The sequence below is a fragment of the Rhizobium sp. 05L419 genome, assembly GCF_056397845.1.
Genome location: NZ_JBFTOF010000007.1, coordinates 168,488 through 224,326 on the forward strand (window position 1 = coordinate 168,488; position 55,839 = coordinate 224,326).

General features: G+C 58.3%; 54 protein-coding genes and 6 pseudogenes (2 of these 60 only partly in view). 21 read left to right on the forward strand and 39 right to left on the reverse strand.

All coding sequences use genetic code 11. The features are described 5' to 3' along the window. Positions 1-584, forward strand: partial view of a TIM barrel protein gene (locus AC1DMK_RS11930; protein ID WP_477859183.1) — the 3' portion only. 199 nt of this gene lie to the left of the window's left edge; 584 of the gene's 783 nt are visible here — the last part of the coding sequence; its start codon lies off the left edge, out of view; its stop codon occupies positions 582-584. Between the two features lie 188 nt (positions 585-772). Continuing rightward, positions 773-2,113, forward strand: coding sequence for an LLM class flavin-dependent oxidoreductase (locus AC1DMK_RS11935; RefSeq protein WP_477859185.1), 1,341 nt, complete (start codon positions 773-775; stop codon positions 2,111-2,113). Between the two features lie 301 nt (positions 2,114-2,414). Here AC1DMK_RS11935 and AC1DMK_RS11940 read toward each other — a convergent pair whose 3' ends face one another. From AC1DMK_RS11940 to oiaX, 16 genes are all read right to left on the reverse strand, one after another. Next, the gene (locus AC1DMK_RS11940) at positions 2,415-3,485 is read right to left on the reverse strand and encodes an ABC transporter ATP-binding protein (RefSeq protein ID WP_477859187.1); all 1,071 of its coding nucleotides are present in this window, start codon (positions 3,483-3,485) and stop codon (positions 2,415-2,417) included. A gap of 15 nt (positions 3,486-3,500) precedes the next feature. After that, positions 3,501-5,021, reverse strand: coding sequence for a DUF5060 domain-containing protein (locus AC1DMK_RS11945; RefSeq protein WP_477859189.1), 1,521 nt, complete (start codon positions 5,019-5,021; stop codon positions 3,501-3,503). A 32-nt stretch (positions 5,022-5,053) separates the two neighbouring features. Further along, complete coding sequence (locus AC1DMK_RS11950; RefSeq protein WP_196246749.1) at positions 5,054-5,938, reverse strand: carbohydrate ABC transporter permease; 885 nt, start codon at positions 5,936-5,938, stop codon at positions 5,054-5,056. Further along, positions 5,935-6,834 carry a carbohydrate ABC transporter permease gene (locus AC1DMK_RS11955; RefSeq protein WP_477859192.1) on the reverse strand — a complete coding sequence of 300 codons (900 nt, stop codon included), beginning with the start codon at positions 6,832-6,834 and terminating at the stop codon, positions 5,935-5,937. The genes AC1DMK_RS11950 and AC1DMK_RS11955 overlap by 4 nt, the downstream gene beginning before the upstream one ends. A 95-nt stretch (positions 6,835-6,929) precedes the next feature. Continuing rightward, entirely contained in the window at positions 6,930-8,183 is a 1,254-nt protein-coding gene (locus AC1DMK_RS11960; RefSeq protein ID WP_037061828.1) for an extracellular solute-binding protein, read from the reverse strand. Between the two features lie 342 nt (positions 8,184-8,525). Beyond that, complete coding sequence (gene apnL, locus AC1DMK_RS11965; protein WP_477859194.1) at positions 8,526-10,382, reverse strand: D-apionate lactonase; 1,857 nt, start codon at positions 10,380-10,382, stop codon at positions 8,526-8,528. Then, positions 10,379-11,413, reverse strand: a complete 1,035-nt coding sequence (locus AC1DMK_RS11970) for a Gfo/Idh/MocA family protein (protein ID WP_477859196.1) — start codon at positions 11,411-11,413, stop codon at positions 10,379-10,381. The genes apnL and AC1DMK_RS11970 overlap by 4 nt, the downstream gene beginning before the upstream one ends. Position 11,414: 1 nt before the next feature. Continuing rightward, positions 11,415-12,479 (reverse strand): ABC transporter permease, encoded by a 1,065-nt coding sequence (locus tag AC1DMK_RS11975; protein ID WP_037061825.1) that lies wholly within the window; start codon positions 12,477-12,479, stop codon positions 11,415-11,417. After that, complete coding sequence (locus AC1DMK_RS11980; RefSeq protein WP_037061824.1) at positions 12,476-14,020, reverse strand: sugar ABC transporter ATP-binding protein; 1,545 nt, start codon at positions 14,018-14,020, stop codon at positions 12,476-12,478. Before AC1DMK_RS11980 ends, AC1DMK_RS11975 begins: the two co-directional genes overlap by 4 nt. After that, positions 14,017-14,661: a DUF2291 family protein gene (locus AC1DMK_RS11985; RefSeq protein WP_477859199.1), complete on the reverse strand. Its 645-nt coding sequence runs from the start codon at positions 14,659-14,661 to the stop codon at positions 14,017-14,019. Before AC1DMK_RS11985 ends, AC1DMK_RS11980 begins: the two co-directional genes overlap by 4 nt. Positions 14,662-14,737: 76 nt before the next feature. Beyond that, a complete protein-coding gene (locus tag AC1DMK_RS11990; RefSeq protein WP_037061822.1) occupies positions 14,738-15,679 on the reverse strand; it encodes a D-ribose ABC transporter substrate-binding protein in 942 nt (313 codons plus the stop codon). Positions 15,680-15,752: 73 nt separating this feature from the next. Further along, positions 15,753-16,580 carry a phosphogluconate dehydrogenase C-terminal domain-containing protein gene (locus tag AC1DMK_RS11995; RefSeq protein WP_477859201.1) on the reverse strand — a complete coding sequence of 276 codons (828 nt, stop codon included), beginning with the start codon at positions 16,578-16,580 and terminating at the stop codon, positions 15,753-15,755. A 78-nt stretch (positions 16,581-16,658) separates the two neighbouring features. After that, the gene (derI, locus tag AC1DMK_RS12000; RefSeq protein WP_477859203.1) at positions 16,659-17,105 is read right to left on the reverse strand and encodes a D-erythrulose-4-phosphate isomerase; all 447 of its coding nucleotides are present in this window, start codon (positions 17,103-17,105) and stop codon (positions 16,659-16,661) included. Positions 17,106-17,127: 22 nt separating this feature from the next. Beyond that, entirely contained in the window at positions 17,128-17,898 is a 771-nt protein-coding gene (locus AC1DMK_RS12005) for a triose-phosphate isomerase (protein WP_477859205.1), read from the reverse strand. Between the two features lies 1 nt (position 17,899). Then, positions 17,900-19,234, reverse strand: a complete 1,335-nt coding sequence (locus AC1DMK_RS12010; RefSeq protein ID WP_477859411.1) for a four-carbon acid sugar kinase family protein — start codon at positions 19,232-19,234, stop codon at positions 17,900-17,902. Between the two features lie 5 nt (positions 19,235-19,239). After that, positions 19,240-20,496, reverse strand: coding sequence for a 3-oxo-isoapionate-4-phosphate decarboxylase OiaX (gene oiaX / locus AC1DMK_RS12015; protein WP_477859207.1), 1,257 nt, complete (start codon positions 20,494-20,496; stop codon positions 19,240-19,242). A 174-nt stretch (positions 20,497-20,670) separates the two neighbouring features. On the opposite strand from oiaX, the gene AC1DMK_RS12020 reads away from it, so the two are divergent. After that, the gene (locus tag AC1DMK_RS12020) at positions 20,671-21,384 is read left to right on the forward strand and encodes a transcriptional regulator NanR (protein WP_037061816.1); all 714 of its coding nucleotides are present in this window, start codon (positions 20,671-20,673) and stop codon (positions 21,382-21,384) included. A 139-nt stretch (positions 21,385-21,523) separates the two neighbouring features. On the opposite strand, the pseudogene AC1DMK_RS12025 reads toward AC1DMK_RS12020, so the two are convergent. The 8 genes and pseudogenes from AC1DMK_RS12025 to AC1DMK_RS12060 form a co-directional block, all read right to left on the reverse strand. Next, positions 21,524-21,916 (reverse strand): annotated as a pseudogene (locus AC1DMK_RS12025) (IS110 family transposase); the annotation flags it as partial. Between the two features lie 746 nt (positions 21,917-22,662). Next, positions 22,663-23,577: a TIM barrel protein gene (locus AC1DMK_RS12030; protein WP_037061814.1), complete on the reverse strand. Its 915-nt coding sequence runs from the start codon at positions 23,575-23,577 to the stop codon at positions 22,663-22,665. 30 nt (positions 23,578-23,607) lie between these two features. Beyond that, positions 23,608-24,357, reverse strand: a complete 750-nt coding sequence (locus tag AC1DMK_RS12035; RefSeq protein ID WP_477859208.1) for a glycerophosphodiester phosphodiesterase family protein — start codon at positions 24,355-24,357, stop codon at positions 23,608-23,610. A gap of 30 nt (positions 24,358-24,387) precedes the next feature. Next, positions 24,388-25,269: an ABC transporter permease gene (locus AC1DMK_RS12040; RefSeq protein ID WP_477859210.1), complete on the reverse strand. Its 882-nt coding sequence runs from the start codon at positions 25,267-25,269 to the stop codon at positions 24,388-24,390. Between the two features lie 10 nt (positions 25,270-25,279). Then, entirely contained in the window at positions 25,280-26,206 is a 927-nt protein-coding gene (locus tag AC1DMK_RS12045; RefSeq protein ID WP_477859212.1) for an ABC transporter permease, read from the reverse strand. A 12-nt stretch (positions 26,207-26,218) separates the two neighbouring features. Continuing rightward, a complete protein-coding gene (locus tag AC1DMK_RS12050) occupies positions 26,219-27,202 on the reverse strand; it encodes an ABC transporter ATP-binding protein (protein WP_477859214.1) in 984 nt (327 codons plus the stop codon). Then, a complete protein-coding gene (locus AC1DMK_RS12055) occupies positions 27,199-28,212 on the reverse strand; it encodes an ABC transporter ATP-binding protein (protein WP_477859412.1) in 1,014 nt (337 codons plus the stop codon). The genes AC1DMK_RS12050 and AC1DMK_RS12055 overlap by 4 nt, the downstream gene beginning before the upstream one ends. Positions 28,213-28,317: 105 nt before the next feature. After that, entirely contained in the window at positions 28,318-29,946 is a 1,629-nt protein-coding gene (locus AC1DMK_RS12060; protein WP_477859216.1) for an ABC transporter substrate-binding protein, read from the reverse strand. 290 nt (positions 29,947-30,236) lie between these two features. Between AC1DMK_RS12060 and AC1DMK_RS12065 the strand changes: the two genes are divergently transcribed. From AC1DMK_RS12065 to AC1DMK_RS12080, 4 genes and pseudogenes are all read left to right on the forward strand, one after another. Then, positions 30,237-31,184, forward strand: coding sequence for a sugar-binding transcriptional regulator (locus AC1DMK_RS12065; protein WP_477859218.1), 948 nt, complete (start codon positions 30,237-30,239; stop codon positions 31,182-31,184). 285 nt (positions 31,185-31,469) lie between these two features. Next, positions 31,470-33,722, forward strand: a complete 2,253-nt coding sequence (locus AC1DMK_RS12070) for a methyl-accepting chemotaxis protein (protein WP_477859219.1) — start codon at positions 31,470-31,472, stop codon at positions 33,720-33,722. Positions 33,723-34,132: 410 nt separating this feature from the next. Beyond that, positions 34,133-34,429, forward strand: a pseudogene (locus tag AC1DMK_RS12075) (transposase); the annotation flags it as partial. Next, positions 34,422-34,538, forward strand: a pseudogene (locus tag AC1DMK_RS12080) (IS66 family transposase); the annotation flags it as partial. The pseudogenes AC1DMK_RS12075 and AC1DMK_RS12080, both read left to right, overlap by 8 nt. On the opposite strand, the gene AC1DMK_RS12085 reads toward AC1DMK_RS12080, so the two are convergent. Beyond that, positions 34,539-34,772, reverse strand: a complete 234-nt coding sequence (locus tag AC1DMK_RS12085) for a DUF6429 family protein (protein WP_037061798.1) — start codon at positions 34,770-34,772, stop codon at positions 34,539-34,541. A 287-nt stretch (positions 34,773-35,059) separates the two neighbouring features. Continuing rightward, positions 35,060-35,278, reverse strand: coding sequence for a hypothetical protein (locus AC1DMK_RS12090; protein WP_477859222.1), 219 nt, complete (start codon positions 35,276-35,278; stop codon positions 35,060-35,062). 115 nt (positions 35,279-35,393) lie between these two features. Between AC1DMK_RS12090 and AC1DMK_RS12095 the strand changes: the two are divergent. The 3 genes and pseudogenes from AC1DMK_RS12095 to AC1DMK_RS12105 form a co-directional block, all read left to right on the forward strand. Then, a pseudogene (locus AC1DMK_RS12095) lies at positions 35,394-35,615 on the forward strand (DnaB-like helicase N-terminal domain-containing protein); the annotation flags it as partial. A gap of 937 nt (positions 35,616-36,552) precedes the next feature. Continuing rightward, complete coding sequence (locus tag AC1DMK_RS12100; RefSeq protein ID WP_037068563.1) at positions 36,553-36,756, forward strand: DUF4287 domain-containing protein; 204 nt, start codon at positions 36,553-36,555, stop codon at positions 36,754-36,756. A 218-nt stretch (positions 36,757-36,974) separates the two neighbouring features. Then, positions 36,975-37,484, forward strand: a pseudogene (locus tag AC1DMK_RS12105) (tyrosine-type recombinase/integrase). A 132-nt stretch (positions 37,485-37,616) separates the two neighbouring features. On the opposite strand, the gene AC1DMK_RS12110 reads toward AC1DMK_RS12105, so the two are convergent. Next, complete coding sequence (locus AC1DMK_RS12110) at positions 37,617-38,201, reverse strand: glutathione binding-like protein (RefSeq protein WP_477859223.1); 585 nt, start codon at positions 38,199-38,201, stop codon at positions 37,617-37,619. A gap of 126 nt (positions 38,202-38,327) precedes the next feature. Between AC1DMK_RS12110 and AC1DMK_RS12115 the strand changes: the two genes are divergently transcribed. Both AC1DMK_RS12115 and AC1DMK_RS12120 read left to right on the forward strand, forming a co-directional pair. Continuing rightward, a complete protein-coding gene (locus AC1DMK_RS12115) occupies positions 38,328-38,699 on the forward strand; it encodes a winged helix-turn-helix transcriptional regulator (protein ID WP_477859225.1) in 372 nt (123 codons plus the stop codon). A 40-nt stretch (positions 38,700-38,739) separates the two neighbouring features. After that, positions 38,740-39,216, forward strand: a pseudogene (locus AC1DMK_RS12120) (IS66 family transposase); the annotation flags it as partial. A gap of 23 nt (positions 39,217-39,239) precedes the next feature. On the opposite strand, the gene AC1DMK_RS12125 reads toward AC1DMK_RS12120, so the two are convergent. The 4 genes from AC1DMK_RS12125 to AC1DMK_RS12140 form a co-directional block, all read right to left on the reverse strand. After that, complete coding sequence (locus AC1DMK_RS12125; protein ID WP_477859226.1) at positions 39,240-39,434, reverse strand: hypothetical protein; 195 nt, start codon at positions 39,432-39,434, stop codon at positions 39,240-39,242. Positions 39,435-39,468: 34 nt separating this feature from the next. Further along, positions 39,469-39,798, reverse strand: a complete 330-nt coding sequence (locus AC1DMK_RS12130; protein WP_477859228.1) for a sunset domain-containing protein — start codon at positions 39,796-39,798, stop codon at positions 39,469-39,471. 292 nt (positions 39,799-40,090) lie between these two features. Then, the gene (locus AC1DMK_RS12135; RefSeq protein WP_037068555.1) at positions 40,091-40,282 is read right to left on the reverse strand and encodes a hypothetical protein; all 192 of its coding nucleotides are present in this window, start codon (positions 40,280-40,282) and stop codon (positions 40,091-40,093) included. Continuing rightward, positions 40,282-40,449 carry a hypothetical protein gene (locus tag AC1DMK_RS12140; RefSeq protein ID WP_196246837.1) on the reverse strand — a complete coding sequence of 56 codons (168 nt, stop codon included), beginning with the start codon at positions 40,447-40,449 and terminating at the stop codon, positions 40,282-40,284. Before AC1DMK_RS12140 ends, AC1DMK_RS12135 begins: the two co-directional genes overlap by 1 nt. A gap of 133 nt (positions 40,450-40,582) precedes the next feature. On the opposite strand from AC1DMK_RS12140, the gene AC1DMK_RS12145 reads away from it, so the two are divergent. Beyond that, positions 40,583-40,867, forward strand: a complete 285-nt coding sequence (locus AC1DMK_RS12145) for a DUF982 domain-containing protein (RefSeq protein WP_037068553.1) — start codon at positions 40,583-40,585, stop codon at positions 40,865-40,867. Positions 40,868-41,469: 602 nt separating this feature from the next. Here AC1DMK_RS12145 and AC1DMK_RS12150 read toward each other — a convergent pair. After that, positions 41,470-43,098 (reverse strand): DUF1254 domain-containing protein, encoded by a 1,629-nt coding sequence (locus tag AC1DMK_RS12150; protein ID WP_477859231.1) that lies wholly within the window; start codon positions 43,096-43,098, stop codon positions 41,470-41,472. 549 nt (positions 43,099-43,647) lie between these two features. Between AC1DMK_RS12150 and AC1DMK_RS12155 the strand changes: the two genes are divergently transcribed. Next, a complete protein-coding gene (locus AC1DMK_RS12155) occupies positions 43,648-44,406 on the forward strand; it encodes an SDR family oxidoreductase (protein WP_477859233.1) in 759 nt (252 codons plus the stop codon). A 110-nt stretch (positions 44,407-44,516) separates the two neighbouring features. Here the strand turns inward: AC1DMK_RS12155 and AC1DMK_RS12160 are convergent, their stop codons facing one another. After that, the gene (locus tag AC1DMK_RS12160; RefSeq protein ID WP_037068547.1) at positions 44,517-45,671 is read right to left on the reverse strand and encodes a sulfite oxidase; all 1,155 of its coding nucleotides are present in this window, start codon (positions 45,669-45,671) and stop codon (positions 44,517-44,519) included. Between the two features lie 1,066 nt (positions 45,672-46,737). Here AC1DMK_RS12160 and AC1DMK_RS12165 point away from each other — a divergent pair. Continuing rightward, a complete protein-coding gene (locus AC1DMK_RS12165) occupies positions 46,738-47,544 on the forward strand; it encodes a transporter (RefSeq protein ID WP_477859236.1) in 807 nt (268 codons plus the stop codon). Positions 47,545-47,672: 128 nt separating this feature from the next. Here AC1DMK_RS12165 and AC1DMK_RS12170 read toward each other — a convergent pair whose 3' ends face one another. The 5 genes from AC1DMK_RS12170 to AC1DMK_RS12190 form a co-directional block, all read right to left on the reverse strand. Then, positions 47,673-47,951, reverse strand: a complete 279-nt coding sequence (locus AC1DMK_RS12170) for an aldo/keto reductase (RefSeq protein ID WP_080725683.1) — start codon at positions 47,949-47,951, stop codon at positions 47,673-47,675. An 81-nt stretch (positions 47,952-48,032) separates the two neighbouring features. Beyond that, on the reverse strand, positions 48,033-48,746 hold the full coding sequence (locus AC1DMK_RS12175; protein ID WP_051974279.1) for a DUF4405 domain-containing protein: 714 nt from the start codon (positions 48,744-48,746) through the stop codon (positions 48,033-48,035). Further along, entirely contained in the window at positions 48,743-49,216 is a 474-nt protein-coding gene (locus AC1DMK_RS12180; RefSeq protein ID WP_477859237.1) for a cytochrome P460 family protein, read from the reverse strand. The genes AC1DMK_RS12175 and AC1DMK_RS12180 overlap by 4 nt, the downstream gene beginning before the upstream one ends. Then, positions 49,213-49,389 carry a hypothetical protein gene (locus AC1DMK_RS12185; protein ID WP_158447684.1) on the reverse strand — a complete coding sequence of 59 codons (177 nt, stop codon included), beginning with the start codon at positions 49,387-49,389 and terminating at the stop codon, positions 49,213-49,215. Before AC1DMK_RS12185 ends, AC1DMK_RS12180 begins: the two co-directional genes overlap by 4 nt. Positions 49,390-49,550: 161 nt before the next feature. Then, a complete protein-coding gene (locus AC1DMK_RS12190; RefSeq protein ID WP_037068541.1) occupies positions 49,551-50,444 on the reverse strand; it encodes a LysR family transcriptional regulator in 894 nt (297 codons plus the stop codon). Between the two features lie 107 nt (positions 50,445-50,551). On the opposite strand from AC1DMK_RS12190, the gene AC1DMK_RS12195 reads away from it, so the two are divergent. The 6 genes from AC1DMK_RS12195 (at position 50,552) to AC1DMK_RS12220 (ending at position 54,908) form a co-directional block, all read left to right on the forward strand. After that, positions 50,552-51,691 carry an aldo/keto reductase gene (locus AC1DMK_RS12195; protein WP_477859240.1) on the forward strand — a complete coding sequence of 380 codons (1,140 nt, stop codon included), beginning with the start codon at positions 50,552-50,554 and terminating at the stop codon, positions 51,689-51,691. A 116-nt stretch (positions 51,692-51,807) separates the two neighbouring features. Next, positions 51,808-52,119, forward strand: coding sequence for an SDR family NAD(P)-dependent oxidoreductase (locus AC1DMK_RS12200; RefSeq protein ID WP_477859241.1), 312 nt, complete (start codon positions 51,808-51,810; stop codon positions 52,117-52,119). After that, the gene (locus tag AC1DMK_RS12205; RefSeq protein ID WP_477859243.1) at positions 52,120-52,362 is read left to right on the forward strand and encodes a hypothetical protein; all 243 of its coding nucleotides are present in this window, start codon (positions 52,120-52,122) and stop codon (positions 52,360-52,362) included. A 27-nt stretch (positions 52,363-52,389) separates the two neighbouring features. After that, positions 52,390-53,385 carry an aldo/keto reductase gene (locus tag AC1DMK_RS12210; RefSeq protein ID WP_477859244.1) on the forward strand — a complete coding sequence of 332 codons (996 nt, stop codon included), beginning with the start codon at positions 52,390-52,392 and terminating at the stop codon, positions 53,383-53,385. 60 nt (positions 53,386-53,445) lie between these two features. Further along, complete coding sequence (locus AC1DMK_RS12215; RefSeq protein ID WP_477859246.1) at positions 53,446-53,655, forward strand: hypothetical protein; 210 nt, start codon at positions 53,446-53,448, stop codon at positions 53,653-53,655. A gap of 56 nt (positions 53,656-53,711) precedes the next feature. Next, the gene (locus AC1DMK_RS12220; protein WP_477859248.1) at positions 53,712-54,908 is read left to right on the forward strand and encodes a (R)-mandelonitrile lyase; all 1,197 of its coding nucleotides are present in this window, start codon (positions 53,712-53,714) and stop codon (positions 54,906-54,908) included. Positions 54,909-55,178: 270 nt separating this feature from the next. On the opposite strand, the gene AC1DMK_RS12225 is transcribed toward AC1DMK_RS12220, so the two are convergent. Next, on the reverse strand, positions 55,179-55,839 hold the 3' portion of the coding sequence (locus AC1DMK_RS12225) for a LysR family transcriptional regulator (RefSeq protein ID WP_477859250.1). 245 nt of this gene lie beyond the right edge of the window; only the last 661 of its 906 coding nucleotides appear in the window; its start codon lies beyond the right edge, outside the window; the stop codon is at positions 55,179-55,181.

The following is a 55,839-nucleotide window of genomic DNA, read 5'->3' on the forward strand; positions in this document are numbered from 1 at the left end:
ACGATGAAGGCGCCGCCGAGCTCCTGAAGTCCGCACGCCAAACGGCGCAGGTTGGCAAACGCCTGAATGTGCGGCGTCTCAATCTTCACGGAACAGGTTTGGGCGAGGGCGGTTTGCCTGTCCAGCCGGTCGAGTTGATCACCGGGTCAATGTGGCTGAAAGCACGAGATACGCTTTGTCGTATCGTCGAATTGGCTGAAGAAGAAGATGTCACGTATACGCTTGAAAATCTGAACCTGTCAGTCGATCATCCGGGTGTGCCGTTTGGCCGCGCCGAAGACACGCTTGCTCTCGTTTCGAGCGTGAACCATCCCCGGTTGCGGCTTAATCTCGATCTCTATCATGCACAGATCGGCGAGGGTAATCTGATCGAGCTCTGCCGGAAATGCCTTCCATGGATAGGAGAGGTCCAGGTCGCCGACGTTCCCGGTCGAATGGAACCAGGCACCGGCGAAATCAACTGGAAAGGCGTTGCGCGCGCCTTGAAGACAATGGGCTATGCGGGGCCGGTCAGCATGGAGGCGTTTGCCTCCGGAGATCCCGAAGTAGCCCTGGCGTCCTTCCGCGAAGCGTTCACGGTTTGAAGGCACAAAGATCGGATCCGACCACGGCGGCCGGGAGGATTTCGGATCGAGGCTGATGGCGGTAGAGATCTTCACGATGTCTTCCGGTTTTTCATGGCGGGTCGGAAAATCTGCCTCGCCGCTCCCTAGATTGGAGAAAGGCCACGCGGCCGCGCGATTGCCAAAACAGATATTGAAAGCGAGATACGATGGGCAGCAGGGAGAAGTTACATCTGGGGGCATTCATACGGCCGGTCAGTTTGCATACGGGTGCATGGCGATATCCCGGATCCTATCCTGACGCCAACTTCAACTTCCAGCATCTCGTGTCCTTTGCTCAAAAGCTCGAGGCGGCGAAATTTGACGCCTTCTTCATGGCAGATCACCTGGCGGTTCTCAACATGCCGACAGAGGCGTTGAAACGAAGCCACACTGTGACGTCCTTCGAGCCTTTCACGCTCCTGTCGGCAATTGCTGCGGTGACCAGCCGGATCGGGCTAGTCGCTACCGCTTCCACGACATTCGACGAACCTTACCACGTGGCCCGGAGATTTTCATCGCTCGATCACATCAGTGGCGGCCGGGCGGGCTGGAACATTGTCACGACGTCCAATCCGGACGCGGCATTGAATTTCGGTCTCGATGAGCAAGTCGAGCACGGCGAACGATACCAACGCGCGCGGGAATTCTACGACGTCGTCACGGGTCTTTGGGACAGCTTCGCCGACGACGCCTTCATACGCGATGTCGAGTCCGGCCTGTTCTTTGATCCTGCAAGGATGCATATCCTCAATCACAAGAGTAACGAATTCAGCGTTCGTGGGCCGTTGAACATTGCACGAGCGCCGCAGGGCTGGCCGGTCATCGTACAGGCAGGACAGTCCGACCCCGGCCGACAACTGGCTGCGGAAACCGCCGAGGTGGTATTCTGCGCCCCGCGGGACTTGCTTGCTGGGCAGGCGCTCTATGCGGATATAAAGGGACGGATGCGGAACGTCGAGCGTGATCCAGATCATCTGAAAATTCTTCCTGCCGCCTTCGTCATCATCGCCGATACCGTCGATGAGGCGCGGGGCAAACGGGCCAAACTCGATAGCTTGGTATACTATGAGAGTGGCATCGCATCCTTGTCGATTGCCCTTGGCCACGACGCCTCAAAGTTTGATCTGGATGGGCAGTTGCCAAATATTCCCGAATCCAATGCAAGCAAAACCGGACAGGAGAACGTGCTGAAACTCGCCCGCGATGAAAAGCTGACGGTCAGGCAGCTTGCACAGCGATATGGCGGATACAACGGTCTTGCATTTGTCGGCACTCCACAGACGGTCGCGAACGAAATGGCTGAATGGTTGGCCACCAACGGCTCTGACGGGTTCAATATCGTGTTCCCCTATCTTCCCCAGGGTCTCGATGACGTCGTTGAACGCCTCGTTCCGGAGCTGCAGCGAAGAGGACTGTTCCGGGCCGACTATGAAGGGTCGACGCTGAGAGACCACCTTGGTCTGCCAAGGCCGGTGAACCGGTATTTCGACAATGCCCTCTCGCAATGATGCGAACGCCAGTCGGACGTGAACGTGACAATGGTGTTGTCTGGCATGTCCCGACGTTCAGACGATCATTGTGCCCTATTCGACTTGCACCATTGCATGCCCGGTTTGCTCCCGGGATGTCATGCCCCTTGCCAGTATGTATTTCAACATTGTGAGCTGTGTTCACTGCACACGATGGAGATGGTGAATGCAGGACTTTTTCCGGTTTCTTCCTGTGGCCAACGAAATGGCAGCCGAGCGCCCAGCAATTCCGTCGAGCTCAACGGTCCGATGCCACTGAATGTGGGGTGCGACGACGGAACTACGCCTCTACGCGCTGCTGAGTCTGTTGATCGAAGAAGTGAACCTTGGCTGTTTCGAACGAGAGCTTAAGACGCTGTTCAGGGACGAGCGCCACTCTCTCGCGCACCACCCAAGTGAGTTCCTTGCCTTCCACGTTGACGGCAACGTGGGTTTCCGAGCCAGTTGGTTCAATGACCTTCACGACCGCGTCGATACCGTCGTCGCCGCCGAGCGCGATGTCTTCCGGGCGGATCCCGAGCACCAAGGGCCTGTTTGCCGACGCGGTCGGGGCGCGTGACAGTTTTGCTCGGGAGCCACCTGCTAGCGTAAATGCAGGACCGCCGGAATCCTGTAAACTTCCCTCCAGGAAGTTCATCGCGGGCGAACCGAGGAACCCGGCGACGAACACGTTCCGCGGCCGATCGTACAGCTCCAAAGGGGTGCCTATCTGCTCGACGCGACCGCCCTGCAGAACAACGATCTTGTCGGCCATGGTCATGGCTTCGATCTGATCGTGAGTAACGTAGACGATCGTCGTCTTCAGGCGCTGATGAAGTGCCTTGATCTCCGCCCTCATCTTGACGCGCAACTTGGCGTCGAGGTTCGAGAGGGGTTCATCGAAGAGAAACACTTTTGGATCTCGAACAATGGCGCGCCCCATCGCAACGCGCTGTCGCTGGCCGCCGGACAACTGGGCGGGTTTGCGCTCAAGCAGAGGCTGCAGTCCAAGAATGGCCGCAGCCTCGCTGACTTTCTTGTCGATCTCCGGTCGCTTGACACCAGCGAGCTCGAGAGCGAACCCCATATTCTGGGCGACCGTCATCTGAGGGTAGAGCGCATAGTTCTGAAAGACCATCGCAATGTCGCGGTCTTTCGGCTGCAGATCGTTCACGACTCGACCGTCGATGCTGATCTGGCCGCCCGAAATTTCTTCCAGCCCGGCAATCATGCGCAGAAGCGTCGATTTCCCACAGCCCGAGGGGCCGACAAGAATGACGAACTCGCCATCGGCAATATCAACATCGACGCCGTGGATGATATCGACCGAGCCGAACGACTTCTTGACGTTCTTGATGTTCAATCCAGACATTTGGTACCCCTTCAACTAGCGCTTTGCGCGAACGCGCAGCGCCTGATGCGGCTTGCGCGGAATTACGACGCCAAAGGCCGCGTCCGGCTTTCCACCGCGCACGACTGCGCCATGGCGTACAGGATGTGTGATGGGGGCAGCTACCTTCTTGGCGGGCGTGACAGTCATTTCCCACGTGTCGATGAGGTCGACGTCGTAGTTGTCGCTATCCATGGGCAAACCAGATGACCAGATTACCGGCTGATGCTCGCCGAAATAGATCAGGCGGAAATCGCCGTCGCCATCACGTGCGCCAGAGACGCGTGACCAGGGCCATTGCGTCACTGGACCGAGCGGATCGAGACCGTTCTTGACATCCGCATCGAGGAGGTCGCGGAGGAAACCGATGCGCTTCCAGGCTTCTCCGTGGAGCTCGCCGCCCTTTGCCCACCATATTAGGTCTTCAGTATGGGAGTATGTCTCACCGTGGCCGGTGTAGCCACCACGCGTAGCTGTAATCCAGTAGCGGTGGACCAATTCCTGCGCAGTCAGGTTACCCCAGGACTCCAGAATGTCGCCTTCGTACTCCGGCTCGTCGTTCACTACGGGCTTGCCGTAGGTGTCGCGCCATTCCTGAGTACGTTTGACGTCGGGGTTCTGGATGCAGGTGTGCGTCACCCATGGTTTGCGGTGATCGTAGTTCGAGTTCACGTCGCCGTTGTGGATCGAACGGAGGTGCTGGTACGGGTCGTTTTCCTCCAGGATGTGGAAGTAGCGGTCCCACTGCGCCATCGGCTTGGTGTCGATCAGGAAGTCGTATTCGTTCGCCAGAGACCACCAAATGTTGCGATAGGCCGACAGGCGCGCTGCAAGGTAGGCGACATAGCGGTAGTCTTGCTGCGCGGACATGTCAGCATATCCCCACCGGTCATACGGGTGGAACATGATGATGTCGGCCTCGATCCCAAGTGCGCACAACGCAGCTACCTGCTTGTCAAAATGCTGGAAAAGTACTGGGTTCGGGCGATCAAAGTCTTCTTTTCCGTCAGCGCCCTTCTCGAAGCAGGCATAGAGCGGCTCATTCACGTTGTAGGGATAGTCCTTCGGGAAGACGCCCATGCGAATCTTGTTGAACTTCGTCTTTTTCAACGTCTCCAGCGTCTGCTGCTGCATCTCGAGCGGCTGATGCGTCCAGGCATAGCAAGTGGTCCCGAACGAGAAGAACGGTGTTCCGTCCGCATAGGCGAAATGGAACCTGTTGCGCACTCGCACTGGGCCGTGGTTGCCAGACGAGGGCATGGTGGCGACCAAGGACCCAGTCTTTCCGTCAAGCGTTGCGGTCTTGGAACTCGTCCGGAAAGACCATTCACCTTCGATGTCAGGCATGAAGCGCACGCGATAGGTGCCATCGCCGTCGTAAAATCCAGGCACCCGTACCTGGCGGCTCTTGTGCGCAAAGATGGCATCGAATGCCACATCGAGATAGGGGTTTCCGTCAGAGGGCCCTTTGAATGAAGCCTCGAACACTCCCCATCGTTCGACTGTTGCATTGGACATTGAATTCTCTCCTCGTAGAATATCTAGTTGTCTCAGCCCTTGACCGCACCGGACGTAAGACCGGACACGAAGTAGCGTTGGAACATGAGGTAGACGATCGTCGCTGGCAGAACCGTCATGACGATGGCCGCGTTGAGTTGTCCGTAGTTGCTGGAAAACTGTCCTTGGAACGACATCAGGCCGAGCGGCAGGGTCCACATGTGCTGATCCTGGAGCAGGACGAGTGCCATGGCGAATTCGTTCCAGGTGGAAACGAAGTCGAGAATGAGCAGTGCGGCGAGAACGGGCAGGCAGACGGGAAGGAATATCCGCCTGAAGATCGTGAAATGGGTCGCACCGTCAATGAGCGCCGCCTCCGACAGCTCCTTCGGAATCCCCTTGAAGAAACCGTGCAGGATGAAGACCTGATATGGAACACCGAAGGCGATGTAGGGAAGGATAACGCCCGGATAGGTGTCAATCAGCCCGAACGAATTTACCAGCGTGAATAGTGGCGCGAGCATCACCTGGAAGGGAATCATAGTGCCGAAGACGACAATCAGCAAAAGGAACTTGCTGAACTTGAGCTTGATCTTGGCCAGCGCGTAGGCCGCCATCGCCGAAAGCATCAGGCCGAGCGGCACCTTTATAACGGTAATGATGACGCTGTTGACGAACGAGTTCGCGAAGTTGCCCCGGCTCCAAGCGCCGCTGTAGTTGTCGAAGGCAAGCTCCGTCGGAGGCATGAACGCGCCGGTACTCGTCACCGCCGCAGGTGTCTTTAGCGAAGTGAAGACAATGAAGACGAACGGAGCGACCCATATCAGCGCGACGATCACGAGCGCGATCCAGAGACCGATCAGGATAGGATCCCGCCTCACGGAAGAGGGGGCGGCAGGAAGATGCATGCCGGTGGCTTGGGTCGGTACCGCTGTCACGATTCGGTCTCCTCGTGCTTCTGCGTCCATCTGAGGTAAGGGATGACAACCGCCATCGTGATCAGCAGCAGGACAACCGAGATGGCCGCGCCGCGACCAAAATCGAAGATCTGCATCGCCTGCGTGAACGCCCAAAGGGCAAGCATCTGCGTTGACTGGGCCGGGCCGCCACCGGTCAGGCCGTACACGATGTCAAACGCCTTGAGGGACGAGATGATGGAAAGCACCAGTACAATGGTGATGGTCGGACGCAAGGCCGGCACCGTCACGTGCTTGAACACAGCCCAGCGCCCGGCGCCATCGATGCGTGCGGCCTCGACGAGCGTCTGGGAAACGTTTTGCAGTCCAGCCAGGAACAGAACCATCGAAAATCCGACGGTTTGCCAGATGTAAGCGACGAAGACGGAATAGAGGGCGATGTCCCTGTTGCCCAGCCAGTCCTTGATCCAGGCCTGCATACCCCATGAGGTCAGTATCTGGCTGAAGAGGCCGAAAAATGGATMATACATCCATTTCCACATGGTCGCGACAGCTATGGGCGCGATGATAACCGGCAGGTAGAAGATGGCTCTAAGGCTGTTGCGTGCGAAGATCTTCTGATTGAGGCTGAGCGCCAACAACAGGCCGACCATCGGCGGAAAGACTACGCTCATCACAGTCCAGATGACCGTATTGCGGAAGGCCACCCAAAAGACGGGGTCTTTTGTAAAGATTGCCGTGTAGTTCGCTAGTCCGACGAATTGGCGGTTTGCATCCAATCCGTTCCATTTCTGGAAACTCAAAACCACGACGTTCAGCATCGGGTACAGGGCGAACACCGCGTAGATCGCCAGCGCTGGGACGAGCAGAATGAGCGCCTGTACGCGCGGATCATGTGTTGATTGACGAAGCGACATGGTCTCCTCCTGGCAGTGGAAAGACCCTGCCAGCTCATTAAATGGTACACCAGCCGACGGACGCTGAGATCGACCGGCTGGTGCTCTGGGAGGAATTAAGTCCGGCTTGCGATGAAGCTCTGGAGCTGCTTTGGCGCTTCCGCGGGCGCAACGTTGCCGGACGCGACTTCGTTGATGATGCGGAAGTATTCCGTGGTGACGTCAAGTGGGAAAGCCTGGTCGCCGTTCATGTACACCTTGCTGTACTTCTTGAAGATGTCGAGCCACTCGGCTTCAAGAGGCTTCTGGTTCGTGTACTGAACATTCTTGTTGACCGAGATCGAGCTGATCTGTCCGACCAGATCCTGCTGAACCTTGTCGGACAGGAAGTAGTCGAGGAATTTTGCTGCCAGGTCAGGATTCTTGCTCTTGGTGCTGACGTAGTTGTACTCGGCAAACCCATAGAGGCGATCGGTGTTCGTCGGGAAGGGGAAGATGCCGTAGTCGTCGAGATTTGCGCCGCTGCCGTCGAGCTGGCTGACCAGCCAGTCACCTTCCAACATCATTGCAGCGCGGCCTGCCGTGAACAGGCTATAGGATTGCTTGTTGTCGATGCCCATGAAAGGCTGCAACGTGTAGTCCTTCGTCCACTTCGCAAATTCCGCGAAAGCGTCGGTCGCGCACGGCTCCTTGGTCCAGTCGACCTTCATCGCCTTTAGCGCGTCATGCTTCTCAGCACCGCATTTCGTTTCGAGGATAACGTCCATCAAGCGCATGACGTGCCAGTTGACGGTCCCACCGAACGTGAAGGCAGGAATACCCGCAGCCTTCAGTTTTTCTGCAGTGGCCAGGAATTCTTCGTAGGTTTTCGGCTCTTCCTTGATGCCAGCCTGCTCGAAAAGCTTCTTGTTGTAGTAAACGGCTTCGCCTTTGAACGTGAAAGGCACACCGTGTTTGCCGCCCGGATAGAGGTCGGCGAATGCTGCAGCCGACGGCAGCAGCTCGTCGTTCCACTTGTATTCTGTGTAGTACTTGTCGAGAGGCAGCGACAGGCCCGCCTTAACGTACTCGCCGCCGAGGCCGAGGCCCGCCCAACTGAAATAGATGTCCGGGCCCTTGTCGGATCCCGCAGCGACGCGCAACGCGGTTTTATGCTCGTCCACGGCACGTTGGACAATTTCAACATGCGTGCCGGGGTTCGCGGCTTCGAAATCCGAGGCAATCTTCTTCAAAGCAACATTGGCAGCGTTGTTGTCGAAGTTGAGCGTCCACAGAGTGACATCGTCAGCCAACGCGGACGTCGCCGACAGGGCAGCCACGGCCATTGCAATGATGCTCGCAGACTTCAGTTTCTTAGATAGGGTCAGCATTACCGTCCTCCTCTTTGTAAGCCGAGACCCTTTTTGCAGATCAATATTGACATGTCAACTGGTATGACGAGATAACCATCATGACGCTCTGACGAATGACGATATGGCTTCGATCACTATTGCCGCCGACGCTGTCCCAGGATAGATGTGGCCTATCGAACGGTCTCCCAGCCTCAACGACCGCCCCTTAGCCGCCACCATCCCCCTTGTCGACGAGCAGCCCTGCGAGCCGCCCGTGTGGCTGCCGCAAGGCACGAATGAAGTGAGGCTCCATTTGCCCGCGCTCACGCCAATCCTCCCCTTCGAAGTCCGATGGCATCGATGCAGGTGGGGCAGCGGAGGTCAATGCGCAAGCGGCCGAACGGCGACGCCGAACGGCGCTATCGCCAAGCTCGCACCAGGCGGCGCAATACCGCTCGACCCGCAGTCGACCGTTTGCTCTTCGTTGGTCACGTTGACGATGTGAAGCTGCGAACCCGAAGGGCCAGTCGAGGCGAACGCAAGAACTTTTGAAGGCGAGGATGAGACACATTCCTGCCAGTTGCTTCCTGCCAATGCTGAGAGCTTGCGCACGGTGTTGAACAATGGACGCCGATCGCCTTCCTTGCAAGGCTCGTGCGGACCTGCCACTAGCCCGAAGGGACCGGTGAGCGCCGAGAGCGTCAAGCATTCCAGCTCTGCATCGAGCACACATATCGCATAACCGAGCGCGAAGGCTTCTGCGAAACGTCCGTTATGGCGAGGGTCTCGATTGGCCATTGGAATGCGATCGCCAGACGAATTTTCCATCGTCCGGCTCCCGTAGGGGTTCTGGCGCATCGGAATCGTAGAGGGGCCAATCCTGTAGGGTTTGTCGCCATAGATGGCACGAACCGAGCGGGTTATAAACGGCAAGGCTTCCAGTGTTTGCATGACGCTGACATCGTCGGCGGCATGCACGATCGGATTGGTGCAGTGACTGACGAAGCCTAGCCCGTCTGCGGGAACGCGCTTTCGGTTGAGTTCGGTAAAAAAGCTGAGCATGCCCCCGCCAATGCGGATGCCGGAAAACGCTGAATGCGCGGCGGCATAGACCTCTTCGAGGGGAGGGCACTCGGGCCAGTTGCTGCCGGGCGGCGTGGACTGCCGATCTACGGACGGCGAGATCATGATCGCGTCCGGTGTGAACGAGGCCGATCGAAGAATGTCAGCGATTTCTGCCGTCTCGATAGCCGGCGACCGCTTACAGGGCAGGGCGATCTCGAGCGTCGAACGACTGTGCCGGTCGTTCGCAATGGCCGCGAACTGTGCGATTGCGTCTATACCGTGGCCGGCATTTGGATCGAAATGAAAGAGGATTTCCTGAGGCGCTACCTCCGACAGCAGCGACTTGGCCGACAGCGTCGCATTGGCTTCCTCCGGAGTGACGATCAAGCCGATGCCCGGCATCGTCCCTGTACGTGTCCCGAGCTCAAGTCTGACAACCTCACTGGAAACCACGGCGGGCGAGCGGCTGCGACGGTCATCCTTGATGATCAGGGATGTCCTCTGCCGGACGGGGCTACCAGCTTCGATTTGATAGGGCCACGGGAGTGCGAGCGGTCGAACGTAAGTCTTGTACGATGCGTCCGACCAGTTGCGCTGGTCCTCCATCTCGAACGTATTTCCCTCCATACGGCATTCGGCCGTAACTTGGGGCGCGACGGTGTGGGTGATGGCGCGCATATCCTTGAAGGGCTGCCAAGGGTCGATCAGCTCGGGAAGGCTGGTCGTCTGGACGGTACCGTCGACGTGCTCGACGATAGCGGGCTTCCCGGCCACACCGACTATTGGGTGGAGGATACAGAATCCGCACCGGTTGGTCTCAAAACCCGTCTCCGAGATGGCGTTCGCCTCGAAATCGAGACGATCGGAGGTCCCGACGATCCGGACGTCGATCGCGAGCACCGTATTGTTCGGGCCGTCGCAGCGGGCACGGTAGGCGATCTCGAATCGATCCTTGTCCTGAGAGAGCAGAAGATCGGAAATCTCCGGACTGTACGTTCCCCAGTCACGATCGCGAACGAGGTATGAAATCGCTCTGAGGACTTCTGTCCCGTCGTAGCGGATGGTCCGAAGGCTGCCTTCGATCAGATCGGCTTCCAGCTTCCCGGCAGTGAGCCGGACGGCAGGAGTTTCGACGACATGTGTGCCGTGCAGTGCGAAAGGATCGACCGTCATCGTAGCAAGGCTCCGACATCCACCGTCTGTCCCGTCGCAGCGCTCTCGTAGGCTCCTTCGACAAGAGCGAGTGTTTTTAGATTGTCTGCTCCCGAAGTCGAGTGTTCGGCACCTCGCCTCAACTGCTCGACCCAGTGCTGCTGGATCGCGTAGACGCTTTCCTGGATGTTGTGCCAGGGTCGCGATGCCCACGATAGCAACTTGGGGGAGACGTCAGTCGTACGCGTGCCATGAGCATTGGTGACTTCGAGTTGATAGCCCTGGCTGAGCCGAATGGTTCCGTCGTACCCGTCGACTTCGATCAATGTTTCGGGGAAGGGCTCTTTGGACAGCTTTGTGGCGTAGCTGACGTCGACGATCGATGTCGCTCCACATTCATGGTCGAGTAGGATGGTTGCTACGTCCTCGCCCTTTATCTTTGGATTGACTCGCTTGGTGCGTGCCGTCAGCGTTTTTACATCGCCAAGAATGTAGCGGGCGATATCGAGTGTATGAATGCCGAGATCCTCGATGATGAAGCGCTCTCCTTCTGCGAGGTATGGCTGGCCCGAGAACACATCGTAGCCGGAGCGGAATGAAAAGCGGCCCCAGAACGGCGCACCGATCGCACCCTCGTCAAGGGCCCTTCGAACAGCTTGGACGGGTGTCTGCCAGCGAAAGTTCTCGTGTACCATCAAGGGAATGCCGGCGCTTCGGCAAGCTTCGACCATTGCCTTTGCATCAGCAAGCGTTCTGGCAAAGGGTTTCTGGCATATCACTGGGATGCTGTTGCGGGCGGCCATCTCGACGAGCGGCCGGTGGCTGGGAACGGTCGTGGCGATATCGACAAAATCGAAGCCGCCGTCGGCAAAAAGGGTATCGGCGTCCCCGTAGCGGCGCTGGATGCCAAATTTATCCCCGACCGCCTTAAGGCGCTCCGGATCGCGGTCGCAGATCGCGACGATCGTTGCTCCATCGACATCGTTCCACGCGTGCATCTGGTTGACCGCGAAAAAGCCGCAACCGATCAATGCACCGTTCAATTTCGTCATTTCAACCTGCCTTTGCCATCTGCATGAGAGTAACCCGCTGCTGCAGGCGGCGTTGCGCCTGATCCACAACAACAGCAATGATAATCACCAATCCCTTGATGACCATCTGCCAGAAAGACGAGACGCCCATCATCACCAGTCCGTCCGAGAGGATGCCTATGACGAATGCGCCGATGATTGTGCCTCCGATGGTCCCGCGCCCGCCCGACATCGAGGTGCCGCCGAGGACGGCCGCGGCGATCGCGTTGAGCTCGAAGCTCTCGCCGGTTGCCGGGTGCGCGGCCATCAGTTCCGAAGAGATAATGACGCCAACGATCGCAGCGCAGAGGCCGGAGAACATGTAGACAAAGATCTTCACAACGTCGACGCGGATACCCGACATGCGTGCTGCGCGTTCGTTGCCGCCGACGGCAAAGATGTGCCTGCCGATAGGCGTCGAGCGGGCGACGTAAGCGGCGAGAAGGGCCAATCCGATGAGAATCCAGATCGAGACGGGGAGACCCAGGACACGCCCCGCGCCGAAGAAGTCAAAGCCGGTCGTTGCATATTCGGGACGGCCAACGAGATTGGGAAAGGTCTGGCCGTCTGAGGAAAGCAGAGCCAGACCGCGGGCGATGTAGAGCGTGCCGAGCGTCGCGATGAAAGGCGCGACATTGAGCTTTGTAATCAGCAGGCCGTTGATGAGGCCAATCAGCAACCCGATAGAAAGCGTGATGAGCACGATCTCGAAGAGATTGAAGTAGATCGTGTAGCCGATTGGGAGTTCGATGCCGTAAAGGATAAGACCGCCGGCCACCATGCCGCAAAGCCCGACAATAGATCCGACCGACAAATCGATGCCTCCGGTGATGATGACGAACGTCATGCCCATGGCGAGAAAGGCATTGAGCGCAACGTGCTTTGACATCAAGATCATGTTGGCCGTCGAGGTGAAGTTCGGCGCAAAGATCGCAAAGAAGATGATCACGGCAAAGAGCGCGATGAACGTCCTAAGCTTCATCAGCGTGAGCAGTACAGATCCGTTCATGCCGGCCTGTGAAGATGTGGATGAGGTAGCCGCCGTCATGACGCGAGTTTCCCTTGATGTCCGTGTCCCTTGGCCGAAGCCGTGATGATGGCGTCTTCAGTCGCCTCGTTTCGGTCGAAAACGACAACCAATTGGCCATTGCTCAAGACTGCGATGCGATCGGAAAGCGCCATGACCTCTTCGAGGTCGGAAGTCGAGAACAGAATGGCTAGTCCGTTTGCCGCCAGCCGGCGCATGGTGCGGAATACGTCCGCCTTGGCACCGACATCGATCCCCCGGCTCGGCTCGTCCATCAGCAGAACCTTCGGGTTGGTCATCAGAGCCTTGCCGATCACCACCTTCTGCTGATTGCCGCCGGACATTGACGTGACCTCGAAGTCCGGATTGGGGACCTTGATCGACAGATCTTTGATTGCGTCACGAATGGCGCTCTTTTCGGCGGTTGCGTTGATATGGAAGAGGCGCGTGAAACGGCCGAGGCTCGCCAGCGTCAAATTGCTGGCAATTGACAGCACTTGCACGAGACCTTCCCGCTGGCGGTCTTCAGGTATCAACGCAAGACCGCGGCGGATTCGGCGCGGCACGTCGCGGGCGTGCACCTCCTTGCCGTCAATAAATATCTTTCCCGTCGAGTGCATGTGGCGACCGATCACACACTCGAAGAACTCGCTTCGTCCCGCGCCCATCAGCCCGTAGATGCCGAGAATTTCCCCCGCCCTGACCGAAAGCGACACATTGTCGACGGCGAGCCCGCCGGTCGGCCGTGGCAAACTGATATGTTCTGCTCGAAATACCTCCTGACCAACCGCGTGATCCACTGATTTGGCGAAGTCCTTGGCGTCTGAACCGATCATGGAGCGTACGATCCAGCGCATGTCGATGTCGCGCACTATCGCCTGGCCGGTGATCTGGCCGTCCCGGAGCACGGTGATGTAGTCGCCAATCCGCATCAACTCTTCCAGTCTGTGAGAGATATAAACGATCGCGACTCCTTGAGCCTTCAGCTCAGCAATCACCTTGAACAGAATTTCGACTTCTGCTGCTGAGAGCGCCGAGGTCGGTTCGTCCATGATGAGGATGCGCGCGTTTAGCGACATCGCCTTGGCAATTTCGACGAGCTGCTGCTGGCCAATCGGCAGATCTTCGACCATCGTTTCTGCGTCGATACCGGCGTCCAACCGTTTCAGGAACGCGTTGGCTTTGTCGACCTGTGCCTTATGGTCGATACCCCGCAAGCCACGTGTTATCTCGCGCGTGGCAAAGATGTTTTCGGCAACCGACATGTTGGCGAAGAGATTGAGTTCCTGAAAGATCATGCCGATGCCGTGAGCTTGTGCATCGGCAGGGCTATCGAATGATACCGGCTTTCCGTCGAGGATGATGCGGCCGAGGGTCGGGCGCTCGACGCCCGCGATGATCTTCATCAGCGTCGACTTGCCAGCTCCGTTTTCACCGACGAGAACAGTCACCGCGCCGCGGCGAAGCTCGAGATTGGCGCGCTTAACAGCGATGATGCCCGAATAGACCTTCGACACGTCATCGAGGCGCAAGATCATGTCGTCTTTGGTTGCCTGGCTCATGATCCCACCGTCAATTCAGAAGGTGTGACAAGCGCAGGCTGCCCGCCATTCGACAATGGAAAAGCACCAATCACGGTTACGGTCTTACCAACGAGGCCGTCTCGCGGCATGGCGGCAAGAAAAGCTGTATTGGCCTTCTCGTTGAATGCCTTGCCGAACTGAGCCCACTCGATCTGATTCTTGAACTCGTTGAAGTTGACGAAATCCAGCGTGTCGCGCAGGGCGGTGCCGCGCAGTGCCGGGCCGAGTTGCACCTTTGCGTCAGCTTTTCCGTCGCCGTCGGTATCGACATCAAGCGTTGCTGCGCGCGAAGCCGTATCGGCAGCGATCACCTTTCCGCTGAACTTGACCGCATAGGTCCAGGGCGAGCTGCTTTGCTTGCGAGGGTTGCCGTATTTTTCTCCCGCCTGATCAGGGTTGGAGGCAGCAAGCTGCGTCACGTCCTTCAGTTCGCCTGCGCGCTTCTCGAAATAAGGAACCACCTGTGGCTGCCAGATCGCGTCGACTTTGGCTTTTGGATCAAAAGCGCTCTTGGCCGCGGCCGCGGCCTTTTCCTCGGCGGTGGGTGTTTTGATAATCTTGCAGGCGGGCAATACCGCAAGAACAACAGCAGCAAAGAAAACGCCCTTCATTTTCCACATGCGACAAGCCTCAATGACGACAATGAAAGACAGAGGGCGTATTGCGACGCCCTCTGCGTTGACTTGGTCGCGATTATTAGTTCGTCACTGCAAAGGTCTCGAGCTTGTCAGCGTTGTCTGCGTTGACGAGAACGCAGTCCATTAGCTGCTTCTCTTCCTTCGGCGTCGTCTTGTTCTTGATGTAGGCGTCGGCCTGTTCGACGGCTAGCTGCGCCTGCGCGAAGGCAGGCTGCAGGACAGTGGCCTTGATGCCGCTGGACTTGATGGAGTCGCGCACATCGTTGGAACCGTCGAAACCGACCACGATGACGTCCTTGCGCCCGGCGGCCTGAAGTGCCGCGATTGCGCCCATGGCCATGGTGTCGTTGCCGGAGATCACGCCCTTAATGTCCGGATTGGCCTGCAAGATGGTTTCCATCTTCGAATAGGCTTCCGTCTGGCTCCAATTGGCCGACTGCTTGGCGACCGACTTCAGGTCCGGATAGTCATTGATGACGTCGTGGTAGCCCTGCGAGCGGATGCCGGCATTGGTGTCGGACTCCTTGCCGACCAGTTCGACATAGTTGCCCTTCTCGCCCATCAGTTTGACGAACTCCTGCGCGCCAAGCTGTGCGCCCTGGTAGTTGTTGGAGACGATCTGTGCGACAGCAACACCCGTCGCATTGATTTCGCGGTCGATCAGGAAGGAAGGGATGCCTGCATCCTTCGCCTTCTTCACTGCCGCCACCGATGCATCCGCACCTGCATTATCGAGGATGATCGCCTTTGCGCCACGGCCGATTGCCGTGTCGATCATCTGAGACTGCTTGTTGGCGTCGTCGTCATGCGTCATGATCAGGGCTTCATAGCCGAGTTCCTTCGCCTTGGCCTCAGCACCCACGGCTTCAGCCTTGAAGAAGGGGTTGTCATGGGCCGGCGTTATGATCGCAATGAGGTCCGCCGAGAAGGCCGGAATGGCCGTTCCGAGCGCCAGAGCGCCAGCAAAGGCCGCCAGTGTCAGTCTACTGGTCAGTTTCATATTTTCTCCTCCCGAGTGTGAATGCCCCGTCTCCCTGGGGCGGTTGAGGGGAGGCGTGCGCCTCCCCAAAAGTTCAGGTTATGCGCTGAATGCTTTGAGCGATCTCCTGTGGTTCGAACACTTTCTTCCAGTCATCGCGCATCAAGGCGGGAATACCGAACTCGATCGCCTTGTTGCAGGCATCAGAAAAGACACCGTCGACCTCTTTGAAGATGACTGCGCCGAGAACGTTCATGTGGCCGAGCAGGAAGTCGCGGGCTGCTTCTTCTGGCACGCCGCGCGCCACGCATTCGTCCATTGCCTGGCGCATGACCACGAGTAGGGATGCGCAGACAGTTTCTGAAAGGCCGGGCTCGAGCATGGCCAATTGGTCCACGGTCACGCGGTGCGACCGCATCACCGGTGCCCAGATGACCCTGGCGATTTCTTCCCCGAGCTCATAAGCGCTTTCCGGTCCCTGCATGAGCGCCGAGACGATGTGCTGCTTGGCAAAGAGGCCGCCGAAGTGGTCCTTCTTGGCCTGCATTTCGGTCTCGTCGTTGAAGATCGGCGGATGGCAGGGATGAGTGACGAAGTATGTAAGGTCATCGCGTTTGGGCAAATGGCCAGCAAAGGGAGCCGCTGCGTCAAGCGCGACTACCATGGTGCCGGGCTTCAGCTTGTCGACAACTCCGGCCGCAACCTTGCCGATCGCCGTGTCAGGGACTGCCAAGATCACAACCTCGGCTCCGTCGAGACCGGTATCCGGGCTGACGCAATCAATGCCGAGGTCATTCTTCAAGCGTGCCTTCCCGGCATCGCTGACCTCGATATGTCGAACGTCAAAGCGTGAACCCTTTAAGTTCTTTGCAAGCCGGTAGCCCATTTTGCCACCTGCACCGAAGAGGGCAATTGTAGTCATGTTTCCTCACCTTTTCTGGGTTGGATAGGAGCATATACTGGTATGATGAGTCAATCACCACATCATCAAGTAATTGAATTAGGGCAACCGTTTTTCCGCATCGAGCCGATCGATCGCATCAACGTTCCCCACTGAAGAACCTTGGGGGTCGAACTCGGACGCAAGCCAGACATCCACAATGGACTTGGCGAGTTCGGGTCCGATCACACGCGCGCCCATGGTGATGATCTGCGCGTTGTTCGATTTAGCGGCGCGTTCTGCCGAATAGGTATCATGCGTTAGCGCGGCACGGATTCCGGGCACCTTGTTTGCCGAGATGCAAACTCCTATGCCGGTGCCGCAAATCAGGATGCCGCGCTGATGTTCGCCATCGACAATGGTCTGCGCGAGTTTCTGCGACAGGTCGGCGTAGAAACCGGATTGGCTGAGATCATGGACTTCCAAGTCCGCTTTGCCTGCGAGGTGGGCAGCAATCACATCCAGTAGCGGTTTTCCGGCGCTGTCCGCGCCTATTGCGATTTTCATGGCAGCTTCCTTTCAGTGGCCTTCAGGCATGAGTTTTGATCGCCGCGGAAGCGCGGCGGAGAATGTCGAGGTAACCTTCAACGGACCAAGCGGACCGACCGATGAACAAGCCACCGATATGTGCTTGGGAAATGAGTTCGTCGCAGTTTTGCGGGTTCACACTCCCGCCGTAGAGAACCGGAACGGACCGACCGAGGACGCCTTTGGCGATTTCGGCGATTCTGCCGTGCCGCTCGCAGGCGTAGCTCGCCGTCGCCGGAATGCCATTCACGCCGATCGCCCAAACGGGCTCGTAGGCGAGAAGGATGGGTGCAGGCTTTGCTTTTTCTGCAACAAGCCCCAAAGCCTTCTCTACTTGCCGTCGTAGGACGTCGTCAGCATGCCCGGCCTGGCGCTCCTGTAACGTTTCTCCGATGCAAATCAGTGGCGTCAGACCATGGCGAACGGCGGCCGCGACCTTGAGGCCAACGGTTTCATCCGTTTCCCCAAAATGTTCACGACGCTCCGAATGGCCGAGTTCCACAATGTCGAGCTGACAATCCTTAAGCATCGGGGCGGATATCTCGCCGGTCCATGCACCAGCGTCGTGCCAATGCATGTTTTGCGCACCTACCTTGACCGACGTTTCCGCAAGCACGCGTTTCGTTTCGCGTACAGCGGTAAACGACGGAATGACGAACCGCTGTATGCGGGCATCGCGCTCATTCTCAGTCTCTGCGAGACGCCGCGCGAAAGTGAGAGCTTCGTCGAGCGTCTTGTTCATTTTGAAGCTGGTGCCGACCCAAAATGTCATTTCAGTTCGTCCTTCCGTCGCGAATCTGCGCGAAGTAGCCGTCCGTTCCGATCTGCCCGCCCTTGAGGGCGATCTGCAGGCCGTCGGTCGGCCGGTAGCTACCGTGGGCGAGGCACAGCGGCGAGCCGGGCGTCTGCGGGAGCGGGAGAAGGGTGGTCAGCGCCTCTACCTTCAACTGCCTGAGAGCGTGACTTGACGTATCGCCGCCGGCAATCACCGCTCGGGAAAGTCCTTCGCGCTCGACCATCTGACGCAAGATCGTACCCAACGCCCGCCCGAGTTTGTGGCGGGCGCCCGATATCCTGTCGATGTCGTTTCCGACATCTGCCGAGGGCCCGAGAGCCGTATGGAGGATGACGCTCTTGCCCTCTTTAAGCCTCTCGATCCCGTCCTGGACGGCTGCCTCTACCGAGCGCTCGCTGTCGTCCGACACCAGTGCAAGCGGATCCAGCGCAACGTCTGCGAAGCCATCTTCCCTTGCCTTTCTGATCTGACGTTCGGTCGTGGGCGACACGCTTCCGGATACGACCGCGAGCCGGTCAACGGGGCCGATCGTCGGAAACTCTGCGACACCCATAGTCAGGCCCCTCTTTCGCCATGCGTTGATGAGCGCGTACTCGATGCCGGACGAACCTGCGACGAAGCTTCCAGTCCGACGCGAAAGTCGAACTAGCTGCTGGCCGGCGGCCGCCTGCGTCGGTTCCGAATCGACATCGATGAGGAGAATGCCGGGGCATTTCGACGCAACCGCATCCACGAGCGCGTCGGCATCGCTTGATGCAAGAGTGACAAGATCGACCAAGCTCACCGGCAGCGTTGTCTGCTTCGACAGATGAACAGCCAAGTCGGCTTCACTCATCGGAGTGACCGGGTGGCGGCTCATGACCGGATGGCGATCAATGCGGTAAACGCTTCCCTGATATGCGGCAAACAGGTTGCCGAAGGCGGTGTAGCGCCTCAACTGCGGTGCACCAACGATGACCGGCACAATCGACTGATCAAAAATCGCGCGGCCGATTTCGATGGCTTTTCCGATGCTGCCAACCTTGGGGCTGGAATCGAAAGTCGAGCAGACTTTGTAATGGCAAATGCTGGCATCGAGCGACTTCAGCCATTCGAACGCAGGCGTCAGTTGCGACTCCATCCATTCCGGCGTCTCACTGCGGCTCGTTCCGGCAATGCCGATCGCTTTGCTGTCCTTGAAACGCGCACGCATCTCGGGCGAGGGGATTCCGAGAAATAGCACACTCGCAATCCCGCTAGACGCCAATGCCTCCATGACGTCAGTGGAGCCGGTGAAGTCATCGCCGTAGTAACTGAGAAGCAGATCGCTCATCTCTGTCACGCGCTTCGTCCATCGCTGAACTTGGCAATCGAAGCGGCGAGTTCGGGATGGTCCTTGGCATAGGCTTCCAAAGGTATGTCGGCCACCGCTGCCTGCCAGGCTTGTTGCACGGCGCGAACGCCGGCCGCGGGACCGTTTGGGTGACTGACGATGCCGCCACCGCAGAGATAGAGCAGATCGGTGGTGCGACCGGTTCGCTGATACGTTTCTGGGGCTTGCCCTCCCCACTGGCCCGAACCGGCAACTGGGAGCGGGCAGTCCGAAGCATCGAAGAGTGGCGTACTGACCGCCTTGAAGGAAGAAATGAAGCTGTCGTCCGGCTCCCAATACTTGACCCGGATTCCGTTGATCTGAAATTGGTCGACACCAAGCAACCGCCAAAACTGTTGATAAACCTTGAAGTCCAAGCCAGCGCCAGGATCCCGCGTAAGCACGTCCCAGCCGTTTCGATGGGCATGCAGGACCAGATTGGAGCGCTTGCGCAGAAAACTCATGCCGCCGAAGCCAATCGAATTGATGTTGACGACGGCGCAATTGCCGCCGGCCGCCGCTACGATATCGTGGTTGCGCATCATCTCATCAGGGTCGGCGTGCGAGATGCCGAAGGCATACATCACCTTCTTGCCGGTCTTCTGCTCGTGGTCGAGAATCCGCGGCATGATCGCCGCGACCCGTTCCTTGAGCGGGGAGTAAACCGGGCTCATGAGCTTCTCGTCGTCCTTGATGAAGTCGACGCCGGATTCGATCAGCTCGCCGACGAGCTCCGCCGTTTCATGCGGACGTAGCCCCAGTGCCGGCTTCACAATCGTTCCAATGATTGGACGACCTTCGACACCGGTCAGCCGGCGGCTGCCGGCAATGCCGAATTGCGGTCCCGGATACGCGTCCTTGAAGACGGCAGGCAGCTTCATGTCAACGATGCGGATGCCGGTCATGCCCTTGATGGAAAACACACCGCCAATCGCGATGGTCATCAATGCCGAAAAATCGGTTCCAATCGCGTCCAACGGAAAGTCGATGTCGACGTCCGCGCGGCTAAGCGGTGTACCAGGAGCAACCTCGGGCCATGTCGGATGGTTCGTGTCGTTAAGCGGGCGGATCGCCACTACCCGCGCAGCGACACGCGACTTTAACTCCTCGGTCTCACCGGGGACAGGCACGAAGGTGCCTGTCGATTGGTCGCTTGCAATCTTTTCGGCCATCGCCTCCACGCTGCCCGGCGTTTCGATGCGATAAGTCACTGTGATCATCATAGAATTATCAGTTGCTCCTCTCGCCATGTGAGATTGTCATGGCGTCAACTCGTGATCTGGTATAATGAGTATTCCAACTGATGAAAAGTAAAATTTTGCGATGTGGTGATTTTCGAGCGCTTTGTCGTACGCGCGGAAGATGGTAGGAGGAGAAATTTGAGGCAGCGAGAAGTTATGACCCAACCCATCGATCAGATTGTGCGCCGCAAATTGTCCGACGAGGTGTTCGACCGCCTGGAGCGGATGATCACTTCAGGCGAGCTTGAGCCAGGGGATGACATGCCTTCGGAAAGGGTGCTGATGGAACGCTTCGGCGTCGGCAGGCCGGCCATTCGTGAAGCCATGCAGGCACTTGCCAGCAAAGGATTGGTCAGCATTTCCCATGGCGAACGCGCAAAGGTACTTAATCTAACCGCGCAGTCGATCTTTCGTCAGGTCGATTTGACTGCAAAAATTATGCTGTCGCGGTCCACGGACACGTTGGAGCATTTGAAGAGTGCACGTATATTCTTCGAACGCGGTATGGCACGGGAAGCTGCGCAACGCGCCTCCAAAGCGGACATTGCGGACTTGCGAGCGATTATAGATCGCCAGCGCAACGCGCTCGGAGATGCCGAACGGTTTATCAACGCCGACATGGAATTTCACACGCGCATCGCCCAGATTTCGGGAAACCCGCTTTTTGTCGCGGTCAGCGAAGCAATGCTTGCCTGGCTCAAGGAATATCACACCGACATGCTGATTTGGACGGGTAAGGAGAAGTTCACTCTCGTTGAACACGAGGAAATCCTGAACCGTCTCGCAGAAGGCGATGTTGACGGTTCAGAGACGGCAATCCTGAAGCACCTTGAGCGGTCTAGTGCTTTGTACGGGAAAATACATGAATGATTTTGATGGCAGTGGCCGCCCCGCAGCTTGAGCGGTGTCCGAGCGCCGCCAATATGAATCTCGGGATTTCAAGCCTTCTCCATTAAAGGTCCACAGGGGTATCCGTGCGTCCTAGGGTGGTCCAGTCAGGAGTTCATTCCGTCGCCAGCGCAACAAGTCGCGACCGAACCCTGTGCAACGACTGGATATCGAGCGGCTCTTCTGTCTTCAGATCGACGAAACGCATCGTGAGACGTGACGCGGCTTCGGCGATGCCCTCAGCATCCCTGTCGCGTTCTTCTACGCCTTCACATTGGGGCGGACATATTCTGGCGACATCAGCCGGACGCCATGTCCTCGCGCGACGAAAATCCGGCCAAGATGGTGAGCGTCGCAACACGCTTAAAACGCACGTCGGCATTTTGCTGGCAAACTCAATGAGTGTCTGTCGCCTCATCGTTCGGAGGACGATCACCACGCCTTTGTCGTCGACGCCGACAACGCTGCAACTATTCTTTCCTATGTCGTTGCCCGTATCGAAATCGTCGTGGATCGGCTCCTTTTCCTTCAAGGACGAAACATCATACCCGATGTCCTCGGAAGGGCGGGCCATCCCATAATCAACAGTCGAGACTCTTCCTGGACTATTGATCCAAACCTACAGTCAGAGCGTTTCGTTCCGAAATGCATACGCTGGCATCGATAGAGCCATCGCTCACATCGATCTGATTGTCGGAAAATGCAGTGAGCTAACCACTACGACCAAACGTCTCCACCGCAGCAACGCCGAGTACGCATTCTTTCGATGCGTACAGCGTCTCCACGCATCCAGTGGATCAACGGATTGCGCGGCTGCATTGGGGAGGCTTGAGGCCTATCTAGTCAGCTATTATCCCGACTTCGGAAACACAGTAGCGCACGATGGATGCGTCCCGACGAGGCGCGTCTGCTGCCTCAGGGATCGCCTGGCCCGGCTCTCGAGATGCGGAACGGCATGTCCGTTGAGCCAAAAATGAATATTCCCAAGGCCCTCAGACGCGACATTCAACCTGGCGCAAGACGGAAGGAGGGCCGGTGGTCAAAGAAATTGCGCTTGAACTTCAGGCATCAATCGCCCTAAACCCGATGGCGTACAGATCGCTCCGTGGCCCTTTGCAGGACGCCTGTACGATCTGGCAGTCTGGCACAGCCTGTGGATTCATCGGGGACCAGATCCCGCGCTAAACGGCACGCCACACCAGCAGCGTGCCACATTCATCGGGGGCTACAACCTATTTTGGCCGTGTCAACTGGTGCCGATCATTCGGCGGCAATTGATGGACGTTGGCTGTTTACGACCATCAGTCTTTTGGCGCGGCTCAAGCTGTCCGGCTGCTCGTTGCGATACCGATGCCCGATCTCCATCATCAAGACGGTGCCCGGCAGGAACTGCAGCTCGCTGAATATATCGTCCCAGTCGATATCACCCCAGCCAAGTGGCAGGTGCAGGTCGCCGATGCCGAGCGCTACCGATTCCTGGGGGAAGAATGGCTTGTAGAACCCCTGCGGGCGGCCGAAGCTGTCGTGCACATGCAGGTGGCCCGCGACCGGAGCCATCGCCCGCAGTTGCTCGCGGAAATCGAGACCACGATACGTGGATTCGATGTAGGCGTGGCTGAAGTCGATTAGTGCGACCAGGTTGGGATGGTTGACAGCCTTGACCGTCTCCGCGATCTCGGCCGGCGTCTGGCGATACTGGCCCGGCTCCGTCGTGAAGATATTCTCAAGCACGGCTCGCACGCCATAAGGCTTGGCGAATTCGGCGAGCTCGAACAGCGCCTCACGCTCGCGCCGATCGGCCGCGGCACGGTCGAAGATATGATCGGCGCGCAGGCATCCACCGTGCTGGACGAGGATGCGGGCATCGATGCGGTCGCAAATCTGTACGAGGGCCTTTGCGGCATTCAGCTGATAGGCGCACGTCACCGGTTCCATGAAATTGGAGGAGACGAGGCCATGCACCGTATAGCGGAACGGGAATTTTTTGGTGATGGTGACAAGCCTTTCGGCACGCTCCTCGATGATGCGGCCGCCACTGATGAGGTCGAGGCTGGTTAGCGCCAGTTCGACGGTATCGACGCCGAGCGCGGCTAGACGCTGCAGTTCAATCTCGAGGCTTTCCAATTCTCCGTCGATGGAGCCGGCATTGAAACCTGCGGCGATGATGTTGTTCATGTTGTGTCTCCGTTGAGGAATAGGTCGGCGTCAGGCGACGGCCTGCAATTGTGCACGCAGTTGCAGGGCGAGGTCCGGGGAATCCGAGGTCAGATGGCCGATGTCGGTGTCCAGCCAGTGGCGAATGAGCGCCTCGTCATTGAGCGTCCAGACGCACAGGCGTTCAAGCGCCACTGCGTCGGTGATCGTCCGCCATTCCGCGTCGAGCAACTCGTGATGAACGGCGATAATCTCCACGAGGCCGTCGACGCTTTCCACGAAACGGACGATGCCTCCTTGCATTTCTGCCCAGGCGGCATTCACCGAAACGAGACGGGCAATGTCCGGTGCATGATGACGGCAGTCTTCGAGCACAGATATGTCGAAGGACGTGAGATAGCTGCGCGCGCCAATGCCGAACCGGCCAATCTCTGCAGCCACCTTCTTGGCAATACCAGGATAAGGCGTTCCGGTTTCATCGATCTTGATCTCGATATGCGGGGCGATGCGCTTGGCAGGGGCCAGTACTTCCAGCACCTCGGACAAAGTGGGGATGGTTTCGCTGGTGCCCGTCAGCAGCACCGTCTTGCGTGCCTCCGGCGAAAGCGCACGCACCGGACCATGGCCGTTCGTCGTCCGCTCCAGCGTGGCATCGTGGATGACCAGGAGTTCTCCGGCATTCGTGAGGTGGACATCGAATTCCACGGCATCGACGCCGAGGTCGAGCACATTGCGGAAGCCTGTCAGCGAGTTTTCGGCCCAGAGGTTGCGTGCGCCGCGATGGCCGGTGATGAGTGTCATGGGTATCGTCCTGAACTTGCTTGAAGGGCGCTAGCGAATGGTGGGGTCTAGCTTGTCGCGCAGCCAATCGCCGACGAGCGAGATCGAAAGGGTGGTAAGCATGATTACCACTGAGGGTGCGAGCATGATCCACGGAGCCCGCGTCAGATATTCGCGCCCGAAACCGACCATGTTTCCGAGGCTGGTCTCGGGCGGCTGTACGCCAAGACCGAGGAAGGAGAGACCGCCTTCCATCAGGATGATCTCGGGGAACGTGAGCGTCATGGAGACGATTAGTGTCGAGGCGACGTTCGGCAGGATGTGGCGCAGGTAGACACGGGCCGGTGTGGCACCGAGCTGTACGATGGAAGCGGCGTAGCCCTGCGCGCTTGCCGAGATCGCAAGGCCGCGAGCGATGCGCGCATAGCGTTCCCAGCCATAGAAACCCATCAGGCAGACCAGAAGCACCATGGACGAGCCGAAGAAAGCAAGCACCGCAAGCGACATGATGAGGAACGGCAGCGCCGCCTGGAAATCGGCGAGCACCAGCACGAGATGCTCAACCGTTCCTCGGAACTTCGCCGCTGCAAATCCGAGTGCGGTGCCAAACACGGCCGAGAGGATTGTTGCACCGAAGGCGATGATMAACGAGACGCGGATCGATTGCAACAGGCGCGACAGCACGTCGCGTCCGAGTTCGTCGGTGCCGAGCCAATGCTTAACGTTGCCAGGCGTGGAAAGCCTGCTGGTGAGGTCCATCGCCGTGATACCGAAAGGACGCAACCGGTCGGCGAAGCAGGCCACCAGCACCATGGCCACCAGCCAGGCAATGCACAGCCCGACGCTAAAGGGCACGTTGCGGCGGATCAGCGAGATGAAGCCGACGCCCCTGCGACCGGCGTGAGTGGTGGAAGTTATTTCGACCGTCGTCATGCTGGGCACCTCAATGTGCAGGTTGCGCGCGAAGGCGCGGGTCGAGCCAGCCGTAGAGCATGTCGACGATCAGATTGGAGATGACCATGGTGGCGGCGATAACCAGCAGGATGCACTGGACGACCGCCAGGTCGCGGTTGCTGACCGAGACCACCAGAAGGCGGCCGATCCCCGGCCAGGAGAAGATCGATTCAACGACAACAGCACCGGCGATCAGCGTTCCGACCATGAATCCGACAATGGTGACGATCGGTACCGCGGCGTTGGGAAGCGCGTGGCGCCAGACGACATCGCGCCATTTCAGGCCTTTGGCAGAGGCCGTACGGATGTAATGCTGGCCCATCACCTCGATCATGGCACTGCGCGAGAAGCGGGCGAGGACGCCGATGCCGCCAATGCTCATGGTTAAGGTCGGCAGGATGCCATGTTGCCATGTATCCTGGCCGCCGGACGGCAGAACGCCGAGGATGACTGAGAAAACCAGCACCAGCAGCAGACCCATGACGAAAGATGGGATGGTGAAGCCGAAGATCGCCAGCATGATCACGCCGCGATCGGCAAAACTCTGCCGGTGCAAGGCGGCGTAGACGCCGGCCGGAATGCCGATCACCAGCTTGAGCAGCAGTGCCGGTATAGTCAGTTGCAGGGTGGCCGGAATGCGTTCGGCGACCAAGCGCAGGGCAGATTCCTTGTCGCGCATCGACACGCCGAAATCGCCGGTGAAGATCGATTTCATGTAGGCGAGATACTGGACCCAAAGTGGTTGATCGAGACCCCAGGCCTTGCGGAAAGCATCGACGGATTCCTGCGGGACATCGGGGCCGAGCATGACCTGTGCCGGATCACCGGACATTCGTAGCACGACGAAAGCGAAGGTGACGACCGCCAGAATGGTGATGAACGCACGAAGCAATCGAACGAAGAAAAAACGGATCATGACTGGCTCCCACTACGCAGCGATCGAGGCGTTGTCGCCGGTGACGAGGTGACATGCGGCGGTGCGGGCTTGGCCGATGGTGAGCAATTCCGGTATCGTCGTGCGGCAGATGTCGCGGGCGATCGGGCAGCGCGGGTGGAAGGCGCAACCTGAGGGTCGACTGGCCGGGTTCGGCGGTTCGCCCTGTAGGATCACTCGGTTCTCGAGCGGTCTGCCTGGTACCGCAACGCTGGAGACGAGAGCCTTGGTGTAGGGATGCTGCGGGGAGCTGAAGATCACGTCCGAGGACGCCTCCTCGACGATTCGCCCGAGATACATCACCGCCACGCGATCAGCGATGTTCCGCACTACTTTCAGGTCGTGGCTGATGAAGACCATGGCGAGCTGGTTCTGCGCCTGCAAATCCGCAAGCATGTTGACAACCTGAGCCTGGATGGAGACGTCGAGCGCCGAAACCGGTTCGTCGCAGACGATCAGCCTCGGGCGCGAGGCAAGAGCCCTGGCAATGACGGCGCGCTGGCGCTGGCCGCCGGACAGCTCGTGTGGAAAGCGATCTGCCTGATCAGGGCGCAGGCCGACCGCCTTCATCAGTTCGTTGATGCGCGTCTGGCGGTGTTGCTTCGGGATGAGCTTGTGTATTTCCAGCGGTTCTCCTATCTGGGCGGCAATCGTCAACCGCCGGTCGAGGGCGGCGAGCGGATCCTGATAGACGAACTGCATCTTCGCGCGCAGCGCGCGCCATTGCGGCGTCGCGAGCTTCGGCATGGACTTGCCTTCGAACAGGATACCGCCCGATTGCGCGGAGTCGATACCGAGCAGCATCCGGCCGAGGGTCGATTTCCCCGAGCCGGATTCGCCGACGATGCCGAGTGTCTCGCCGGCATTGACGATGAGCGAGATGCCGTCGACGGCGCGCACTGGCGTTGCCTTGCCAAAAAGGCCGCGTCGCACATGATAGGTACGGACAAGATCTTTGGCTTCAAGGAGGGGGGTCATGACGGCGCCTGCTCCGCAACGCGCGAAGGGGAGGGCTGCATATCGCGCGACGGAACCGGACGCAGGCAGGCGAGCTTGCGGCCATCCTCCAGTGTATCGAGCGTCGGAAGATTGGTGCGACAGCTCTCAACGGCACGTGAACAACGGGGAGAGAAGGAACAACCGGCGGGAAGGCGCCTGGGGTTCGGTACCGTGCCGGGGATGGGTATGAGGCGCTTGCGGGGTCCGTCCATGGTTGGAAGGGCGTCGAACAGGCCGCGCGTATAGGGATGGCGCGGTTCGGAAAACAGCTGTGCGACACTGCCCTGCTCGACAATGCGGCCCGCATACATCACACAGACGCGTTCGCAGACCTGCGCCACCGCACCGAGGTCATGGCTGATGAAGACTGTCGCCATGCCGGTCTCGGCGCGCACCTGCATGAGGAGGTCGAGGATCTGCGCCTGGATCGTCGCATCCAGCGCCGTCGTCGGCTCGTCGGCGATCAGGATGTCGGGCTCGCCGGCAAGCGCCATGGCGATCATCAGTCGCTGACATTGGCCACCGGAAAACTCGTGCGGATAAAGATCCATGCGACGTCGCGCATCGGGGATGCCGACCATATCGAGCAAACGCAACGCTTCGGCCCTGGCCGTCTCGCCGCGCAGGCCGCGATGCAACGTCAACGCCTCGGTGATCTGGCGACCAATGCGCTGCACCGGATTAAGGGAGCTTGAAGGGTCCTGGAAGATCATGGCGATCCGCCCGCCGCGAACCTGCTCCAGCGCTGAGCGGGGCACGCCACACAATTCGCGACCTTCCAGCTTTACGGAACCGGTGATCGCCGCCTTGCCGGGCAAGAGCCCGAGCGCCGCAAGCCACGTAACAGATTTGCCGCAGCCGGATTCTCCCACGAGACCAACGGATTCTCCGCGCTTTACGTGCAGATCAATGCCGTGGAGGACCTGCACGCCATCGAAGGCTACCTTCAGATTGCGCAATGCTACGAGACTGGAGTCCATTCGGTCCATCTCCTTCAATAAATTCAATCGCCTACGCTTCAAAGCGCAAACTTGCGGCTGCCGAGATTAGGATGCCCCGGCAGCTTTTTGGCGTGCCGGGGCAAGAATGTGCGATCAGCCGGTCCAGTTGCTGGAGCGGAAATCCATGGCGAAGGCGGGTGCTGCCTTCCAGTTGAGTGACGACTTCATGCCGGTGAAGACGGCGTTCTGATGCAGAACCTGGTATGCCGGGTCTTCGCGTTCGCAGATCTCCAGCATGCGCGCGAAGGCCTTCTTGCGGGCTGCGCGGTCTGTTGAAGTCTCGAGGATAGCAGCCATCTGGTTAGCCTCGGCGTTGGTCCAGTCCTTCTTTTGCTGAACTTCGCCGTTGGGACCGAACTGGTTGACAATCGAGGAAACCGGATCGCTGAAGGCGGAACCTGCCGACCAGTCGCGTACGCCCTTGACACCCGCCGGATCGTGGATCTGCGCCCAGTTTTCCTTCATCTGGATTTCGACGTTGAGGCCGACCTGCTTCCACATCTCCACCATGATCTGACCGTTTGCGGTCTGGTTGGTGTAGTAGTTGTTGAGAAGGCGGAACGGGATTGCGTCACCCTTGTAGTTGGCCTGCTTCAGCAGGTCCTGAGCGAGCTTCGGGTTGTACTCGGGAACGCTCCAGCCTTTAATGAACATGTCGGCATAGAAGGGAAATTGCAGCCCCGCGGGGACCTGCGTCTGCCCGGCCCAGAGAGCTTCGACGATCGCCTGACGGTCGATGGAGTGGGTCATGGCGCGACGGACTAGCGGGTCGGCCAGGACGGGGTTCTGGGTGTTGAACACCGAGATACGGTGGTTGAGAATGGTCGAGCCCTGCACCTCGAAGCCTGGAACTGCCTGAACCGTGGGGATCTGATCCGGTGGCAGGTCGCAGGCAAAGTCGTACTGGCCGGACAGGAGGCCGTTCACGCGGGATGCGACTTCAGGTACCTCGACGAAGCGAATCTGTTCCAGGGGAGGGCGGCCGCCCCAATATTCATCGAACGCCACGAGGGTCAGGGAGACATCCGGCTTGTATTCGCCGACCATATAGGGGCCGGTGGTGATCGGCTTGCGTGCCCAGTCGACGTAGGTTGCGGCTTCGTCCCAGGCCCGGCGATTGGCGATCTGGCTGCCGAAAGCGTAAAGGCGTCCTTCGATCGTCACGTCGGGGGTAGCATTATGGAAGCGCACGGTGTGCTTGTCGACGGCCTCAACGCCAGCAAGGGCAGGCCACAGACGGCGGCCAACGCCCGGCAGGGTCGCCGGCAGTTCCTTTGCCGTCGTCGGCTTGTGATCGGCCTCGAAGATTGTCTTTCCACCAGCGGGCTGGGTGTTGCCGAACACGCGCTGCGCAGAGAAGCTGAAGACGACGTCTTCGGCCGTGAGTTCGTCGCCATTGTGAAACTTCACACCCGGCCGTAGTTTTAGCTCGACTGTCTTATCGTCAAGGCGCTTCCATTCCGTTGCGAGGCCGGGCAGCGGACCCTGATTGCCCATCCAGTCGCGAATGATCAGGCCTTCCCAGAAATTCGGAAAGAACACTCGTTCACCGACGTTCGACTGCTCGTTCCAGACGTCCAGCGTGTTGTTGTTGGTGATCTTCTGAACGGCGATTGTGACGGACGGGCGCTTCCCCTGGCTGAATGCCATACGCGGTAGAATCAGGCTGCCGGCAGTCGCGCCGAATAGGCCAAGCGCGCTACGTCGGTTGAGTGAAATCATTGAAGTCTCCTTTGTGCAATAATCCGCTGTGCAATCGCGCTCGTCTTTGCGCGTGCTTGATGTCTGCTCGATAATGGTCGAATGAATTTTCTATGAAATGCCTGTTTCGGTGCGCCAAGTCCTTTGGCGGCTCGCCATATTCGCAGTTCTTTGATCGCCCTTTTATCCAGTGCACAGTCGGGCTTCCGCCTGCCGGCACGCGTCAAAATCCTGTTGGTATTCAGTGTGGGATTCATTAAGTTACAAATGCTACATTGGTGTGACATATGTAACGTCATTGGGAGGGAATCTTGGATCAGCGGGACTTAATAGTGAAAGCGTCGTGGCTCTACTACGTCGAAGGGCTGACCCAGGCGCAGATCGCAGATCGCATGAATCTCACTCGGAGACGGGTAAACGAATTGCTCGCGATGGCTTTAGAGGAGGGTGTGGTTCGCATCAGCTTTAGTTCCGGAGTGGCCGAGAACGTCGAACTGGGGGCCAAGCTATGCGCGACCTTTGGCCTTAAGGACGCAGTCATCGTGCCGTCGCCCGCCGACCCGACGCTGCTGCATCGCATCCTGGGGAGAGGGGCGGCTGCCTATCTCGATCGGATGATCGAGGTCCGCAAGCCAAGATCGATCGGAGTCGGCTGGGGGGCGACAATGCGAGAGACCGTGCGCCAGATGAACTCGCACAACGCGCCTGACATGGACGTGCACTCGATGATGGGGGGCCTCACCCGCGGCTCGGAAATCAACACATTCGAAGTGGTGCACAGCTTCGCCCAGGTGCTGAATGCACAATGCCATTATTTTGCAGCGCCAATCTATGCCGGCAGTCCGCAGTCGCGCGAAGCAATCGTTTCGCAGCCCGTGTTTCGGGATATTTTCCGCGCGACCTGCAATGTCGATATTTCCTACCTGAGCGTGGGCGACGTCACGCCGCAGTCGCTTCAGGTGAAGTACGGCCTGCCCTTCGGCACGGATGTTCAGCAGTTGCTCGCCTCCGGAGCGGTCGGCGACCTGCTTGGGCGTTACCTCGATAGCCAGGGAAGACCGATCGAGCACGTTCTCAACCGCCAGGTCATCTCACCCGAAATTGAAAGCTATCGTAAGATTCCCACCCGCATCATCGCGTCGGGCGGTGTCCACAAACACGCGATACTACGGGCGGTCGTGCAGGCCGATCTCGCGACGATCGTAATAACGGATGCCGACAGTGCGAAAGTCCTCATCGAGCAAGCGGGACCGATCTAGGAAGGAGCTGCGGGGTTGCCAGGATGAGGAGGTTGGCGGCAACCGCCGGGCCAGTGCGACCATTTCGAGCTAACCCCTCGGCGAAAGTGTTGGCCAGCCCTGTGCGGCTAGCCTCGGATGGTTGTACTGCCGTCGCGCTCTGTCCGAGCATCGCTTCCCTCGGCACGCCGGAGTAGTGGCTAGCCGCACTCTACAAGTTCCGCCTAGCGTGGAACTTGGTTCGAGATTTAAGAAAAATTTCCAGTTTTGTTCCTCTTATGCTGCTTTTCTTGAGGTGGAGCATCAATGTCGCACGTACAAATCAAACGGCCGCTTTGGGTAACAATAACAGCTTGTGGTTTTGCGGCAGTGCTATTTTCAAGCGTAGCAATTGGCACGAGCGCCTGGTATCGGCAGTCCGTCTCGAACCATGAGGCCCTGGAGCGCGAGGCGGCCGGCGATATGTCGTTGATCGAGACCGACATGGCGGCCCAACAAAAGGCTGCTTCGGCGCTCGCCATTGCGCTCGCGGGCGAGCCTGATGTGGCCAAGCTTGTGACGTCCAACGCACGTGACGATCTGATTGCCCGTTATCTCACAGCGATGCCGACCATCAAAGATGCCGGCGGGCTCCAGAACATTACGTTCGTCGATGCGAAGGGAACAGCCCTCGCCCGCATCCACACGCCCGATAAATTCGGTGATGATTTGACGGGCCGGCGCAAGACCGTTGTCGAGGCACTGGCGACCGGCAAGCTGGTGGCCGGCATCGAGCCAGGCAAATCGGCTGTTTCGATGTTTGCTTCCGCGCCTGTCATCAGTGGCGGAAAGACGGTCGGCGTTGTCGACATAGGGACCGGCTTGACCAACGCCTACTTTGAACCCCTCGCTGCAAAAATAGACGGTGACATCACTGTCAATGTCGCGGCAGATGGAAAATTCGCGGTCCAGGCGTCAACTGGCCAGAATTCCCTGTTGTCTGAGGAACAGCTGAAAAATGCCTTCGACGGAAGATCCGTGCAGGAGGAAGTCGAAAGCGCGGGCAAGACCTTTGTCGTCAATGCTGTCCCGTTCAAGAACTTTTCGGGCAAGACGATCGGCGTCCTCGAGGTGGCCTCAAACGTAAGCGATGTCGCGGCGGATGCAACTCGCGCTTTGTGGACCACCATAGTCGGAACGGTGATTGTATCGTTGCTTTCGCTGTTAGGTTTCTACCTCTTCGCGCGATCGCTTGGTGGAGTTATCGGGCGTATCAACGCAACCATGTCAAAGTTGGCCGCGGGGAACCTCGATGCTTCGATCGAGGGTGGTGAGCGTCTGGATGAGGTCGGCGCTATGGCCCGAGCTGTACAAATCTTCAAAGACAACGCACTTCGAACCCGACAGCTCGAGCATGACGCCGACCAGCAACGCGCGCTGACGGATGAGGAACGCCGCCAAAGCAGCGAGCTGGATCGCACGCGGGCGGAAGCCATGCTCCAGGCCACAAGTGGTCTTGCCGACGGTCTTCGGCACTTGGCTGCTGGTGATCTCAGCTTCCAGCTCACCGACCGCTTCGCTGATGATTTTGAAAACCTGCGCGCTGACTTTAACCGGGCCGTCGAACAGCTGCGCTTGACGCTAACCTCCGTTTCGGGTGCCACAAGCTCGATTGAAAGCGGCTCGCGCGAGATTAGCCAAAGCGCTGACGATCTTTCAAAGCGCACCGAACAGCAGGCGGCGTCGCTGGAGGAGACCGCGGCAGCTCTCGACCAGATCACGGCAAACGTCACAAACTCGTCAAAGCGTGCCGAGGAGGCCCGCAGCGTGGCCGTCCAAGCAAATGAGAGCGCGCGCCAGTCAGGAGAAGTCGTCCGCAACGCTGTGGGCGCCATGAGCAAGATCGAGCAATCCTCCAACGAGATATCGAACATCATCGGCGTCATCGACGAGATCGCCTTCCAGACAAACCTCTTGGCACTTAACGCCGGGGTCGAAGCTGCGCGGGCCGGTGACGCAGGTAAGGGCTTTGCCGTCGTTGCGCAGGAGGTTCGCGAGCTCGCGCAACGCTCAGCCAAGGCGGCGAAGGAAATCAAGGACCTGATCCGTAACTCCAATGGGGACGTCCAGAACGGTGTCCAGCTTGTCAGCGAGACCGGCGACGCGTTGAAGAAAATCGAGTCATTCATCGTTACGATGAACCAGCATATGGACGCGATCGCGACCTCAGCTCGCGAGCAGTCGATTGGTTTGTCGGAGGTCAATACGGCGGTCAACCAGATGGATCAGGTCACGCAGCAGAATGCTGCCATGGTAGAAGAAGCAAATGCCGCGGGCGCAACGCTGGCTACGGAATCCGCGAAGCTAAAGGATCTGGTAAGCCAGTTCAGTTTGGCGGCCGAAAACGGCGCAAGTGCAACGCAAGTCCCTGTCCAAACTATCCAGGGAACCCGGACCCTGGCCGTCGCTACTGCTTCGCCCGCGCGAACCATGACTGGCAGGCTGGCGCGTGCTTTCTCGGGTGGAAACTCTTCCAAAGCCGCAAGCGCTCCCGCCAATGATAGTTGGGAGGAGTTCTAAAGGCCCCGCAGGTTCGGATCATGCCAAGAACCCAATGCCTCAGGTTACGTTGAGGTCCGCGAAGTCCGTTCCCAACGTTTTGCGAACCCGAGTTGCAAGGGCGCAGTTCGATATGCCTGCAGAGCGGCAAGCTCTGCCATCAACGTCTTGCAGGAACTGGTCGGCGTCTGCAGGACGTCGGCTTCCCCCTGGGCATCAAGTAGTTTTTTCGAAAAGGCGTTTTCTTGGGACGGCCGCATGCGGTAAATCAGTCCTTCACGCGCGCTGATGGATTCGAAAAGCCGGTCGATTTTGATGTTGGACCCGTTGGTGATCAACAAAATACGTGAGTTCTAGCAGGCTGTTGAAAAGGGTCCTGGCGTGAAGACCGTGGTCGATTCACTGGGTTTGTCGAAAATCGGAATTGATGGATGCGCGGCGGCGATGTGAGGACGGGCCAACTATTCAGCTATGTCGATCTGGAGGATCGTGTTCGTCGTGATCATCCTTTGCGTGCAATTCGGCAGATCGCAAACGAGGCGCTCGTTTTACTGGAACGGGAGTTTGCAGCGCTTTATTCACCGATCGGTCGGCCGTCGATCGCGCCTGAAAGACGTCTGCCTGCCATGCTTTTGCAAGCCTTCTATTCGATCCGTTCTAAACGACTTCTGATGGAGCGGTTGGAATACGACCTCCTGTTTCGCTGGTTCATCGACATCGGCATTGATCCTTCCCGACAAGTTCGGCCAGCATATTCCGCTGAACCGTCAGCGCGAACGCTTTGCGCTTGAGGGTGTGTCGATTAGTCTGTCGACCGCAGCCGATGCCATCGGTTCCCTATCGCGGCAGCCGCGTGAATAGTTCCTGAAAGAGCTGCTCTGAGCGCTGCAGGCCCTCATCCGTCAAGATCAATGACTTCGACTTGTTCACCGGATCCCCGATCATCCCCTTCCTGAACAAGCGATCCGTCGTGGCCCAGTCGAAGCCCTTCCACGCCCGGTACCCGTCGTGACGCGTCAGCCACAACAGCGCCAGCACCACATCGTCGATCTTGTCCTCGTCGATATCCATAAAACAAGAATAGCACGCTCAAAATCGAAAATCTCGCAGGCTGCGGTCTACGCCGCATGCTTACGAGGTGATGCGGGCAGACGTAGCCGGGGGGACCATCCCCGTGCTTCCAGGAATCGGCGCATGTCTGTGTTCTCGTAAGGATGACTGCAGCATGTCGAAAGTATGGGTTTCAGCTCCGCCGCCCGAGCTGGGAGGACGAAATGGCCTCGAACTACTCCGACATCAAGCCTCGAAAGCGTAGTGGATAGTGGGGGTAGCGCCTTTGGGGCGGCCGCGGATATCGATCAAAGGTTTGACCGCTGACCTCGGTAAGTCGTCGGCGCTGGCAATGCCTCGTGCATTTTGGCCAATGCCTCTAGCCAGGCCGCAAGACCGGCCGGAACTTCTTCGTTCCCGGCCTCTAGCGCTTCGATCCATGACAATTCGCATTGCAGCGCCGACGCAATATTGATCGGCGTCCATCGGATATGGAGGAGGCATTCACTAAATCGTTCTGGTGTCATGGTTTGCGCAATTTCTCGCGGTGTCCGCTCGCGCTAGCCTCTCACATAGGTCGTTGAAGTCAATCCAGGGGAGCCCACTAGTTATTGATCGTCTTGAGCTCGCCTCGTCAACAACGATGCGCTTGACGCCCTCCGCGCCCCCATCGGGGCCAATCACTTCTATGAGCGGCGTCATCGCGACTTCTTCGAAGGCATCAGCTCTCTGCGCAAGGCTGGCCGGGTAGCGAACGCCGTCATCGAAACGGCAGCTCGTCGCGCCTGCATCGCTCTAGCCAGAAGATGGAGAGGACAGCTTTCTCCAAGGGACTCGACATCATGGGCGAATTCGAGGCGCTGAAGGCGAAGTTCGAGGATGTCACCCCAGCGCTTCATGGCGAGGAGAAGACGAAGACATTGGCCGAGGCGGCACGGTCAGCGCTCGACAGCACTCCCAACACCCAGGGCAGGGTGGTTGGCCGAAGCTTCTGGCCAGATATTCAGCAGAACCGATGGACCGTGTCGACATCGTCATCCGGTACTACCCCAGCGCAGCCGCGATATCCGGGGCGAGGAAGTCATGTACGGTTAGCCTCTGGAATATGTGAAGGACGAGGAGTGGCGGATCATCCTCGGCAAGTGGGCGATCTGCCTCGCAGCCCTCGGATCAGCGGTTCATTCCGCGATTTCTGCCAGAAAATGGGCCGAGTTCGTAGGACTGCAGTGCGTAGGCTTCAAAATGAAATTCAGAGCATTTCCAGTTCTCTGATTAAATTTCCTCAATCGTTACAAAAGCCTGACTGGGGAAGGACATCGCCAAAGATGCTAAATTCAGCTAATGATTTGGATAGGGTTAGAATACCTGCAGCCAAGCACGAAATGCACTGGCTGTCGGTGACGCCAAGCCATTCCACGACCCCGCTGGCCCAGCGGCGCTGATCAAGCGCCTCGAAAAGGCCAATCGGAAACGTCGAGGAAGACAGGCGGAATAGAGCGGCTCTGCGCGCCTTGCCGGATGGGTAGCGGAAGGGAAGCCAAAGGTGTTGCCTCCAGAGAGCCCTACGACTTCCCTTCCTCTGGCATCGAAATTCGTCCCATCAGGTCGGTCCCCGTTACGCCCTACTTAAGCCGCACCGTTCGGTTGCCATGAGGGGCATCTTAGCGAACTCAGAAACAAATGCCACCAATCTAAACGCCCAGGGCGGCCGGAATGCGCGCACTAGCGGTCATAGATAGTGACAACGCGTCTGGTCGTGCTACCACTTCACATGCGAACCGGTTGCTGCTTGGGAGGTGTCATGGCAACAAATTCTGTGAAGGGTCCTGCTTCCTATTTTCCATCTATTGAGGCCAAATACGGCCGTCCAATAGCAGAATGGAAAGACCTCATCCGTAGCCAAAGTGGGAAGAAGCACATGGAGCTGGTCGCTTGGCTCAAGCAAGAGCACGGCATGGGCCACGGTCATGCCAACGCCCTTGTCGCGGATACGCTCCGCGAGTGAGTGCCTGCCGACACTTCGTCTGCTTCGGGCCGGATAAGGACGAACCATGGTATCATTCGACCGATCATCACGGGCGACGAGGTGGGAGGTGTGGCGGAGACTTGGTTATGGACATGGCCTTATCGCCTACACGATATCCGTGGAATAAAGGCGTTCTGGTTTGTCAGAAGGGGCCACTTCAGCTAAAGAACGTATGGTAGATCTGCGTTCGGCTCGAAATGAACGGAGCGATCCGAGAGTTGGCACTCTTCAATCTTGCCATCGACAGCTAGCTCCGCGCTTGCGATCTCGTCAAGCTGAGAGTCGAGGACCTTTGGTCTGGAAGTTCGATCCGGGATCGAGCGACAATCATCGAGAAGAACACGAAGCGGCCCGTCCAGTTCAAGGTCACCGAACAGACTAAGACCGCGCTCTTGGCATGGCTTCCATTCGTTCGAAGAAACGCGGCAGTTACCTCTTTCCGGGCCGCCGCAGGACATCGCAACATCTCTCGACGCGGCAGTATGCCCGGATTGTCCACCGATGGGTCGCTTTTCCATCGGCCTGGAGACGAATGCCTATGGAACCCACTCCATGAGGAGAACCAAGGCAGCGCAGATTTATAAGAAGACGGGCAACCTCCGTGCCGTTCAAATTCTGCTCGGCCACACGAAGCTTGAAACCACCGTTCGATACTTGGGCGTCGAGGTCGACGACGCCTTCGGATAGCAGAGCAGATTGAGCTGTAGGAAACGACCATCGGCGTGAGACGGTGGTCACCCTCGCGCCAGAACCGGCCGTTCGTCGACGGCCTCCCAGACACACCGCTATAACGGTACGCTCAGCGCAGGGATGCCAAGCTTGCTAGGAGTCTGGCCAGATCAGCTCAATCCCTCCTCTGCAAGCGCCTGGATCACAGAAGGCATTGCCTTCATGCGATCCAGGCAGTTCCGCAGATTTTCCGGCAGATCAACGCCGCTCTTTGGCGCGACCATCAGAATCCAGAAGAGATAGCAGTCAGCAATCGTCATCTCATTGCTGACCAGGAATGCCTTGTCGCCCATTTGATCGGCAAGAATGGCGAAGGCCTTCTTGACCTTCTCACGAGCGCGCAGCTTTTCCGGTTCCGGGAAGTCTTTAAAGAACGGGGTATAGGCTCCATGGATTTCGGAGGACATGAAGGCGAGCGCCTCGAATGTCCGCCACCTAAGAATTTGATTTTCGGGCAGGAGCTTGCCGCTCTGTTCCGCAATATAGGCCAGAATGACCTGGTTCTCCGTGAGGATCGTTCCGTCGTTCATCTCGAGGGTCGGGATATAGCCCTTCGGGTTAATCGCCAGAAAATTGCGACCATCTTCGGTCTTTCTCTCACGGTCAATGCTGAGGAGCTTGTAGGGAAGCCCGGCCTCGATGAGCGCTATGTGATCGGCCAAGCTGCAGGCGGCGGGATAATAAAAGAGGTTCATGGAGGTCTCCGTAGGGTTTACCCGTCTCGACACTTCCAAATCGGAGACAAGGTCTACAATGTTGACCACAGCCACTTATGTAACTTAAAGATGGCCGTCAAAAGCATATTTTTAGGAGCAAGGCACATGGATGTGACCGCCAGACCATCAGGTGCCGACTGCAGAGGCGTCAGCGAAATCCTCAGCCGCGTAGGCGACAAGTGGACAATCCAGGTGGTCGTCGCACTTCGCGCGGGTTCGCAGCGCTTCAATGGAATCAAGCGGAGTGTGGGCGGTATCTCGCAACAAATGCTGACGAGGACGTTGAAGACGCTGGAACGCGACGGTATGGTCGAACGCACCGTTCACCACAACACGCCGCCGCAGGTCGCATACACGCTGACGCCGCTCGGACATTCCCTGTCCGAGACCGCGAGGCATCTCGCGGATTGGGCTGCAGCCCATCAAGGTGTGATTGAAGACAACCGCCTTCACTACGATGCTCGCCGGCTTCGATGATCCGCGATCCCGATGCTTGCCGCCGGACAAATGGCGTCAGCGGGCCTTCCTCGGCGATTACCGCGGCATATTGATGAGCGATGGCTATACCGCCTGGCACACACTGGATGGCGCGACCCATGTTGGGTGTATGGCTCATTCCAGACGACGCTTTGTCGATGCCCTCAAAGCCAGAAAGAAAGGTGGCGGACCGCCGGAGCAGGCGCTCCGGTTCTTCGAACAGCTCTATCGGATTGAACGGCAGGCCCGAGACCAGAGGCTCGACGACGGCCAGACGCAGGCCGACCGCATTCGTCGCTTTCGCCAGCAACACAGCCTACCCGTCTTGGACGCTCTCAAGGCATGGCCCGACGAAATCGCGCCGAAGGTATTGCCAGGCACCAAGCTGGGCGACGCTGTCTCCTGCATCCTGAACCAATGGGATTATCTGACGCGCTACACAGACGATGGCAGGATGCCGATCGACGACAACCTGTTGGAACGCGATATCAGAATCTCTGCCACCGGTCGGAAATCTTGATTGTTCAGCTCTATCGTCTCTCAATCATCAAGGCAAACGCACAACGGATTATCGCTCGTCGAGAAAATCGGCGTGTTGAAGTGAAGACATGTGGCATTTGCACGAGCGTTCTCCGACTGACGCGGTTCAGCTGCGCCCCTATCTTGACTGAGCGTGATTGCCTCGTTGCGGCGTTTCATCTCTGCCGCGATCTCTTCATCGGTAAACTCGCTCATTCAAAGTGCCAATATGACAGAGTTTAATTAGGATTTAGCCCTGCGCCATCCAGCCGCCCGCCCGAGCGTCAGTTTCGGAACAAAACCATCGCTCGCCATAGCGCGGCGAAATCTTGGTTTCGGCGTAAAACTTCTGTCCGGGTACATGATAGATGCGCTCACCAGTGTTGATGCTCACATTGCCCTTGATGTTGCAGGAGCTAGAGAGGTTGTGAAAGGGCGCCAGGGCGGTTACCGGGTCAGTGGCGACGTAACCGACCACACCCGCCCCGATGATGGCAACGTAGAACGCCTGCATGGTGAAAAGCGGGCGAACTGATTTCGTCGTTTGATACCTCGGTGAGAATGAGCGGTGTGTCGGCATTCGCTAGAAGAAGCGAAGTTTCGACCATCGCTCAAGTCTAAGTTGAGTCTTTGGTGAAGCAGACTTCTCTCAAAACAATAAAATGCGTGGCAATCAACCCATCCGCGTCTGGCGGCAGCGATGTGTTATCCGGCAATGATGACAGATTACAACAATCAGCTGGCCGGCTTCGGCCACGTTCGTAAGCGACCAACGGCACAGCCTTTGCTCTCGTTCAGTTCAGATACGGGATTGGTCCGACGCTATTTCAGTTGGCCAATCGTTGGGGCGTCGATGGTGAGCCTGTCGGTGATCACCGATCGAAGCGCGGCACCCATCCGCGTGTCATGCCACGGCTCATCGCGCGTTCTGCAAGCGCGAGTTGTTGGCGCAAATGCCGGATGTCCTCCAGAAGAGTGGTGATGGTGGCGTGCACGTCGTCATCGTGCCACGCGAGCGCAGCCTGCACCTCGAAATCAACGTCTTCCTTCTTCATAGGCAGCATCAGTGGAGGTCCAGGCTTAGCTGCTGACCCTTGATCACTGGCAGGGGGCGGCCGATCTCAAGCCTGCCGAAAACCTGCTTGCGGCGCTCTGCGTCGCGTTCGCGTTCAGCACGGCATACAGCCACGACGGCCAATGCGTTTGCGATGACTTCCTCTGTCCTTGTCATGTGCGAACCTCGCTGGTTGTTCTCTTTATGTTCTCATTTTAAATGAAAGAGTCAAGTCGAACATGTGCTGGTCACTGGACGAAAACGAATCACTCGCCATCTAGTAATTCGAATGTCACGGAGATGAACCGCTATGGATGTCACTCGTGTTCCCATTTCCCCACTTCAGGTAGAGATCGACCGAGTTGGCAGGTACCAAAATGCCGAATCGGTCGGGGATTTGTCGGGACTCCTTCTGAGTTCCAGTTGGCCTGGCACAAAGGGTACGCTGTTTCATCGCGCGCTTGTGAGCTCTCTTGAGGCTTTGGACTTTCATACTGACGGAAGAACAGCCCGAAAGGCGTTTGTGAAGGCGGCGCATGCTGCAGGGATGCATGTGCTGCCCGATGATATGGAAGAGATGAGAAAGCCGGGATAGTCGCAAACGCGGTGCTGCGTTCAAAGCCTCTTGTTGCCTCCGATATGCCATTGCGATCTGCGCACGTAAGCCGCGCGATCCGGCGCAGCCGCACCTTCCATTCGACCCCGATCGAGTGCCGCCGTGCCCCGTAGCAACGACCGCTCGACGGCGGATCGGGCATTTATCATTGCGATGTCTATGGTATGAGCGCACAGTCAAACGTCAGGAAGCCATTGTTTGGGGCGCTTCCGATTGAGGGCCTCCGTACCGTAGCCCCGACCGGAAGGAGAACATGATGCCCCTCCGAAAGCCTCACTGGATATCTCACCAGCGAAGGTCTTGAAGTTCTTCAAAACGTGCTCGCCGATGCCGGATACAGCGCACCGGTACGCAATTCGCGGCATTCCAAATACGAACTAATTCCCCTGGTTCTTCTGTCGGCACGAGGGGGTCTCGCGTTTCAAAGATCCCACCGGGCGCTGCCCGGCGAGGTCTGGCGCCAGTGAAACGCCGGCTTGATTGTTCAAATTTTCCGAAGCTGCCAAGCTGATGCTACGGTAATGCATTGGTAGCGCGACACACGGTGTCTCGCGCTACCAATGCGGTCGATCGCCTAAAAATCAGGGCACGAGTTCAACCTCACTCGGACGCCACTCCTTGGTAAAGAAAGATTCAAGAGGACTATAGAGGCGAAGGAGCGTGAACCACCCCTTGTCCGGAACAGTCTGTATCCAGTTGCCGCGCTTCACGTTCGTGGGCTGCGTCGGACTGAAATAGATCGTAGTGGAGCCATCAGCATCTGCTTCGGCTGCAGGTGAGGGATAGGATTGGCTGCCAGCTCGCGGATAGCGCTGCGGCGTGTCGAGCATCGACCGCGATTGATTGTCGTAGAGCGTGAACGACCAAAATGCTTCGGCTGGAATGTTCGGCGGGAGAGTCACCTTGTAGGTCTTGCCACCGTCATACGGTTTCTTGTCTGCATCGACGAAGCCCATGAGGTACTGCGAGCCAACCTTGGGCAGCCGCATGATCATCCCAGGAGAGTCGAGGGTGTAGCCGTAGTAGAACGCGGTCTTGGAGTCGAGGGTCCGAGCACCCGTCGGCGGCAACGGGGCGAACAGCCCTTCTTTGGTGATCATCGGCGGCGGGGTCTCAAAATTTGCGCCTCCTTGCCAAAGCATGTTGGCCCAGCCTGAACCGGGATAGTAGGCCCAACCTGGAATGTTATAGGCATCCCAATTGAGCACGCGTCCTGACGCGTTTCCGACTGCTGCTGCATCGGTGAGGATTTTCTTCATCCGCGCGTCTGGATTGAATTCCTTTCCCTTCGCGATACCAATCGCCGCCAGTTGCCCGGCGAGTTCCGGGTTGTAGGAGTCCGCTGGTTCGGCCTGGATATTGGCGTTGATCATCTCGAAGAACGAGTAGTCGCTCGGCGGGATCGTATTGAACGCCTTCCCACTTACCTCGTTGAACTTGGTCGCAGGCATCTCAGGGTTGCCTTCAAGCTTAACCTTTCCTTCCAGAGCGGTCGCGATGCTCGTACCCACGCCCCCTGGCGTGTACGGATATATCTTCATGTGCTCTTTGATGTTCGCGACCGTCGCCTTGGGATCGTCGTCAACAAGGTAGCCACGGGAAGCGTAGAGAACCCGGTTCGTCTTCGAGCGAGCGACGTAGAAGCCACCTTCAGGAACCGAACCGTCGTAGCCGGGTGGAAGGATGAGGTACCTCCCGCCTTCGCCGCGGTCGGGACCGGGGAAGCCGATGTCGATGATCCACTGGAACCACATGTCATTGATTGTGCCGACCCCCTTTGGAGGCTGCTCTATGACTATCGGTCCTTTCGTCAGGTCGACGACGCTGAAGTAGTAAACGGTGTCGGCGTTGGCTGTAAGGAATAGCGACTTTGAATCCATCAGCGTAGGAAAGATAGTAACGGTATTATCTTCAGCGCCGATGCCGAGAAGGCCCCGATGGATCGCATAGGCGGACGCACCGCCGTAACTATTGAGGAACGCATCGAGGCCTCGGGTGAATGCGAGTGTGTCATACACCTTCTTTGTCGTTTCAGGGCTCGGAGCGCCATCCTTAAAGTCCAGCGTGCCGATGCTGGACTCTACCTTGTCGGGGGTAACCAGAATTGGTGGAATTTGTGCCGCTTGGCCAAAAGCCATGCTTACGCCGCCGAGGGTGGTCGCGGCAATAAGAGCTGCCAGAGACGAACGGTTGCTTCTGATCGATGTCATGCTGTCCTCCACGATTGAGTTGGGATCAGCTCAGACGCCCCCTACGAGGTGGACGCGTGCGCTACGCACGTCGTTAATTTCATCAAAATGCCTGTCAGCCGGGTCGCTAGCATCGGAGCATCTTGAAGAGTGAAAACCTTCCACGATCCTCCGGAATAGCAAGTACGCAACAGTAAAAATCGGCGAAAATAGCACGAAGGACGTAGCCACCCGGCTTGGCCATTGCCTGGCTTTGCCGGCTAGCCCTATTGAGACTGAGGTCCGATTTTTGCCGCCGATAGGAGCTCGTTGCCTGATGTAGTCCCGCCTTGGTGAAACTCCACCCTTATGAAGTCAATCTGCAAGCCTATTTGAGCACGCTCACCGCCATCGTCAACGGCCATAAGCAGAGCCGGATCGATGAACTTGTACCGCGGAATCATCCGACCTTGTGATGCAAATGCTTTCAATGACTGCTGTTGGCTCGAGTGTCCGCTGCTCTGCAGGAATCGGGTGGTTTCGCTCTAATCCTTTGAATATCTCAGTCCTATAACAAGACAGGAGAAAGCCATGGAACTCTTAGGCAAAACAATTATCGTCACTGGCGCGAGCAGCGGAATTGGAGCGGCGGCGGCGAAGCTTTTTGCGTCGGAAGGAGCCAATGTCGTATTGGGTGCACGCCGCATGAACGACCTGCACATGCTGGCCGACGAAATCTCCGCAAGAAACCAAAGAGCCGTCTATCTTGCCGGCGATGTAACAGACCGAGAGTTTGCACAATCATTGACCGATCTTGCCATCAAAACATTCGGCAAGCTAGATGGGGCGTTCAACAACGCGGGGGTTGTGGGGGACATGATCAATGTCCTGGAAATGTCCATCGATAATTGGGACAAGGTGATAGCGACTAATCTGACGAGCGCATTCTGGGCAGCAAAAGCTCAGATTGCTGTTATGCAGAAGCAAGGCTTTGGCTCGATCGTTTTTACGTCCTCATTTGTTGGCTACAGCAACGGCGGGATGCCGGGCATGGGGGCTTATTCAGCATCCAAGGCAGGGCTGAACGGGTTAGTCCAATCCCTAGCGTCAGATCATGCTGCAGATCAGATTCGTATCAATTCTCTTCTCCCCGGAGGCACAATCACGCCTGCAGGAGGTGAGGGAAATCCGGAAGCTCTTGAATTCATTGCCGGATTGCACCCAATGAAGCGGATGGCATCGGCAGATGAAATTGCTCAGGCCGCGCTATTCCTTTTGTCAGACCGATCGCAATTCATGACCGGTAGTCCCATGGTTGTCGACGGTGGCATGTCGGTACGCCTCCTGTGATATCAACTACGGCTCACGAAGCATATTGATCGCTTGTGAGCCGCAGCAATTTGATGTGGCCAGTCCAATGCGCAGTCCGTTCTGCCAGGGTGATCGAGGCAGCAACGTTCTCACGAGATACGGATGCGGCGTGTCACCTGGCCATTGCTTTCCCAGTATGTGTGTTTTTTGGCGATCAAAGGATCGTCCATTGCCGGCTGAATCTGCCCAGTGGTACTGATCGCGCGTGCGGTCACAGTGTGTTCTCCAGGAGAGGGATTTGCCCAATCTAAGGACCAAATTATCCAAGCGTGTTCGGCTTCTTCACTGTGATCAATGATCGCTTGTTTCCATGGCGTTTGATCGATTTGCACTTCGACCCGGTCGATCGGTGCCCCCCATGCCGCGCCGACAATGCGGTAACCTGAGTCTGTCCGGGTGACTTTGGCGGGTGCGGACTTTATCAGCGCTCGGCCGACGGAAGTCTCGGCCCAGACGGTCTCCCCGTTGTGCTCTTCCTCCCGGATGGTGACGTAGTCTCTCGCCATCAACAGGCTCATGAAGCGGGTATCGCGAACTTCGATTCCCTTGAGCCACTTGACGTTGGCGATTCCGTACCAGCCCGGAGCAATCAGCCGCAACGGGAAGCCGTTGGGCGTCGGCAGGCTCGCGCCGTTCATTTCATAACAGAGAAGATTGTCGGGGTTCATCGCGTCGGCGAGCGACATGCTACGAGCGAAGTGCTGTGGCATCTTGATGTCTCGTATCGTGACATCGCCGATGTCGCTACCGAAGAAGACTACCTCTATACCTTTATCAAGGACGCCGGCTTCCTGCAGAATCGGCGCAAGCGGCGTGCCTGCCCAGCGGGCATTGCCGATGCCGCCCGTGAAAAATGGGAAGCCGTGGTTGCCCGAGCATTCCACTGTAAAAACGACCTCCTGTCGCGGTCGCGCCTTGATGTCAGCGAGCGTCAATTTAATCGGCTTCTTGACCAGACCGCCGATATCGAGGGACCACGATTTCTCGTCAATCGTCGGTCGATTGAAATGCGAGATGCTGAAGAACTTGTCATTTGGAGTTATGAACGTATCCAAATCTTCCCAGACGAGCTGCGTCTGGATACCGGCCGGATTAGGATTTTCCGTCGGCTGATCGAGCCATGGAATAACCTTCTCGCCCGTCTGCGTCGGAAAAGCGTTGACCTCCGAAGCGTACAGACCAGCGATTGCGGCGAGAGCCGCACTTCCTTGAACGATAAATTCTCTGCGTTGAAGATCAGGCATGTTCTTCCCTCCCGGATGCCATCCGGAACGGGCTGCAATGCGCCTTAGGCCGGAGCCCAAAGGACGGATATGCGCAAAATGGTTACCCCACCCGGAAATGCCCCCGAACGAAGTCAAGCGTCAGCTTCGCATATCAAACATGCAGCACCGGACGACTTCTACTTTGCCTCGTATATGCGCGATTGCGAAAATAGTCCATAGTTGTGGGCAGAGTATTAGAGGAACCTCAGGACAAGCGGCCGCTATGGGCGGATATTATTGATTTGGGCGGCAGCTAATTGGCTTAGGTCGAGTGTGATTCACTCTGCTTATTGCTTCGACAGGAGCGCGCAAGGGCGTTGGCTGCTACGTCGCTCCGAAACATCTGAGGACAGTCAGCACCGATACCGCCTGACGCGACATACCTTGGCGAATCTGGCCTGATCCAAACCTCGTTGATTCTGCGTCCTCTCCTGCCTGAGAACCGCTCCTATTTCGGAATCGAATTCCGCTCCCCGCGACATACTACTAGAGGCGTCCAGCTGTGCGAACGGGATAAGCCATTTTGGAAATGGCGTGCTGGCCGCGTCCTGTGGAGAGGTACGGCAAAGTTCCGCCCAATTCGATGATGTGGCGATCGTTAGCGAGCGGCGGCGCAATGGGCATCAGTGTACGTTCGGCCGGATCAGATGGACTTCCGCTGTTGATGCTAGGCCGCCTATGAGGCTTGGAACTGCCCGTCTGCAGACAGCACGGCCTGGTGCGACCCAACGGGAGCTTGGGAGTGCGTTGAAACGATCCAGTGTTTTACATTCCCACTGATCCAATTCGACAATTTCCGATAGAAAATGACTGTTGTACAGGTAAGCAATTGTATTTTATTGCAAAATATCGAGCTTTCCAAGCTGAATACTCATCGCTGCAATCGGCCCAAGAGGAGGGTAGTTAGCCGAGCCGACTTATTTTGCGTCGTATGTTGCCGCTATGCACTTGCGCAGACGGGCGGACTCTCTCATCGTCTCTGCAGCGTTTGACCGGGGGGTCCTGCATGGCTCCGCCGGTTTTTTTACGACGTGCAGGTAGGAGCATGACTTTGGCATCAGGTTCGCTCAAATCCTTAAGCTACGCCGTACTTTTGACATCGGTAGCGGCAACGGCTCATGCCCAATCCAACGAGGAATTGGCGAAGAAGCTCTCAAACCCAATTGCATCGCTGATCAGCGTTCCATTCCAATTCAACTACGACCAAGGCTACGGACCGCAGGATGGCGATCATGCTACTCTGAATATCCAACCTGTAATTCCGTTTGCGCTAAACGAAGACTGGAACCTTATTTCCCGAACAATCCTGCCTGTGACATGGCAAGACGATATCGCTGGAGCGTCAGGGGAGCAGTTCGGCCTCGGTGACACGCTGCAGAGTTTCTTTCTTTCACCAGCAAAGCCAACGGATGGAATCATCTGGGGCGTTGGCCCGGTGTTCCTTCTTCCAACTGCAACCGACGAGTTGCTCGGAAGCGGAAAGTGGGGCGCTGGTCCAACCGGCGTTGCTCTGAAGCAGGACGGGCCATGGACCTTTGGAATACTAGCCAACCACGTATGGTCGTTCGCCGGGCAGAGCAACCGGGCGGACGTCAGTTCGACATTCCTTCAGCCCTTCATCTCTTATACGACGCACGAGGCCTGGACATTCTCGTTGAACACGGAGAGTACATACGACTGGGAAAATGATGAGTGGTCGGTCCCGATTAACTTTGAGGTCTCAAAGATAGTCAAGTTTGGGGAACAGCCTGTGAGCTTTGGCGTGGGCGCGCGTTACTGGGCGGAGTCGCCGGAAAACGGACCTGATGGCTGGGGTGTCCGCGCAGTCGTGACATTCTTGTTTCCGAAATAGGATGTCAGCAGAGGGGTGGTCTGGCTACCCCTTCACCGGAACTTCCTCTCACGAGCAGCCATGTGCACCACGCTGATAACAGGAATGCAGCGACTACGCCCCATACAGGATATCCCCAAGCGCAGTCATCAACAAACCGAGCGCTGTCCCCGCCCGCTGCTCCGAAGGCAGCCAAAATATCTTGAGCCATCACACCCGCCATCGCAGGCCTCTGGATCCCGGGCCGGGTTGGAGTCAATCCGGGGTGTGGCCCCATCGTATGCAAAGCCGAACTTGGTGGCGACGACGATCTTGTCGCGGATCGGCGCGATGGCCTTCCCCAACACTTTCTCGTTCTCGAACGGCCCATAGATCTCGGCCGTGTCGAAGAACTTGACGCCACGGTCATTGGGGGCGTGGATCAGTATGCTGCGAGATTTGGTCTTCTGCTAGGTGGCGGTGGGCGAGTGGTTGAGACAACGTTTGCGGAAGGAGATCGTTCAGACGTTTCAGGCCTGTCCCGCGCCACCGTCGACCTCTATGGCATGCCCCGGGCGACGCTCCAGTCGCCGCGTCCACAGTGAGCCGTAGTGGCTCAGTGCTGCAATCAGCGTTACAATAGTACCGTAGTTTACAAAAAACCGGGCGGGCGACTCGTTGAAGTCCCACATGTCGAGCGTGTACGTCAGCAGAAGCTTCGCGCCAAATGTCGTCTCGAAGCTGCTTCTGACGCCCAGTACCGCCAAGAAGATCACTGCTGTTCTAAGAAACAACGAACGCAGTGCATTAGGTTTAGAGATGCCGAACATTCTGCGGAAGATCATCATCACGACCGCCCAACGTAGACCCAGGTGAATTGCCACGATCAGCACGACCCAGTACGCGCCGAACATGTGGACCTCCCGCACGCCGAATGCGCCGTCAATGGACGCGAAGGCGAAAATGTTGCGGGATATCAGAACACTGGTCACGAGCATCAAGATCATTGAGATCGCCAGGCCGACGATCGTTGCGGTGTTGAGGCTTCGCGCGACGCCGTAGCGGCCACGCACGATGGCGCCGTACCAGCGACGGTTGATGGCGATATGCAGGATCACCAGTGCAAACAGCAGGGTGCCGAATACCTCGTGAGCGAGGTGGTCGAGCCACCAGTAGGCGAGACATGCGACGAGAAGTCCCACGGCAACGACGTGCAAAAACAGACGAAGGGGAAACGGCATCATTCGAATTCGAAGCGCCGCATGTCGCTATGGGTATAGAGAAAGTCCCGGTCCGACCTAGAGGTGTGACATGACTGGCAGCGTGCAGTGTTTTCGGCCATGTTGATCGTCTTGTCGGGCTTGAACCACTGGAACTGCCAGTCTCCGGTCCTGCGGTTGTCGTCGTAGTCTGCACCCCAGCCATCGCGCTTCTCCATCACGAAGTAGCGAAAGACCTGACCGTCGCGGTAGTCGACAAGAACGACATGAGTGTTTGGAGGCACGGGCTGGTCATTCTTGACCGCCTCGATGGCTTCGCGCGAAGTCATCATGTGCTCGGTGACTTCACCGCGCGTGACGGTCGTGTAATGGATCAGCTTGTCGATCTCCGGAAAGGTCGTGCGGTTCTGTTCCGCGTGCACCTGCCATCCGACCAGCGCAACTGTGCACCCGCAGACTAACGCGCCTGCGATGACGCCTGCGACCTTCCTCATTCCGGACGCCCTTCCGAAATCTCTTTCTCGATTCCGACCGCTGCGACAGCATGAGGCCAGCCGGCGTGAGTGCTAGCCGCCCATTTCGTCGAGGACTGGGCACACACGGCTCCCGGCAGCGCCGCCAACACGATGCCGGCCGTCAGAAACATGTTTGCAAGGATGTTCTTCAAGACATTTCTCCTTTCGTCCCAGTCGAGCTCCGAGCGCTTGAGGCGAGCGGCGGCTTGTCTGCGATTTGGAGAATAGGGCAGCGGTTACTGGAGGATTAGACGGTAATATCCGCATGTTGTCATAAGTCGGACTAATCAATCACGGAGCGTTGATTAACTCGTTACCTCCGGAGGCGGAGCGCCTCGACAACGAGCGCGAAGGCGGGCGAGGGATACCGACGGTTCGCATAGTAAAGATGATAACCGACGAACGGCGGACACCAGTCCTCCAGCACTCGAATGAGTTCGCCCGTCGCCAGATCTTCCTGCACCTGATCCTCCGGCATGTAGGCCAGCCCTAGGCCGCGCAGTGCAGCCTGGCGTCTCATAGCCAGATTGTTGAACACGAGCTGCCCCTCGACGCGGACGCGCAGTTCGCGATCGCCCTTCTCGAACTCCCACGCGAAGATGTTGTCGTGGGTTGGTAGGCGCATGTTGATGCAGTTGTGGGCGGTCAGGTCCTGGGGCGTTTCCGGCCAAAGGTTTTGGCGGAAGTAAGCAGGCGAACCCACCACTGCCATACGCACGTCGGGGCCGATAGGAACTGCGATCATGTCCTTCGCCACCTGCTCGCCGAGGCGGACGCCGGCGTCGAAGCGTTCGGCGACAATATCGGTCAGGCCGTAGTCGACGATGATCTCGACCTTAACGTCGGGATTGTCGGGCAGGATCTTTTCAAGGGCGGGTGCCAGAACGGCGACCGCCGCATGTTCGCCCGCCGTGATGCGGACCGTGCCCGTCGGGCGATCCCGCAGCTCGCCTAGTGCTGCGAGTTCGGCCTGGATTTCCTCGAACCGCGGCCCGGCGGTCTGGAGCAAACGCTCACCTGCCGGCGTGGGGGAGACTCGACGGGTCGTCCGGGTGAGCAGTCTCATTCCCAGACGAGCTTCCAGTCCTCGGATGGTCTGGCTCAGCGCCGACTGGGAGACGCCCAGCCTCACAGCGGCCTTGGTAAAGCTTTCCTCCCGAGCGACTGCGACGAAAGCGGCAAGATCGTTGTAGTTTTCGTTCGGCATTCATAAGTCCTGCTAATAGGGAGATGCGGATTATAGCACCTAATCGCCGGGGTCAGCGAGGGCTATATTTGAGACCGTGAACCCAACGCGTCTCGAAAGGATTTCCAATGGCAGACCGGAAGAAACTCACCATGGGCCGCCGTAGCTTCCTCGGAGCGGCAGGGTCTCTCGCTGCTGTCCCTCTCGTGGAGCTTGGTTATTCCCCCGCCGCCGCGTCTACACCTGCCGAGAACCCGCTCGGCCGGCGTAAGCTCGGATCGCTCGAGGTTTCCAGCCTCGGCATCGGCGTCCAGAATATGAGCCGCACATATCAAACCACCATCCCCAGCCGTCCCGAGATGCACGCTATCATACGGACGGCACACGAGCGCGGCGTCACCTTTTACGACGCCGCGGAAGCCTACGGACCGCACGAGGTCGAGCGAATCCTTGGCGAGGGTATTGAACCCTTCCGTGACGAGGTGGTCATCACGTCGAAGTTCGGCTGGAACATCGATCTCGAGACCGGCAAGCGGATGCCAGGCCTTAACAGCCGTCCCCAGCACATCAGGCTAGCTGTCGATGGGATGCTCAAGCGTCTTCGCACCGACCGCATCGATCTTCTCTACCAGCACCGCGTCGATCCGGCTGTTCCGATCGAGGACGTCGCAGGCGCTCTCAAGGACCTTAAAGCTCAGGGAAAGGTCCTGCACTGGGGTTTGTCCGAGATGGGCCTCCAGACCGTGCGCCGCGCGCATGCCGAGTTCCCACTCACGGCGATCCAGAGCGAGTACTCGATGCTCTTGCGGGGGCCGGAGGATGCTGTCCTACCGCTCTGTGAGGAACTTGGCATCGGTTTCGTGCCGTGGAGCCCACTAGGCGTCGGTTTCCTGACGGGTGCCATCGATGAACGCACAAGATTTGCCGAGGGCGACATACGCGGCGTCGAGACCCGGTTCTCGCCAGAGAACCTGCCAAACAATCTTGCCTTGGTCGCGTTGGTGAAGACGTGGGCCGAACGCAAGGGAGCGACGCCCGCCCAGATCGCGCTGGCATGGCTGATGGCTCAGAAGCCATGGATCGTGCCTATCCCCGGCAGCACGCAGGTGGCGCACATGCAGGAAAACATCGGTGCGGCATCCGTCAGGTTCTCGTCGGACGAAATCGCGGAACTGAACAAGGCGGTCGTCGCCATTCAGATAAAGGGCGCCCGTCTCCCTGACCAGGTGCTGGTCTATTCCGGCGTCGAAGCGCCTCCGCGGACGTGATCGGGCGGGAGGAGGCCACACAAGAAATTGAGACGATACGAATGGAGACACAATGGCGACCTGGATTATCACGGGCTGCTCCACGGGATTGGGATGGAGCCTCGCTGAAGCGGTTCTTGCCGCTGATCACCGCACAATTGCCAAATACTGTCCTCGCAGTCGCCCTTAACGTCAAGGACAAGGCGCAGGTGGACGAAGTCGTCGGCGAAGCGGAAAAGCGGTTAGACTCAATCGACGTGCTCGTGAACAATGCGGGCTACGGCTACCGCGCGGCGGTGGAGGAGGGCGACGATCAGGACGTCGCGGATCTCTTCGCTAACGAACTTCTTTGGCACCGTCCGGCATCCGCATCACGATCGTCTAGCGGAAGCGTTCAGGATCGACTTCGCGGGCCGATCGCTGCAGCAAGCGAAAACGAAGATCGATGATTGCGCCGCCGCTGCCGGACCGCACCGCAAGGAGGTGACAAGACCCACGGCACCCAGCCGGGCGACCGGACATGGGCGGCGAAAGTGCTTCTCGATCTCGTTGCGAAATCGGAACTTTCAGCCCGGCGCCTCCTCCAGAGCGACGCCGTCAAGATCGTCGGCAACGAAGTGGACGGCCAGCCGCAAGAGATCGACGCATGGAAAGAACTCAGCGTCAGCTCGGACGTCCAGTCCGGCGAATGATGGCGCGCAGATACCAAGGAGACGAAAATGCAGAAACGTAAGCTAGGCAAGTCCGGTCTCGAAGTGTCGGCTCTGGGCCTCGGATGCATGGGCATGACCGGCGTGTACGGCATGGGCGGCGACAGGGAGGAAATGATCAAGCTCTTGCGCGACGCCCACGATCGCGGGGTCACCCACTTCGACACCGCCGAGGCCTATGGTCCGTTCGCCAACGAATCCCTACTTGGCGAAGGCCTTCGGCCGATCCGCGACCAGGTCACGATCGCCACGAAGTTCGGCTTCGACATCGACCTGGAGACCGGAGCGCGACCCGGCGGCACCAACAGCCGGCCGGAGCACATCAAGGCCGTCGCGGACGCCGCGCTCAAGCGCCTGAAGACTGACCGTATCGACCTTTACTACCAGCACCGCGTCGATCAGAACGTTCCGATCGAGGACGTGGCAGGCGCAGTCAAGGATCTCATCGCCGAAGGTAAGGTCATGCATTTCGGGCTGTCGGAAGCTGGCGTACAGACCATCAGGCGCGCGCATTCCGTCCAATCGATTGCCGCAGTCCAGAGCGAGTACTCGTTGTTCTGGCGCGGGCCGGAGAAGGAACTGCTGCCGGTGCTCGAAGAGCTGGGCGTCGGCTTCGTCCCCTTCAGCCCGCTCGGGGCGGGGTTCCTGACAGGCAAGATCGACGAGAACACTAAGTTCGACGAAGGCGATTTCCGCAACATGGTGCCGCGCTTTTCACCCGAAGCCCGCAAGGCCAACCTCGAACTTGTCTCGGTGATCAAAGGCGTAGCCGACCGGAAGCAAGCGACCCCTGCACAGGTCGCTCTCTCATGGCTGCTGGCTCAGAAGCCGTGGATCGTTCCTATTCCCGGCACCACCAAACTACACCGCCTTGAAGAGAACATCGGGGGTGCGGAACTCGAACTGACGGCCGAAGACCTGACCGAGATCGACCGCGAAGCGTCCAAGATCGAAGTGCAGGGCGATCGCCTGCCGGAAGCGGTTCTGAAGATGACAGGCCACTGAAATGGACTGGTGCACGGCGCGCGCGTCGAGTGGCGGCTTGACTCCTAGAAAGGACACCAAATGACAAACGTAATCGTTGTGATCGGCGCAGGCCCCATCGGCCAGGCGATCGCCCGCCGGATCAGTTCAGGCAAGCATGTGCTGCTCGCCGATCTTCGAAAAGACACCGCGAACGCCGCCGCGAAGGTGCTGAGCGAAGCAGGATTGGCTCATCACCGGGAGCGATTTCCTCATCGATGGCGGCGTGACTGCATCGTTTTTCTGCGGTGACCTGGCGTCCCGATAACGGGATGCTTCACCAAACCAAATCGGACGGAGACGGGTTCATGAAGAACATTGCAGCCACCATCGCAATGACCACATTGGCAGCCACGGGCGCGGAAGCTGCGGAAAAGCGCCACCGCGTCGCGCCGCAAGCGGTGTATGAAACCGCGCCAGGTCTCGGCCATTTCACGGACGACATCCTCTTCGGCGAGGTATGGGAACGCGCAGAGCTTTCTCCTCGGGACCGAAGCCTCGTCACAGTCGCCACGCTCGTGTCGACCGGCAGGGCCGCCCAGACCGGCAGCCACGTCCGGCGGGCGCTCGACAACGGCGTGAAGCCGGAGGAGATCGGCGAGCTGATCACGCACCTTGCTTTCTATTCGGGTTGGCCGAACGCGATGTCGGCTGTTACCGAGACGAAGAAAGTGTTCGAGGAACGAGGGATTGGCGCCGTCGCCAGCAGCGATGCGGCGCGGATCGAGCTCGAAGCCGCCGCCGAAGCGGCACGCGCAGCCACGGTCGACATTAACGTTGCGCCCACGGCATCGGCTCTTGCCGAACTCACCAATCGGGTTCTCTTCGGCGATCTCTGGCAGCGCCCCGATCTGACGGCCCGCGACCGCAGCCTTGTGACGATGGTGGCGCTCATTGCAATCGGCCAGCCGGAGCAGCTCCCGTTCCACGCGAACCGCGCGATGGACAACGGCCTGACGCGGGTAGAGACTTCGGAAGTTATGACACATGTCGCATTCTACGCAGGATGGTCGCGGGCGATGTCTGCCGTTCCAGTTCTCAAGAAGGTTTTCGAAGGTCGGGAGGCCTCATCCCAGACACTTGCCGCTCATTCGAACGTGAAAGTCACGCGGGCAGGCGAAGGCAGGGCTGCAGCGCCGGAGCAGTATTTCACCGGCAAGGTGGAAACATCGGGCTTTTATCGCGGCGACGCGCCCGCGCGGATCGGTGGGGCGACTGTGTCGTTTCCGGCCGGAGCGAGAACCGCGTGGCATACCCATCCACTTGGCCAGACCCTCTTCATCATATCCGGGCGTGGCCTTGTTCAAAAGGAGGGCCACCCGGCCGAGCAGGTTGGTCCCGGAGACGTGGTATGGATTCCAGCTTTGGTGCGTCACTGGCACGGTGCTTCCGCGAAGGAGGCGATGACCCATTTCGCGGTAGCCGAAGCCCTCGAGGGGAATAGCGTGACCTGGATGGAGAAGGTCTCCGACGAAGAATACGCCGTAGGGCAGGCAATCGACTGATCCTGAATGTTGTCCATAAAGATCCGAATGCTTCGACGCCACTTCGGCTCGCAGCAGCGGCCGTCTCGTCCGTTCCCGAAAGTGCGATGGCACAAGCAACTGGCCCTCCCAAGACCTTGGTTGCCTACTTCTCGCGGACGGGAAACACGCCGGCGATCGCCAACCAGATCCAACGAAAGACGGCGCTCTGTTCGAGATCAATCCCGCAGCCTCGTACCTGGAAGACTACGAGGTGACGGTGGCGCAGACCAGCCGTGAGATAGCGGCCGGCTACCTCCCGCCTCTGGCGACCGCGAAAGCCTCCGTGAATTCTGCGACGATCGCCTTGATCAACCGACCCGTGATCCTGTCCTTCTGCCAAAGCGCCGTCATCTCGACAGGCGAGGGCCGCCAGTTCGGCAGGACACGGACAAGCTCGCCGGAGGAAAGCGCGCCAGCGATCATGAAATCCGGAAGATTGGCGACGCCCAGTCCCGAAATCGCGGCGTCGATCAATATGGTCTGACGATTGGCGGCGAACCCGATCTTCGGATGCACGTTCACCGACTGCCCGTCATCGCTTTTGAGATCCCATTCCACCAGATCGCGGCGGATCRCCAACGCCGCTACCGCATTGAGATCCCCTGGCGCCCTCAATTCCGGATACTTCGCCAGGAACGCCGGACTGGCGACGAGCGTTCGCGGAAGCGAAGCAATCTTTTTGAACATTAGCCCGGAGTCGGCCACAGATCCCATCCGGACAACGAGATCGTAACCCTCCTCGATCAGCGATACCCGTCGATCCGCCAGCGTCATCTCGATGACGACGTCCGGATAGCGCTCCTTGAAGCGGATCAGGATCGGAGCGAGCACTTCGGTCGCCATATCGAGCGGCAGCGAAAGCCTGACCGTTCCCGACAAGGCGACCTTTTCGTCCTGGACGTTCGAGACC

What these genes read in the sequence shown, in the direction of transcription:
- AC1DMK_RS12160 (WP_037068547.1), bottom strand. Translation starts at nt 45,671, where the DNA reads ATGCCTGATCTTCAACGCAGAGAATTTATCGTTCAAGGAAGTGCGGCT.
- AC1DMK_RS12090 (WP_477859222.1), bottom strand. Translation starts at nt 35,278, where the DNA reads ATGACACCAGAACGATTTAGTGAATGCCTCCTCCATATCCGATGGACG.
- AC1DMK_RS12020 (WP_037061816.1), top strand. Translation starts at nt 20,671, where the DNA reads ATGACCCAACCCATCGATCAGATTGTGCGCCGCAAATTGTCCGACGAG.
- AC1DMK_RS12165 (WP_477859236.1), top strand. Translation starts at nt 46,738, where the DNA reads ATGACTTTGGCATCAGGTTCGCTCAAATCCTTAAGCTACGCCGTACTT.
- AC1DMK_RS12140 (WP_196246837.1), bottom strand. Translation starts at nt 40,449, where the DNA reads ATGACAAGGACAGAGGAAGTCATCGCAAACGCATTGGCCGTCGTGGCT.
- AC1DMK_RS12175 (WP_051974279.1), bottom strand. Translation starts at nt 48,746, where the DNA reads ATGATGCCGTTTCCCCTTCGTCTGTTTTTGCACGTCGTTGCCGTGGGA.
- AC1DMK_RS12220 (WP_477859248.1), top strand. Translation starts at nt 53,712, where the DNA reads ATGAAGAACATTGCAGCCACCATCGCAATGACCACATTGGCAGCCACG.
- AC1DMK_RS11940 (WP_477859187.1), bottom strand. Translation starts at nt 3,485, where the DNA reads ATGTCTGGATTGAACATCAAGAACGTCAAGAAGTCGTTCGGCTCGGTC.
- AC1DMK_RS12215 (WP_477859246.1), top strand. Translation starts at nt 53,446, where the DNA reads ATGACAAACGTAATCGTTGTGATCGGCGCAGGCCCCATCGGCCAGGCG.
- AC1DMK_RS12125 (WP_477859226.1), bottom strand. Translation starts at nt 39,434, where the DNA reads ATGAGCGAGTTTACCGATGAAGAGATCGCGGCAGAGATGAAACGCCGC.
- AC1DMK_RS12150 (WP_477859231.1), bottom strand. Translation starts at nt 43,098, where the DNA reads ATGACATCGATCAGAAGCAACCGTTCGTCTCTGGCAGCTCTTATTGCC.
- AC1DMK_RS11990 (WP_037061822.1), bottom strand. Translation starts at nt 15,679, where the DNA reads ATGAAACTGACCAGTAGACTGACACTGGCGGCCTTTGCTGGCGCTCTG.
- AC1DMK_RS12010 (WP_477859411.1), bottom strand. Translation starts at nt 19,234, where the DNA reads ATGAGCGATCTGCTTCTCAGTTACTACGGCGATGACTTCACCGGCTCC.
- AC1DMK_RS12005 (WP_477859205.1), bottom strand. Translation starts at nt 17,898, where the DNA reads ATGACATTTTGGGTCGGCACCAGCTTCAAAATGAACAAGACGCTCGAC.
- AC1DMK_RS11970 (WP_477859196.1), bottom strand. Translation starts at nt 11,413, where the DNA reads ATGACGAAATTGAACGGTGCATTGATCGGTTGCGGCTTTTTCGCGGTC.
- AC1DMK_RS12100 (WP_037068563.1), top strand. Translation starts at nt 36,553, where the DNA reads ATGGCAACAAATTCTGTGAAGGGTCCTGCTTCCTATTTTCCATCTATT.
- AC1DMK_RS11985 (WP_477859199.1), bottom strand. Translation starts at nt 14,661, where the DNA reads ATGTGGAAAATGAAGGGCGTTTTCTTTGCTGCTGTTGTTCTTGCGGTA.
- AC1DMK_RS12115 (WP_477859225.1), top strand. Translation starts at nt 38,328, where the DNA reads ATGGATGTGACCGCCAGACCATCAGGTGCCGACTGCAGAGGCGTCAGC.
- AC1DMK_RS12180 (WP_477859237.1), bottom strand. Translation starts at nt 49,216, where the DNA reads ATGAGGAAGGTCGCAGGCGTCATCGCAGGCGCGTTAGTCTGCGGGTGC.
- AC1DMK_RS12130 (WP_477859228.1), bottom strand. Translation starts at nt 39,798, where the DNA reads ATGCCGACACACCGCTCATTCTCACCGAGGTATCAAACGACGAAATCA.
- AC1DMK_RS12135 (WP_037068555.1), bottom strand. Translation starts at nt 40,282, where the DNA reads ATGCTGCCTATGAAGAAGGAAGACGTTGATTTCGAGGTGCAGGCTGCG.
- AC1DMK_RS12055 (WP_477859412.1), bottom strand. Translation starts at nt 28,212, where the DNA reads ATGGACCGAATGGACTCCAGTCTCGTAGCATTGCGCAATCTGAAGGTA.
- AC1DMK_RS11995 (WP_477859201.1), bottom strand. Translation starts at nt 16,580, where the DNA reads ATGACTACAATTGCCCTCTTCGGTGCAGGTGGCAAAATGGGCTACCGG.
- AC1DMK_RS12155 (WP_477859233.1), top strand. Translation starts at nt 43,648, where the DNA reads ATGGAACTCTTAGGCAAAACAATTATCGTCACTGGCGCGAGCAGCGGA.
- AC1DMK_RS12190 (WP_037068541.1), bottom strand. Translation starts at nt 50,444, where the DNA reads ATGCCGAACGAAAACTACAACGATCTTGCCGCTTTCGTCGCAGTCGCT.
- AC1DMK_RS12195 (WP_477859240.1), top strand. Translation starts at nt 50,552, where the DNA reads ATGGCAGACCGGAAGAAACTCACCATGGGCCGCCGTAGCTTCCTCGGA.
- AC1DMK_RS12145 (WP_037068553.1), top strand. Translation starts at nt 40,583, where the DNA reads ATGGATGTCACTCGTGTTCCCATTTCCCCACTTCAGGTAGAGATCGAC.
- derI (WP_477859203.1), bottom strand. Translation starts at nt 17,105, where the DNA reads ATGAAAATCGCAATAGGCGCGGACAGCGCCGGAAAACCGCTACTGGAT.
- AC1DMK_RS12070 (WP_477859219.1), top strand. Translation starts at nt 31,470, where the DNA reads ATGTCGCACGTACAAATCAAACGGCCGCTTTGGGTAACAATAACAGCT.
- apnL (WP_477859194.1), bottom strand. Translation starts at nt 10,382, where the DNA reads ATGACGGTCGATCCTTTCGCACTGCACGGCACACATGTCGTCGAAACT.
- AC1DMK_RS12085 (WP_037061798.1), bottom strand. Translation starts at nt 34,772, where the DNA reads ATGGATATCGACGAGGACAAGATCGACGATGTGGTGCTGGCGCTGTTG.
- oiaX (WP_477859207.1), bottom strand. Translation starts at nt 20,496, where the DNA reads ATGATGATCACAGTGACTTATCGCATCGAAACGCCGGGCAGCGTGGAG.
- AC1DMK_RS12035 (WP_477859208.1), bottom strand. Translation starts at nt 24,357, where the DNA reads ATGACACTCATCACCGGCCATCGCGGCGCACGCAACCTCTGGGCCGAA.
- AC1DMK_RS11935 (WP_477859185.1), top strand. Translation starts at nt 773, where the DNA reads ATGGGCAGCAGGGAGAAGTTACATCTGGGGGCATTCATACGGCCGGTC.
- AC1DMK_RS12030 (WP_037061814.1), bottom strand. Translation starts at nt 23,577, where the DNA reads ATGAACAACATCATCGCCGCAGGTTTCAATGCCGGCTCCATCGACGGA.
- AC1DMK_RS12050 (WP_477859214.1), bottom strand. Translation starts at nt 27,202, where the DNA reads ATGACCCCCCTCCTTGAAGCCAAAGATCTTGTCCGTACCTATCATGTG.
- AC1DMK_RS11945 (WP_477859189.1), bottom strand. Translation starts at nt 5,021, where the DNA reads ATGTCCAATGCAACAGTCGAACGATGGGGAGTGTTCGAGGCTTCATTC.
- AC1DMK_RS12110 (WP_477859223.1), bottom strand. Translation starts at nt 38,201, where the DNA reads ATGAACCTCTTTTATTATCCCGCCGCCTGCAGCTTGGCCGATCACATA.
- AC1DMK_RS11975 (WP_037061825.1), bottom strand. Translation starts at nt 12,479, where the DNA reads ATGACGGCGGCTACCTCATCCACATCTTCACAGGCCGGCATGAACGGA.
- AC1DMK_RS11960 (WP_037061828.1), bottom strand. Translation starts at nt 8,183, where the DNA reads ATGCTGACCCTATCTAAGAAACTGAAGTCTGCGAGCATCATTGCAATG.
- AC1DMK_RS12045 (WP_477859212.1), bottom strand. Translation starts at nt 26,206, where the DNA reads ATGATCCGTTTTTTCTTCGTTCGATTGCTTCGTGCGTTCATCACCATT.
- AC1DMK_RS12060 (WP_477859216.1), bottom strand. Translation starts at nt 29,946, where the DNA reads ATGATTTCACTCAACCGACGTAGCGCGCTTGGCCTATTCGGCGCGACT.
- AC1DMK_RS11980 (WP_037061824.1), bottom strand. Translation starts at nt 14,020, where the DNA reads ATGAGCCAGGCAACCAAAGACGACATGATCTTGCGCCTCGATGACGTG.
- AC1DMK_RS12210 (WP_477859244.1), top strand. Translation starts at nt 52,390, where the DNA reads ATGCAGAAACGTAAGCTAGGCAAGTCCGGTCTCGAAGTGTCGGCTCTG.